56 protein-coding genes and 1 tRNA gene are annotated in these 57,671 nt (G+C 41.6%); 37 read left to right on the plus strand and 20 right to left on the minus strand.

The window, feature by feature from the left end:
• Positions 1-595: 595 nt before the first annotated feature.
• From GX654_10630 to GX654_10680, 11 genes are all read left to right on the plus strand, one after another.
• Complete coding sequence (locus tag GX654_10630) at positions 596-2,572, plus strand: DUF2075 domain-containing protein (GenBank protein ID NLD37311.1); 1,977 nt, start codon at positions 596-598, stop codon at positions 2,570-2,572.
• A 15-nt stretch (positions 2,573-2,587) separates the two neighbouring features.
• Positions 2,588-4,093, plus strand: a complete 1,506-nt coding sequence (locus GX654_10635; GenBank protein NLD37312.1) for an N-acetyltransferase — start codon at positions 2,588-2,590, stop codon at positions 4,091-4,093.
• On the plus strand, positions 4,032-4,511 hold the full coding sequence (locus GX654_10640) for an ASCH domain-containing protein (protein NLD37313.1): 480 nt from the start codon (positions 4,032-4,034) through the stop codon (positions 4,509-4,511). The genes GX654_10635 and GX654_10640 overlap by 62 nt, the downstream gene beginning before the upstream one ends.
• Before the next feature lie 645 nt (positions 4,512-5,156).
• On the plus strand, positions 5,157-5,729 hold the full coding sequence (locus GX654_10645) for an NERD domain-containing protein (protein NLD37314.1): 573 nt from the start codon (positions 5,157-5,159) through the stop codon (positions 5,727-5,729).
• 125 nt (positions 5,730-5,854) lie between these two features.
• Positions 5,855-6,373, plus strand: a complete 519-nt coding sequence (locus GX654_10650) for a VOC family protein (protein NLD37315.1) — start codon at positions 5,855-5,857, stop codon at positions 6,371-6,373.
• Between the two features lie 15 nt (positions 6,374-6,388).
• Complete coding sequence (locus GX654_10655; GenBank protein ID NLD37316.1) at positions 6,389-6,961, plus strand: nitroreductase family protein; 573 nt, start codon at positions 6,389-6,391, stop codon at positions 6,959-6,961.
• 167 nt (positions 6,962-7,128) lie between these two features.
• Complete coding sequence (locus GX654_10660; protein ID NLD37317.1) at positions 7,129-7,734, plus strand: SnoaL-like domain-containing protein; 606 nt, start codon at positions 7,129-7,131, stop codon at positions 7,732-7,734.
• Between the two features lie 65 nt (positions 7,735-7,799).
• The gene (locus GX654_10665; GenBank protein NLD37318.1) at positions 7,800-8,051 is read left to right on the plus strand and encodes a hypothetical protein; all 252 of its coding nucleotides are present in this window, start codon (positions 7,800-7,802) and stop codon (positions 8,049-8,051) included.
• A 266-nt stretch (positions 8,052-8,317) separates the two neighbouring features.
• Entirely contained in the window at positions 8,318-8,710 is a 393-nt protein-coding gene (locus tag GX654_10670) for a hypothetical protein (protein ID NLD37319.1), read from the plus strand.
• Between the two features lie 254 nt (positions 8,711-8,964).
• Positions 8,965-9,306 (plus strand): hypothetical protein, encoded by a 342-nt coding sequence (locus GX654_10675; protein ID NLD37320.1) that lies wholly within the window; start codon positions 8,965-8,967, stop codon positions 9,304-9,306.
• Between the two features lie 113 nt (positions 9,307-9,419).
• Complete coding sequence (locus GX654_10680; GenBank protein ID NLD37321.1) at positions 9,420-10,100, plus strand: hypothetical protein; 681 nt, start codon at positions 9,420-9,422, stop codon at positions 10,098-10,100.
• A gap of 120 nt (positions 10,101-10,220) precedes the next feature.
• Here the strand turns inward: GX654_10680 and GX654_10685 are convergent, their stop codons facing one another.
• Positions 10,221-10,448, minus strand: coding sequence for a hypothetical protein (locus GX654_10685; GenBank protein NLD37322.1), 228 nt, complete (start codon positions 10,446-10,448; stop codon positions 10,221-10,223).
• A gap of 156 nt (positions 10,449-10,604) precedes the next feature.
• On the opposite strand from GX654_10685, the gene GX654_10690 reads away from it, so the two are divergent.
• The 8 genes from GX654_10690 to GX654_10725 all read left to right on the plus strand — a co-directional run bounded on the left by GX654_10690 (position 10,605) and on the right by GX654_10725 (position 20,302).
• Positions 10,605-11,144: a tetratricopeptide repeat protein gene (locus GX654_10690; GenBank protein NLD37323.1), complete on the plus strand. Its 540-nt coding sequence runs from the start codon at positions 10,605-10,607 to the stop codon at positions 11,142-11,144.
• 184 nt (positions 11,145-11,328) lie between these two features.
• A complete protein-coding gene (locus GX654_10695; protein NLD37324.1) occupies positions 11,329-11,583 on the plus strand; it encodes a GlsB/YeaQ/YmgE family stress response membrane protein in 255 nt (84 codons plus the stop codon).
• An 82-nt stretch (positions 11,584-11,665) separates the two neighbouring features.
• A complete protein-coding gene (gene htpX, locus GX654_10700; protein NLD37325.1) occupies positions 11,666-12,496 on the plus strand; it encodes a zinc metalloprotease HtpX in 831 nt (276 codons plus the stop codon).
• A 453-nt stretch (positions 12,497-12,949) separates the two neighbouring features.
• On the plus strand, positions 12,950-14,887 hold the full coding sequence (locus GX654_10705; protein NLD37326.1) for a TolC family protein: 1,938 nt from the start codon (positions 12,950-12,952) through the stop codon (positions 14,885-14,887).
• Positions 14,871-16,916, plus strand: a complete 2,046-nt coding sequence (locus GX654_10710) for an HlyD family efflux transporter periplasmic adaptor subunit (GenBank protein NLD37327.1) — start codon at positions 14,871-14,873, stop codon at positions 16,914-16,916. Before GX654_10705 ends, GX654_10710 begins: the two co-directional genes overlap by 17 nt.
• Positions 16,913-17,608, plus strand: coding sequence for an ABC transporter ATP-binding protein (locus GX654_10715; protein NLD37328.1), 696 nt, complete (start codon positions 16,913-16,915; stop codon positions 17,606-17,608). Before GX654_10710 ends, GX654_10715 begins: the two co-directional genes overlap by 4 nt.
• A 13-nt stretch (positions 17,609-17,621) precedes the next feature.
• Positions 17,622-18,896 (plus strand): FtsX-like permease family protein, encoded by a 1,275-nt coding sequence (locus GX654_10720; protein ID NLD37329.1) that lies wholly within the window; start codon positions 17,622-17,624, stop codon positions 18,894-18,896.
• Between the two features lie 116 nt (positions 18,897-19,012).
• Entirely contained in the window at positions 19,013-20,302 is a 1,290-nt protein-coding gene (locus GX654_10725; GenBank protein NLD37330.1) for an MFS transporter, read from the plus strand.
• A gap of 63 nt (positions 20,303-20,365) precedes the next feature.
• Here the strand turns inward: GX654_10725 and GX654_10730 are convergent, their stop codons facing one another.
• Positions 20,366-20,881 (minus strand): hypothetical protein, encoded by a 516-nt coding sequence (locus tag GX654_10730; GenBank protein ID NLD37331.1) that lies wholly within the window; start codon positions 20,879-20,881, stop codon positions 20,366-20,368.
• A 52-nt stretch (positions 20,882-20,933) separates the two neighbouring features.
• Positions 20,934-21,623 carry an SDR family oxidoreductase gene (locus tag GX654_10735; GenBank protein NLD37332.1) on the minus strand — a complete coding sequence of 230 codons (690 nt, stop codon included), beginning with the start codon at positions 21,621-21,623 and terminating at the stop codon, positions 20,934-20,936.
• 151 nt (positions 21,624-21,774) lie between these two features.
• Between GX654_10735 and GX654_10740 the strand changes: the two genes are divergently transcribed.
• The 10 genes from GX654_10740 to GX654_10785 all read left to right on the plus strand — a co-directional run bounded on the left by GX654_10740 (position 21,775) and on the right by GX654_10785 (position 32,661).
• Positions 21,775-22,107 (plus strand): DUF2007 domain-containing protein, encoded by a 333-nt coding sequence (locus tag GX654_10740; protein NLD37333.1) that lies wholly within the window; start codon positions 21,775-21,777, stop codon positions 22,105-22,107.
• Between the two features lie 196 nt (positions 22,108-22,303).
• A complete protein-coding gene (locus tag GX654_10745; GenBank protein NLD37334.1) occupies positions 22,304-23,293 on the plus strand; it encodes an AAA domain-containing protein in 990 nt (329 codons plus the stop codon).
• Positions 23,290-24,165 (plus strand): DUF58 domain-containing protein, encoded by an 876-nt coding sequence (locus GX654_10750; GenBank protein NLD37335.1) that lies wholly within the window; start codon positions 23,290-23,292, stop codon positions 24,163-24,165. Before GX654_10745 ends, GX654_10750 begins: the two co-directional genes overlap by 4 nt.
• Positions 24,166-24,170: 5 nt before the next feature.
• Positions 24,171-25,280, plus strand: a complete 1,110-nt coding sequence (locus GX654_10755) for a hypothetical protein (GenBank protein ID NLD37336.1) — start codon at positions 24,171-24,173, stop codon at positions 25,278-25,280.
• Positions 25,281-25,486: 206 nt separating this feature from the next.
• A complete protein-coding gene (locus GX654_10760; protein NLD37337.1) occupies positions 25,487-26,515 on the plus strand; it encodes a protein BatD in 1,029 nt (342 codons plus the stop codon).
• A 5-nt stretch (positions 26,516-26,520) separates the two neighbouring features.
• Positions 26,521-27,576 (plus strand): VWA domain-containing protein, encoded by a 1,056-nt coding sequence (locus tag GX654_10765; GenBank protein NLD37338.1) that lies wholly within the window; start codon positions 26,521-26,523, stop codon positions 27,574-27,576.
• Positions 27,498-28,601 (plus strand): VWA domain-containing protein, encoded by a 1,104-nt coding sequence (locus GX654_10770; GenBank protein ID NLD37339.1) that lies wholly within the window; start codon positions 27,498-27,500, stop codon positions 28,599-28,601. The genes GX654_10765 and GX654_10770 overlap by 79 nt, the downstream gene beginning before the upstream one ends.
• A gap of 127 nt (positions 28,602-28,728) precedes the next feature.
• The gene (locus GX654_10775) at positions 28,729-29,937 is read left to right on the plus strand and encodes a tetratricopeptide repeat protein (GenBank protein NLD37340.1); all 1,209 of its coding nucleotides are present in this window, start codon (positions 28,729-28,731) and stop codon (positions 29,935-29,937) included.
• Positions 29,937-31,790 carry a protein BatD gene (locus GX654_10780; GenBank protein NLD37341.1) on the plus strand — a complete coding sequence of 618 codons (1,854 nt, stop codon included), beginning with the start codon at positions 29,937-29,939 and terminating at the stop codon, positions 31,788-31,790. The genes GX654_10775 and GX654_10780 overlap by 1 nt, the downstream gene beginning before the upstream one ends.
• A 1-nt stretch (position 31,791) precedes the next feature.
• Positions 31,792-32,661 (plus strand): tetratricopeptide repeat protein, encoded by an 870-nt coding sequence (locus tag GX654_10785; GenBank protein ID NLD37342.1) that lies wholly within the window; start codon positions 31,792-31,794, stop codon positions 32,659-32,661.
• Positions 32,662-32,894: 233 nt separating this feature from the next.
• Here the strand turns inward: GX654_10785 and GX654_10790 are convergent.
• Positions 32,895-32,980: transfer RNA gene (locus tag GX654_10790), tRNA-Ser, on the minus strand.
• A gap of 241 nt (positions 32,981-33,221) precedes the next feature.
• Here GX654_10790 and GX654_10795 point away from each other — a divergent pair.
• Both GX654_10795 and GX654_10800 read left to right on the plus strand, forming a co-directional pair.
• Positions 33,222-33,371 (plus strand): DUF4197 domain-containing protein, encoded by a 150-nt coding sequence (locus GX654_10795; GenBank protein NLD37343.1) that lies wholly within the window; start codon positions 33,222-33,224, stop codon positions 33,369-33,371.
• Between the two features lie 113 nt (positions 33,372-33,484).
• Positions 33,485-34,078 carry a lipid-binding SYLF domain-containing protein gene (locus tag GX654_10800; protein ID NLD37344.1) on the plus strand — a complete coding sequence of 198 codons (594 nt, stop codon included), beginning with the start codon at positions 33,485-33,487 and terminating at the stop codon, positions 34,076-34,078.
• Between the two features lie 153 nt (positions 34,079-34,231).
• On the opposite strand, the gene GX654_10805 is transcribed toward GX654_10800, so the two are convergent.
• On the minus strand, positions 34,232-34,819 hold the full coding sequence (locus tag GX654_10805; protein NLD37345.1) for a hypothetical protein: 588 nt from the start codon (positions 34,817-34,819) through the stop codon (positions 34,232-34,234).
• Positions 34,820-35,293: 474 nt separating this feature from the next.
• Here GX654_10805 and GX654_10810 point away from each other — a divergent pair, with 474 nt between their 5' ends.
• The gene (locus GX654_10810; GenBank protein NLD37346.1) at positions 35,294-35,743 is read left to right on the plus strand and encodes a hypothetical protein; all 450 of its coding nucleotides are present in this window, start codon (positions 35,294-35,296) and stop codon (positions 35,741-35,743) included.
• Positions 35,744-35,765: 22 nt separating this feature from the next.
• Positions 35,766-36,122 carry a DMT family protein gene (locus tag GX654_10815; GenBank protein NLD37347.1) on the plus strand — a complete coding sequence of 119 codons (357 nt, stop codon included), beginning with the start codon at positions 35,766-35,768 and terminating at the stop codon, positions 36,120-36,122.
• 71 nt (positions 36,123-36,193) lie between these two features.
• On the opposite strand, the gene GX654_10820 is transcribed toward GX654_10815, so the two are convergent.
• The 10 genes from GX654_10820 to GX654_10865 all read right to left on the minus strand — a co-directional run bounded on the left by GX654_10820 (position 36,194) and on the right by GX654_10865 (position 47,129).
• The gene (locus GX654_10820) at positions 36,194-37,612 is read right to left on the minus strand and encodes an MATE family efflux transporter (protein NLD37348.1); all 1,419 of its coding nucleotides are present in this window, start codon (positions 37,610-37,612) and stop codon (positions 36,194-36,196) included.
• Between the two features lie 58 nt (positions 37,613-37,670).
• The gene (locus GX654_10825; GenBank protein ID NLD37349.1) at positions 37,671-38,132 is read right to left on the minus strand and encodes a MarR family transcriptional regulator; all 462 of its coding nucleotides are present in this window, start codon (positions 38,130-38,132) and stop codon (positions 37,671-37,673) included.
• Positions 38,133-38,329: 197 nt separating this feature from the next.
• On the minus strand, positions 38,330-38,650 hold the full coding sequence (locus tag GX654_10830; protein NLD37350.1) for a hypothetical protein: 321 nt from the start codon (positions 38,648-38,650) through the stop codon (positions 38,330-38,332).
• Between the two features lie 256 nt (positions 38,651-38,906).
• Positions 38,907-39,449: a CDP-alcohol phosphatidyltransferase family protein gene (locus GX654_10835; protein ID NLD37351.1), complete on the minus strand. Its 543-nt coding sequence runs from the start codon at positions 39,447-39,449 to the stop codon at positions 38,907-38,909.
• A 39-nt stretch (positions 39,450-39,488) separates the two neighbouring features.
• Positions 39,489-40,643 (minus strand): hypothetical protein, encoded by a 1,155-nt coding sequence (locus tag GX654_10840; protein ID NLD37352.1) that lies wholly within the window; start codon positions 40,641-40,643, stop codon positions 39,489-39,491.
• A gap of 219 nt (positions 40,644-40,862) precedes the next feature.
• Positions 40,863-41,783 carry a tRNA (adenosine(37)-N6)-dimethylallyltransferase MiaA gene (miaA, locus tag GX654_10845; protein NLD37353.1) on the minus strand — a complete coding sequence of 307 codons (921 nt, stop codon included), beginning with the start codon at positions 41,781-41,783 and terminating at the stop codon, positions 40,863-40,865.
• Between the two features lie 21 nt (positions 41,784-41,804).
• On the minus strand, positions 41,805-42,419 hold the full coding sequence (locus tag GX654_10850; GenBank protein ID NLD37354.1) for a bifunctional metallophosphatase/5'-nucleotidase: 615 nt from the start codon (positions 42,417-42,419) through the stop codon (positions 41,805-41,807).
• Positions 42,420-42,433: 14 nt separating this feature from the next.
• A complete protein-coding gene (locus GX654_10855; GenBank protein ID NLD37355.1) occupies positions 42,434-43,117 on the minus strand; it encodes an outer membrane lipoprotein carrier protein LolA in 684 nt (227 codons plus the stop codon).
• 158 nt (positions 43,118-43,275) lie between these two features.
• Positions 43,276-45,483, minus strand: a complete 2,208-nt coding sequence (locus GX654_10860) for a DNA translocase FtsK (GenBank protein NLD37356.1) — start codon at positions 45,481-45,483, stop codon at positions 43,276-43,278.
• Positions 45,480-47,129 carry a ribonuclease J gene (locus GX654_10865; GenBank protein ID NLD37357.1) on the minus strand — a complete coding sequence of 550 codons (1,650 nt, stop codon included), beginning with the start codon at positions 47,127-47,129 and terminating at the stop codon, positions 45,480-45,482. The genes GX654_10860 and GX654_10865 overlap by 4 nt, the downstream gene beginning before the upstream one ends.
• A gap of 176 nt (positions 47,130-47,305) precedes the next feature.
• Here GX654_10865 and GX654_10870 point away from each other — a divergent pair, with 176 nt between their 5' ends.
• Positions 47,306-47,725 carry a single-stranded DNA-binding protein gene (locus tag GX654_10870; GenBank protein ID NLD37358.1) on the plus strand — a complete coding sequence of 140 codons (420 nt, stop codon included), beginning with the start codon at positions 47,306-47,308 and terminating at the stop codon, positions 47,723-47,725.
• A 54-nt stretch (positions 47,726-47,779) separates the two neighbouring features.
• Here the strand turns inward: GX654_10870 and GX654_10875 are convergent, their stop codons facing one another.
• Positions 47,780-47,980 (minus strand): twin-arginine translocase TatA/TatE family subunit, encoded by a 201-nt coding sequence (locus tag GX654_10875; protein NLD37359.1) that lies wholly within the window; start codon positions 47,978-47,980, stop codon positions 47,780-47,782.
• 462 nt (positions 47,981-48,442) lie between these two features.
• Between GX654_10875 and GX654_10880 the strand changes: the two genes are divergently transcribed.
• The 3 genes from GX654_10880 to GX654_10890 all read left to right on the plus strand — a co-directional run bounded on the left by GX654_10880 (position 48,443) and on the right by GX654_10890 (position 51,249).
• Entirely contained in the window at positions 48,443-50,512 is a 2,070-nt protein-coding gene (locus tag GX654_10880) for a response regulator (protein NLD37360.1), read from the plus strand.
• 111 nt (positions 50,513-50,623) lie between these two features.
• Positions 50,624-50,857: a type II toxin-antitoxin system Phd/YefM family antitoxin gene (locus tag GX654_10885; GenBank protein NLD37361.1), complete on the plus strand. Its 234-nt coding sequence runs from the start codon at positions 50,624-50,626 to the stop codon at positions 50,855-50,857.
• On the plus strand, positions 50,854-51,249 hold the full coding sequence (locus tag GX654_10890) for a type II toxin-antitoxin system VapC family toxin (protein NLD37362.1): 396 nt from the start codon (positions 50,854-50,856) through the stop codon (positions 51,247-51,249). The genes GX654_10885 and GX654_10890 overlap by 4 nt, the downstream gene beginning before the upstream one ends.
• Positions 51,250-51,754: 505 nt before the next feature.
• Here the strand turns inward: GX654_10890 and GX654_10895 are convergent.
• From GX654_10895 to GX654_10910, 4 genes are all read right to left on the minus strand, one after another.
• Complete coding sequence (locus tag GX654_10895) at positions 51,755-52,582, minus strand: Bro-N domain-containing protein (GenBank protein NLD37363.1); 828 nt, start codon at positions 52,580-52,582, stop codon at positions 51,755-51,757.
• Positions 52,583-52,872: 290 nt separating this feature from the next.
• The gene (locus GX654_10900; GenBank protein ID NLD37364.1) at positions 52,873-56,727 is read right to left on the minus strand and encodes a hypothetical protein; all 3,855 of its coding nucleotides are present in this window, start codon (positions 56,725-56,727) and stop codon (positions 52,873-52,875) included.
• A 395-nt stretch (positions 56,728-57,122) separates the two neighbouring features.
• Positions 57,123-57,305: a hypothetical protein gene (locus tag GX654_10905; GenBank protein NLD37365.1), complete on the minus strand. Its 183-nt coding sequence runs from the start codon at positions 57,303-57,305 to the stop codon at positions 57,123-57,125.
• Positions 57,306-57,461: 156 nt separating this feature from the next.
• On the minus strand, positions 57,462-57,626 hold the full coding sequence (locus tag GX654_10910) for a hypothetical protein (GenBank protein ID NLD37366.1): 165 nt from the start codon (positions 57,624-57,626) through the stop codon (positions 57,462-57,464).
• Positions 57,627-57,671 lie beyond the last annotated feature (45 nt).

The raw sequence follows: 57,671 nt of genomic DNA on the forward strand, positions 1-57,671 counted from the left end.
CGATGGCTCATCAAAAACCGTGTAGTCCTCACTGAAGGCGGTATGCCCGAGGCATTACTGGAAAATTATTCAAAAAGTACTTTATAAATCTTTTACAACCACGAACCACACGAACGACACTAAAAAAAGCAGTTATAAAAAGTAACAGGTTTTTTAATTATTGTTTTAAACATAAAACCCCTTTCGTGTATTTCGTGTGTTTCGTGGTTAAATTGAATTTTGTCTGTCCGTCGTAGCCTTGGCGAAGATGGAAATCTTGTCTGACAGCCTATATTTCTAATTGATTGCTGATAATTGATAATTGTTCATTGATCATTGCAAAGTTTTCTGTTACAACAACCCAGCCTTAAAAAAATAGATTTCAAGAGATTTTGCATTAATATTAGTAAAAACCTGAAAAAAGTGATCAGTTTTACCGCTGATGTTTGAGGTTTGATTTTTCTCATGGCTGCGTCTGAAAAAGAATTACGCTGGAACATCTTTCGAGAATTATTCCCATATTATGGAAAACTGGTATTGCCGGAATTTCTTCAAATAAATTCATCCTTTTATTATTTCATTAAAAAAATCCCTTTTATAGAGAGCTGAGTGAAATTTGTTAAACTACTATTATAAAGATGACATTCAATCATTCCTCAAAAAAAGCACAGAAGAGATTATTGGTGAAATAACTCTTTCAAATACTTTTGATTCTACATTCAATCAAAACAAATCATGGGAAATCCAAATTTCAATCCTTAAAGAAGCATTGTCAGGGTTTAATGGAACTATTTTTTTTGAGTTTTCTATTCCCAGGATGGGTAAAAGAGTAGATGTTATTGTAATCATGGAAAATGTAGTCTTTGTAATTGAATTTAAGGTCGGGGAAACTAAATACCATCGCAACCATATTGTGCAGGTATGGGATTACGCTTTAGACTTGAAAAACTTCCATGAACCAAGCCATACAGCTGTATTGGTGCCAATCTTAGTAGCAACTGAAGCTAAAAAATCATTCATCGATATTGTTACTACGTCCCATAATGACAATGTGATATTTCCAATCAGCATAAATAAAGAAGGTTTGAATACCGTATTTTCGAATGTTATCTCTTTCTTTAAAGAAAATAGACAAATTAATGGAGAATTTTATTCAAAAGGTAGATATTCACCGACTCCGACCATTATAGAGGCAGCAGTATCACTTTATAACAGCCATACAGTTGATGAGATTACAAGAAGTGATGCTGAAGCTAAAAATCTAACTATTACAACAAAAGCCATTTCGGACATAATCAACCACGCAAAGGAGACCCATAAAAAGATAATATGTTTTGTTACCGGGGTACCTGGTGCAGGAAAAACTCTCGTAGGGCTCAAAGTAGCCACTTCACGCCTTGATGAACAAAATGGAAATGCGAGTGTTTATTTGTCAGGCAATGCCCCATTAGTAGCAATACTACAAGAGGCGTTGGTACGAGATAAAGTAGCCAATGAAAAAGCCAGAGGTAATAAATTTCCAAAAAGTATGGCAAAGGCAAGCGTAAAATCCTTCATACAAATAATCCACCATTATCGTGACGCGTACCTCACTGACTTAAATCCCCCTTACGATCATGTCGCAATTTTTGATGAAGCCCAGCGTGCATGGCATAAAGAGCAAACTATCAAATTTATGAAACAGAAAAAGGGTATTCATGATTTTAATAGCTCTGAACCTGAATTCCTTATTTCTTGTCTTGATAGACATGAAGATTGGGCCGTTGTTGTCTGCTTAGTTGGAGGCGGTCAGGAAATAAACACTGGTGAGGCAGGTATTTCAGAATGGTTGAATGCAATAGGGACAAAGTTTAATAAATGGGAAGTTTATATCTCTCCAAATTTAAGCGATTCTGAATATGCTGCTGTAGCCTCCATTAAAACGCTTGAGCATGTGACAACAGTTAATTTAAACTCGGATTTACATTTAGCCGTATCAATGCGATCTTTCAGAGCTGAAAACCTCTCCCTTTTTGTCAAACACCTATTGGATAGAGAAGTTGAAAAGGCAACTGAAACTCTCAGTAAAATTTCATCGAACTACCCGATTGTCTTAACAAGGGATTTATTAAAAGCAAAACAGTGGTTAAAAGAAAAAGCCCGTGGTAGTGAAAGGTACGGTCTCATAGTCTCTTCTCAAGCACAAAGATTAAAGCCCTTTGCAATTGATGTAAAAACCCCTATGAACCCAGTTTATTGGTTCCTTAATGATAGAGATGATGTTAGGTCATCCTATTATCTCGAAGATGTGGCGACAGAATTTCATATCCAAGGACTTGAACTTGATTGGGCTTGTGTTACGTGGGATGGGGATTTGCGGTATTCAGAAAATGGTTGGCAAACATTTTCCTTTGTGGGCGATAAATGGCAACATATCCATAAAAAAGATAGAAAAAATTACCTGGTAAATGCCTATCGTGTTTTACTAACAAGGGCAAGGCAAGGAATGGTAATAGTTGTACCTGAAGGTAATGATGATGACCATACTCGTAAAAAAGAATATTATGACCTTACATATAAATATCTTAAAAGTATTGGAATTAAAACACTGTAGAAACCTTATTATTCTATGCGAATATTACTTGACACGAATATCATAATTCCACTTGAGGATTCATCGAAAGCTCTTGATGTTAGTTTTGCCTCACTTATTCGCATAGCAAATGAAAATAATCATATTTTGTTATTTCACCCTGCATCACTCGATGACATAAGACGTGATACTAATGAAGCACGTAAAGTTAGTAATATTTCAAGAATTTTAAAATATTCGTCTCTGGTATCACCACCTATTCCATCTCAAAAAGTGATAAAGGAACTTGGATTAAAAGAATCAAATGAAAATGATAAGGCTGACAATAATATCCTTTACGCTGTTTATAAAAATGCAGTTAACATCCTTATTACAGAGGATCGTGAACTACATAAAAAAGCCAGAGATCTACAAATATCAGATCGTGTACATTATTTACAACAGCATGTAGAATTTTTAAACCGACTCTATGCTCGTGAACCTATATCTTTACCTAACATATTAGAACTTCCTTTGTACCAGATCGATTCAACTCAACCATTTTTTGATTCTCTAAGAGAAGATTATGTGGACTTCGACAAATGGTATGAGAAAGTCTCTCAAGAGGGTAGGAAAGCCTGGGTATATAAATCAAAAGCTGAAGAAATAGATGCCGTCTGTATTTTTGACGAACAAAAGAATCCTATTCTTACAGACGATCATAAGGCGTTACCAGGAAAGACTTTAAAGTTATGTACATTTAAAGTCGGTGAAGATGTTAGAGGGAAAAAGATAGGTGAATTATTCTTAAAAGCAGCTTTTCGATATGCTTATGATAATAAAATAGAGAATCTATTCATGCATATGAACCCAAATAAACAGGGTTTTTTAAGAGATCTTTGTGTTAATTTCGGGTTTTTGGAATTTGGTAAATACAAGGGTGATTTAGTATATGTTAAAAAACATCCATCAATACCTCCTAATTCATTTGAAGAACCGGTTGAATATAATAGAAGATACTTTCCCCACTTTAAAAATGAGAGTCGTATTGGAAAATTTATAGTTCCCATAATCCCCCAATACCATAGAATATTATTCCCAGATATCCAGGATCAGTTAGATATTTTTCATCATTTCAACATAGACAGTTCTAAACAAATTGTTGGAAATGCTATCAAACAAGCTTATTTATGTCATGCACCAGTTAAAGGCATAAAAAGTGGTGACATTATAATGTTCTATCGTTCACATGACAAAAAAGCATTGACCAGTTTGGGTATTGTCGAAATTTCAGATGATTTTGACAATACAGATGAAATCGTGCAACTCGTTTCAAAAAGAACAGTTTATTCTTTTGAAGAGATAGAAAAGATGGCCGAAAAAAAGACAAAAGTTATTTTGTTTAGACTCGCTTTACATTTTTCAAAGACAATACCATTTAAATGGTTAACCGATAATGAAATCGTTAAAGGTAATATACAGACAATCCGGAGAATTTCTAATGAGTCCTTTAAAAAAATTACCGAAAAATACTCAGTTGAAAATTGCTTTCATGCCGATTAAACCCATTTACGCCGATCGTATAGTAAATGGAGAAAAAAAATTCGAATACAGAAGGACAATGATAAATGAGAATCTATCTCATATCATTATTTATTCAAGCTCTCCCATTAAAAATATAGTGGCTATTGCTAAAGTCGTAAAAGTGCATTGGGGTTCACCATATGGAATATGGGAGAGCACTAAACATGCCGCTGGCATTAGTCGAAAAGAATATCGTAAATATTTTAAAGGAGCTAAAAATGCATGTGCAATTGAGTTAGGGTTCATTTATAAACTAAAAATAGAAGTAAAACCATCTGAAATAGACGATAATTTTAAGGTGCCCCAGTCTTATTTATATGTTAATGAGTATACTTTTAAAAAAGTATTTAAAAAGTTCGTGGATAAAAAAATGGTCATGAGGGTGTTTGAGGGTTAAAATAGTCTAGATTTCTGCATGAAACACCGGGGTCAGTCTAGGGGGATGACCTTTAAATTTAAAGTTACCTGATATTGCGGCGCAGTAGGAAATCCTTAAAGTTAAGGAGGAAATAAAGCGTAAAGCTCGTTAGAAATTTAGTTGGCAATGGAAGGGGATGTCTCTCAATACCTAGAATGGGGAATATAGCACGTACATGAAAATAAGAGACTCTAGTTTAGTGGAACCTTAAAAATTCAAATTACTTGGGCTTATAGAATATAGCAGGATGATGTTTAATAATTCATTAACTCTTAAAATCAGGAAATAAAGATGCAATACCTTTACTTTGCTTTAGCAATTTGTGCCTTTGTGATACCTCTTTTGTTCCTGACATTTTACAGGTGGTATCAGGCCAGGAAAAACAAACGTGCTCCATTCACTGATAGTTTTTTACGGAGCTCGGGGCAATCCCTGTATGAACAAATACAGGCTTTAAGTGAAGAAATATCAAGTAATACCAGTATAGTTGTAATTATTCCCTTATTCATATTAACCCCTGCCTTTATCTTTAAATTACATCTGTTTTACTATTTTATTATCATGTTATTTTTTGAGTCGTTCTACTTTATTAAGTTATGGAAACAACTAAACAAGAGAAGAGCCTTGCGATTGGGCTATGATGGTGAGGTGGCTGTTGGGCAGGAGCTTAATCTGCTTATGCTGGATGGGTATCATGTTTTTCATGATCTAGTTTCAGACACAATAACGAAATACAACATAGATCATATCGTCGTTGGTAGATCGGGTGTTTATGCTGTTGAGACAAAGACACGGTCAAAATCATCGGATAAAAAAGGGAATAAGAGTTATACAGTTGTCTTTGATGGTGCAAGCCTGATTTTCCCTCGCTATACAGACACCTCATCTCTTAAGCAGGCAAGAATAAACGCCATATGGCTTCAGAAGTGGCTTACCAGCGCTGTTGGTGAACAGGTAAATGTGGAGGCGATTCTTACAATACCGGGATGGTTTGTGGAAAGGAAGTCTGCTCCAAGGGGTGTAAATGTTCTGAGCCCAAAAGAGATAAAAACATTCCTGAAAAATAAAAAAGAAACTCCTTTATCCGAAAACATGGTTCAGCGAATAGTTCACCAGCTTGACAGGGTATGCCGTGATGTGGAACCGATTACAGTTCAGATTGAAAAGGAAGATAGAAAAAAGATTGAAGGTAGTTAGACTATAGGCTGTCAGGAAAAAAGAAAAGATGAACATCGAACATCGAACGTTCAACATCCAATAATAATTTGAGGTTTTATCTCAAATTATTATAAAAGGCTTTGCTTTTTAGGGGAGATGGTTTAATGAAAAAACAGATTAGAGTAGTTGTAATTGGTTTAGTATTGTTTCTTACACTGGCTGCTTTAAAGGAGGGACTGATGGCTGAAGAACAGAAAATCAAAACCGGTTTTGAAATATCCTTTCATCATGTTGCTATCAGTGTGGCAGATCTCGATAAATCCATCGCATGGTACAGGGAGATGCTGGGGTTTGAGGTGGTGGTCCGGATGGATCAGGGTGTTACCGCAGATAAAATGAGCATCGGCCATATCCGGCGGGGTAACTGCTACATAGAGCTGTTCCAGGTTGAGGGGTCAAAACCTCTGCCGGAATATCGCAGGGACCCGAATGCTGATTTCAAGGTACAGGGTCTCAAACATTTTGCCTTGCAGGTGTCCGATACAAAGGCCGCTGTAAAGGAACTTACGGCAAAAGGCGTGGAGATTGCCTTCGGGCCTGTCGATACCCCTGAAATCTGTTTTGCTTTCATCAGGGATAATTCAGGAAATGCATTTGAGCTGATTGAGTATAAGAAAATATAGAAAGGAGAGATGATTATGATAGATAACGACACAATAAAATCGATACTGGCCCGCCGGAGTTACAAGGCCTTTGAGAGCACTCCTGTTGGTGAGGATATTCTTGAAACAATTATTGAAGCAGGGAAATACGCACCGACCGGCAGAAACAGGCAGGCCTGGCATTTTACAGTTGTTAAGTCTGAAGATGGGAAAAAGATGTATAAAGAGGCGCTGGAAGATATGATAAAAAACGGTGGAGGGCCAAAAGGAACGCCCCCGCCTGTTCCGCCAAATATAATCGTAAAGCCTGAACCCGAGTTCAGAGGCGCACCAATACTGATTCTTGTTTCTGGCCCTGCTTCTGATGATCTTGCCCGCCTGGATTGTGTACTGGCTATGGGAAATATGTTTATCGCTGCCGCCTCTTTCGGGGTGATGTCAGGATGGACACATACCACTGTCAGAGACCTTTTTCCGGATACTGAGGTAAAGAAAAGGTTTAAAATTCCTGATGGTAACGACGTATATGCTGCTGCTTTTTTTGGTTATCCGCTGGGTGAGCCTAAGGATCGGGGCCCCAGGAAAGAGGGAAGTGTTACGGTTATATAGGCTATAGGCTGGAGGGAAGAGGAAATAGAAAAGAGGCTAAAGTAAAAAATGAACATCGAACATTGAACATCCAACGTTCAACATCCAATACTAAATAATCTCCATCCAGAATTTGCCTCTTTCTGGATGGACACTAACTAAGTATAAACAAACAAGGAGGATTAACCATGACTGAAATCAATCATCGCCACATCATGAAGGTAAGCCTGAGGCTGTTTGCTGTCCTGGCCATGCTGGGATTAATGGCTTCCTGCTCCAATCCACCCACAACAGTAACTGTATCGCCTGAAATTACGGCGCTGCTGGACCGTGCTGCTATACAGGATCATATCAATAATTACTATGCACAATTCCGGAAGGACGGGGTGCAGGACTTTGCATCTTTCTTCACCGATGACGCAAAGCTTGACGTAAACGGTTGGGTTGTCAGCGGCCGTGACGGGATCAAGGGCATGTATTCCCAGGCAGGTTTCATCGGTGATGATGAAAAGGCACCTAAAGCCGAAGACGCCGTTCCAAAGGGAGTGGGCGAGACATTATACACGAACATGGATATTGATCTAAAGGGTGATAAAGCCGTTGTATATATGATCTGGCTCACCCTCGGGGCTGAGCTGCTGACATCACCGCCCAAAGTTACTGAGTACGGGACAGAATGGGCTGAACTGGTCAAGCAGGATGGGCGCTGGCTCTTTAAAAACCGCATTATCCGCAGTGAGGGCGGCATGCCGGAGGCGTCACTGGAAACGTATCTAAAAGAGGGAAGAAAATAAGTAGGCTGCCGCCTCCGCTTAAGCTCTGGCGGCCAAAAGAAGGTGGTTAGACTACAGGGTTAGATATGGAAAACGAAACGGAATCAGAATTGAAAGCAAATAACCCGACAACTAACAAGGCGATTGGTCGACTCTGTTTTATCACTGTAATTGTTGCCATCTGTCTTTTCGGAACGGCTGGGACCATATCCTGGTTAAACGGCTGGATTTTTATGATTGCATATGTGCTTGTGCTGATAACATTGACTGGGCTCATTTCCGGCCCTGGGAGCTGGTATTCTTTTTACCCTGCTTATGGCAATCCGAACGGCCCTTGAAGATAAAACCCTGCGGAATGAGCTGCCCGGCTATGTTGATTATACAACAAAAACACGCTGGCGGCTTTTTCCATTCATCTGGTAAAATAAACTTTGGAGGGGGCAGTTATCAATGATCAATGATCAGCTTTCGGATTATCCAGGATTGCTCCTTGACATGGTTTTGGAATACCCTTATGCTCCATTTAATATTTACGGCAATGATCCACTGTATTCTTTAAAAAATGTTCCCGGGACCTGAACACGCTTAATCAATGGAGGCAAAAATGAAAAGAGGTCTTGTGCTTGTCCTTATGGCCGGCATTCTCCTGGGTGTTTCAACCACAATGCTCGCGATTGAAACAGACAGCGCCATACATGATACCAACTCTGCATCCGGCATGGTAAGGGCCATTAATCCTGAATGGGGCAATATTGATACTGACTTTGTCTCTTCCGACCTGGAAAGGCTCGGGATCACTAAAGGCGTAATCTTCACGGTGCAATTCAAAGATAAAAGTTTCAAGGTGATGATGGCAACCACATATGATGATGTACAACAGGGAGAATGGGTCGCTTTTATAACCCCTGATGGTTTTTTAAGGATTGCCAGAAATGTGGAGAGCGCCGCAAAACTGCTTGGATGCAAACAGGGAGACAGCATTGTTATAAAGCAATAGGCGATAGGTAATAGGAAATAGGATATAGGGAAGAGAAAATAGAAAAAAGGTTAGAGGCTCTAGGCTATAGGCTGTCAGTAAAAGAAAATAGATGAACATTGAACACCTGTCCAGCCATAGTTTTAACGCCGACGGATCGAACATCGAACATTCAACATCCAATACGAAATTGAGGTCTTACATAAAAATATTTAAAGGGTAAAACATCATAAGAGATCGTTAAAATAAACATTCTTAAAGGAGGGGGAGCAAATATGCCCTCACATGAAAACAGGAAAATAACTCGAAGAATGTTTGTTAAAGTGGTGGCAGGTGCAACTGTTTATTGTGCATGCTGTTCACTGGATCGCATTACAGCCTCAAAAGAATTTTCAGTACAGGGTGGTGAGGCAAAAGTACATCTTGCAGCCACATGCGGGACATATTGCGGGGCATGCCCTGCTTACCTCAATAAACACAGTAAGCTTGCCGCTCACTGCCAGAGCTGCAGTAAGGGTGTCTCTGCAGCCAGTCTTGAATCTGCTCCTGGAATGAACCGGATTCCCCGAATTATTTTTAAACTGGTGAGTAATTTATTAAAAGCAGTGTCTGTATAACCAAACAGGCATTTCAGGGAAAAGGCTTTAATAAATATATCTTGCTGTATGTAAATATTTTATTTTTAGCCGATATTATAACCATAAGTTGCTTGAAGCAAAGGAGGCTCATTATGATGATCAGGAATAGACTGAAAAAAGACAATGGCGTTTCTCTGGCAGGAAGGATCGTGTTATATGCGGTCCTGGTACTGGCACTGTTTACCCTGAATAGCTGCCGCAGCAAACATGACCCATTGCGTACATATGATACAGAAATCGTAAGCGATGCTGATGCTGACGGCGACATCGGGCTTGCGCTGGACGATACCTATGCTATCTCTTCAGTTCTAGATACGGGCAGTGTTTTAGCAGGGGTCGATCCGGTGACAGGTGAAGAGTTTCGCGGTTTTCTCAATTTCCCGCTCCGGGAAGTCGATGGAATTCCCCGGAATGCAGTTATTGAATCGGCGACACTGGAGATCTTTATCGCAGGGATGAGTGATTCACAGCCCGGCCAAATTTTCCCCTTCCTGATTGATCTGGTGGATTTTCAGCCGCCATATCTTGTTGCTGGCGATTTCAGCAGGGCTATCCAGCCCCCCCTTCTGACTATGCCCATCGATTTCTACCCTTCGGATGAGGGCCATTTCGTGGTCATCGATGTTACAGAACTGGTGGATGAAGCACAGTATCATGGGCTGCCGGATTTGCAATTGAGGTTTCTGCTCGATTTTTCCGCAGATTCAGGTTTAATTGAAATCGATGACGCTGAGGTCGCCACTGCGCCGCTGTTGAGAATAACTTATTACTGAGCCAGGTTAAAAATAACGCACGAACAGAGTAGGAGCTATTCCTTGATAGATACATTTTTTATAAAAACTCCATTTTGACCTGAGTCATTGAGACGAAAAAATGCAGCTATCATATTTTTTTTAGCAATATTTACCCTTATAGTTACCCTTTTGTTCCTGAAATCTTACATCTGGTATCAGGCCCGATGGGGAGGAGGTTATTCGAACAAGTAAGATCAAAACAAGGGGATTCACATTTGATGCCCTGGAGTCCGGGTCGGGTGGTGAACCTGTACTGTTGCCGCGCGGTTTTCCGGAAACATCGCTAATGTGGTGCGGGCTCATGCCCGCAACTGTTCCTTCACCCATCGCATCCTTTACAGCGATAACAATACCTCATTACACGGCCAGGTAAATATGAGAGTCGAAATCTTGACTTACGGCGAACGCTCCTTAAAATATATTTAAATATTAAGGGTTTTAATGCTTCACTGACCACTACCATTTTTAAAAGGAGGTGCTTCTATGAAAAAGAAAATATCATTTTTTATTATCCCTTTTTTATTCCTTATTTCAGGGCTGTATGCGGCAGCAGAAGAATCTACCGGTACCCGGATCAAGGGCATGGATAGTTCATACCCTCAGACTGTTGTATGGTTCTCCGAACCTAGTGAAATTACAGGTATACGTACGCTGCTGCAGGAGGGGAAAAAGGAGCTTGCCGTTCAAAAGGCGCGTGATTATGTGGCCCGTCTTAAAAATATAGCAGGCCCGGAGGCAAAACAGATCCGATATTTTGCATATAATGCACTATGTGCAGCTTTAACGAGCAAAGGCGATATAAAAGAGGCAGTTGACGAATGCAGCCGTGCTGTAAAGATCAACCCCTCTTTATGGCAGGCACTGAACACCCGTGGTACAGCTTATTATATATCCGGTCAGTACAAACTGGCCATGAAGGATTACAAAAAGGCACTGGAGATAGTTAAGGGGTCGGAATCCCTGGTTGACCTGATTCAGCATAATATAGGGCTCACGGAAAAGAAGATGGCCGATTCAAAGTGACAAGGTTTTTCTCCCTGCAACACTACAATATTGTGGGTTTGTTTTATATTGACATGTAAGAGTGGTATCCATATACTCATCGCATTAATTTAAAGAAATTTACCAGTCAACAATTTAACCAGACCCAAAATAAATTTATTAACCAAATATTAAACCCATACTTAAAACAAAAGGAGGATACATTATGGGTATTCTGTCATGGATCATTTTAGGTTTAATTGTCGGATTATTAGCAAAATTTATCATGCCTGGAAAAGACCCTGGTGGAATCATTATCACCACTATACTTGGCATAGCAGGTTCCTTTCTTGGAGGATTGATAGGCTCATTTTTAGGGCTGGGATCAACCAGTCAGTTTAATATTAAAACACTTCTGCTGGGTGTTGTTGGCGCAATAATCCTTTTGACTATTTATCGTTCTTTAAAGAAAAAACAATAGCAAGCGCCATCCTTTCAGCGAATGAGTATAGATCAAAATAACCCTGTATCGCATTAAAGAAGAGAGATATGGATTATTAACCATGAATAGAACCCGTACATTTTTTCTGATGACATTACTGACTGTCCTCTTTGTCATTATCGGCGGCCTTGTGGGAGGGGGACAGGGTGGTTTAATAGCCTTTCTTATAGCAGCGGCCATGAACTTTTTCTCATACTGGTTCAGTGATAAACTGATACTGAAGCGCTATAGAGCTTCACAGGCAGGGCCGGAAACACGTCTGTACAAAATTGTCGCTCAACTGGTTCAAAAGGCGGGTCTGCCTATGCCAAAGGTTTTTGTTATCCCGGAACAGAATCCCAATGCATTTGCAACCGGCCGCAATCCCCAACATGCGGCTGTTGCAGCAACAGAGGGAATATTGAGCATTCTTAATGATGATGAGTTGACCGGGGTAATGGCCCATGAGCTGTCACACGTAAAAAATCGTGACATACTTACCGGCACTATCGCTGCAACATTTGCAGGGGCTATTGCCATGCTCGGACAGTTTGCCCGCTATGGCACAGGGAACCAGAACAGGCGGGGCAATCCTCTTATGACAATCTTTATTTTAATCGGCGCCCCTCTTGGAGCCATGCTGATTCGCATGGCTGTCTCCAGAGTGAGAGAATATACGGCAGATGAAGGGGCTGCTGAATTAAGCGGTAAGCCCCTGGCGCTTGCAAATGCACTTTTGAAACTCCAGAGGGGTGTACAGGCGCTCCCCTTAACAAATGGAAACCCGGCCCATTCTCACATGTTTATCATCAATCCCTTTTTTGGGGGCATGCAAAGGCTCTTTTCAACTCACCCGGCCACAGAAGAGCGTGTAAAACGTCTACAGCTTTTTGTTGGTAAAAAAGGTTATTAACAATTATTCAACTTCCCCTGTAACTTATCCAAAGGATCCACCACTTAATCTACAGGCTGTAAATTAAAATAATGTCACAGGCCGAAGGCTCAAGACTGTAGCGCAGTTTACCGCGAAGCTAAAAAGAATACAGGTATGTATTGAATACCCAGGTGGATACATAGTATGCATACCAGTTAATTTTATGACTATTTAATATACAGGTAAAAATATTGATATGCCAATTTACATACATTATTAGCCATTTTAGATAATTTAATAATAATAACACTCATGAATTTTGTTTGGCATAATAATTGTTAAGTACAGGGTAAGTAAAAAAGATAAATGTACACATTAATAATGCATTTAAAGTCTTTTTTTGAACATATTTTTTATAATCTTGATTTTTATGGCTTATTGAGGTATCAGACATGCTGTTTTTTAGCAAAAAATTTATTAGTAAGGTCTGTTATGGAAAGATATGATTTAATTAATCCAAATAAATTTAGAGTTTTAACAAAATCATGCAGCAGGAATCTACTAATTGCGGCAGTTCTGTTTTTACTGGCCGCCCCTGCCCTGTTTTCAGGCTGCTCAGCAAAAAGTCACCGTTTAAGGGCTGATAAAACCGCCCTCTCTATCATAAAAAAGGAGCAGGCAAGGCTGCTTGGCAAGGCGGATGATTTCAGCATTGAAAAGCCCAGCGATATCCTGAGACGAAGGCTCTTAACAGAACAGGAACTGGCCATATCAGGAGAGGAATCACTCGGAACCGATGCGCTTCCAAAGATACCCCACTGGCCAGAAAAAAAATACCCGGCAGCAATAACTACCCCCGGCGAAAAGATTGAGATACCGGAAGATAAAAATCCTCTTGTTATCAATTTTACAAAGGCGCTCCAGATTGCCGCTGAAAACAGTAATGATTACCAGTCACAAAAGGAGACCCTTTTCAGGTCTGCCCTTACCCTTGACCTTAACAGGAATGATTACTCCCTTATTGCCAGGATGAAGGGTGATTCAACCCTGAGCATAGACAAGGGCCAGTCTCCAACAAAAAAGGGGCTTGAACATGGCGGAGACCTTGGCCTGAACCAGACCTTGAAGGATGGCTCCAAACTGGCCGCAAACCTTGCAGTTGACCTGGTAAGCCTGCTTACAGGGGGCAAAGAATCATCAAGAGGTATATCCGGTGATGCATCAATAACCATACCGCTTTTAAGGGGCTCCAAGACATATATCTATTCTGAAAACCTGACACAGGCAGAGCGGAATGTAATGTATGCTGTCTGGGATTTTGAAAGGTACAAAAAGACATTTGCAGTTAATATTGCAACAAACTATTTTAATGTTTTAAGGCAGATTGACCAGTTGAACAACTCGGCTGAAAACTATAAAAACTCTATCAGGTCTGCAAGGAGGACCAGAAGGCTTGCTGATGCAGGAAGACTCACAGAGATAGAGGTAGACCAGGCAGTGCAGAATGAGCTGCTTGCTCGCAACCGCTGGATATCAGCAATGACGCAGTATAATAACCGGATGGACTCATTCAAACAGCTTCTCGGTCTTCCGCCGGATGCCTTTATCGATCTTGACAGATCAGACCTTGAGAGCCTGATAACATATATACAAACCATAGTGCCAAAGACAGGTGGTGAAGATGTTTCAGAAACAGGGGGCGTAATCCCTCCCGCTGACATAGAAATTACACTCAAAGACCCTGACAGATCTGATGTCGGCCCTATGGAGCTTGAAGAAAGGGCCGCTATAGAGCTTGGCCTCAAAAACCGCCTTGATTTAAAGGTGCAGGAGGGCAAGGTATTTGATGCACAGAGGAGTGTTGTCATAAGAGCAGACGCACTCGGTACGGAACTTACCTTTATGGGAAATGCGCGCGCAGGAGAATCACGGTCACTTGGCATGGCGACAATGGAAGATGGCAAACTCAGGCCCAATATGGGTTTTTACAGCGCCCTTTTGAGTATTGACCTCCCCATTGAAAGGACATCTGAACGCAGGGCATACCGTGAAAGCTACATATCCCTTGAATCGGCTTTACGCAGTTTTCAGAGACTTGAGGATGATATAAAATTATCAGTGCGCCAGAGCTTAAGATCCATGTCTGAGGCAAGGGAGGCGTTAAAGATACAGAACAGGGCTGTATCGGTTGCTGAAAAGCGGGTGAACAGCACTACCCTGTTCTTTGAGGCAGGCAGGGCCCAGGTACGTGATCTTTTAGAGGCACAGGATGCGCTGCTTTCTGCAAGAAACTCACTTACCTCTGCTGTTATCGACTACAGGATTGCTGAACTCGAATTTCAACGGAATACCGAATTGCTTGAAATAGATAAAGATGGCCTTATACAGGAATTTTCCCAGGAGGGTAATAATAATGCAAATGCTGAATAGAGATGAAATCATCAAATTAATAAAAGAGAAACCGCTTCATGCAGGTATTGCAGGCGTAGTAATCCTTATTGTTTTTATACTTATCCTCACCTCATTATTTGGTGGTGGCAAGCAGGGTAAAGCGGCAGCAACCGCAAAGGCCATAAAGGGCCCATTAAGGATAAGCATTATAGAAAACGGAACAATACAGCCAAAAGAAAAGATCATAGTCAAAAATGAGGTTGAGGGTAATACCTCGATTATCTATATAATTGATGAGGGCACCATAGTAAAAAAGGGAGACCTCCTTGTTGAGCTTGATTCAAGCAACCTTACAACCCAGAAGATGAACGAGGAGACACAGCTTCAAAATGCAGATGCAGGCTTCATAAGCGCACGTGAAAACCTTGCTGTTGTAGAAAACCAGGCAAAGAGTGATGTTGACAAGGCCCAGCTTGCATTTGAATTTGCAAAGCAGGACCTTGAAAAATACAAGAATGGTGAATACCCCAACCAGGAGATGCAGGCAAAATCAAAGATTACACTGGCTGAAGAGGAGCATAAGCGCGCACAGGAAAAATATGAATGGTCTAAAAAGCTGTTTAATGAAAAATATCTGTCACAGATGGAGCTCGATGCGGATGAACTTGCTGAAAAACAGAAGGAACTCAACCTTAAACTTGCTAAAAACGAACTGGACCTGTTAAGTAAGTTCACCTACACGCGTCAGATAAAACAGCTTGAAAGCGACATGAGTCAGGCTGAAATGGCCCTTGAAAGGGTTACCAGAAAGGCAAAGGCAGATGTTGTACAGGCAGAGGCAAGCCTAAAGGCCAAGGAGGCAGAACTCAAACAGGCAAGGGATAAACTTGACAAGACCATAAGGCAACTGGAAAAGACAAAGATATATTCCCCTGCTGACGGCCAAGCCCTTTATGCCACAAGCACAGAAAGGGGACCAAGGTTTGGCTCTATGACAGAGCCTCTGAGCGCAGGATCATCGGTTCGTGAAAGGCAGGAGCTGATCCACCTGCCCACTACAGCCGGTTTTATTGCGGAGGTCAGCATCTATGAGTCAAGCCTTGACAAGGTCAGAGTGGGTCTTACAGCATTGATCACAATTGATTCAATCCCCGGAGAGCAGTACAGGGGCAGAGTGACAAGCCTTTCACCCGTAGCAGATGCCATGTCTTCATTTATGAGTCCCGACCTTAAATTGTACCCTGCTGTGATCGAGCTTGATAACTCCGAGAACATAAACCAAGTAAGATCGGGCGTGAGCTGTAAAGCAGAGATCATTGTTGAACAGTATTCAGATGCCATTTATGTGCCTGTCCAGGCGGTGATCAGGGTTGACAACAAACCGACCGTATTTATAGCAAGCGGCTCCAGCCTGAAACCAAGACAGGTTGAGATAGGTCTGGCCAATAACCTCAATATCCATATTCTAAAGGGATTAAAGGAGGGTGAAACAGTTTCCCTTACACCTCCGCTTGCTTACGCCACTATGACAACAGAGCCTGAAGAGATTGAGATACTTGAAGGCATAGAGAACCCTCCTCTTAACAGTTCAGCAGCGGGTACGCCAACAGGCCCTGGCGGAGGCAACATGGGTAATATGCCTATGCCCTCAAAGGATGAGATGTTCAAAATGAGCGATGCAGACGGAGATGGCAGGATTTCACAGAGTGAATTCATGATGGGCGAAGAGCAGTTCAAGAAGATGGATAAGAACAGCGATGGTTTTATTGATGTCTCAGAATTTGAAATACCTGCATTCAACCCCAACAGGGCCAATATGCCCCGCACCAAAGAGGATTTTATAAAACAGGGCGACAAGGACGGGGATGGCAGGATATCCAAAAGCGAATTTATGGGGCCAGAAGAGTTCTTTGGCAACATGGATATAAATGGTGATGGTTTTATCACCCTCGATGAGGCCCCTGATCCCTCTTCATTCGGTAGAGGAGGAGCAGGTGGCAGAGGGGGAATGGGCGGTATGCCCGGCGGTCAGGGAGGGAATTTCGGTTTTCCCGGAGGGGCAAGATGATTGACACACAGGCAGCCGATGATGTTATAAGGCTTGAAAATGCCTACAAGATCTACCCTATGGGCTCTGAGGAGGTGAGGGCGCTTAATGGTGTTGATGTCTCCTTTAAAAAGGGCAGTTTCTGGGCGATCATGGGTCACAGCGGCTCAGGAAAAAGTACTATGATGAATGTACTTGGCTGCCTGGACCGACTTACAAAGGGGCACTATTTTCTGGAAGGCGAGGATGTAAGCAGGCTTAATGATGATTCATTAAGTGAATTCAGGCTGAGGCATCTGGGGTTCATATTTCAGAGTTTCAACCTGATCCCCCAGCTTACAGTGCAGCGCAACATTGAACTGCCCCTCTATTATCTCGGTTGGGACCCTGAAGAGAGCGCAGAAAGAGCAAAGGAGCTTGCTAAAAGTGTCGGGCTTGGAAACCGTCTTGATCATCGCCCCACAGAGCTTTCGGGCGGGCAGATGCAGCGTGTGGCGATAGCAAGGGCGCTTGCTAATGACCCTCTCATTCTTCTTGCTGATGAGCCAACCGGCAACCTCGATACTGCAACAGGCGTTCAGATAATTGAAATGCTCAAGGAGCTCAATGAGCAGGGAAAGACTATAATAATGGTAACACATGAACCGGACATTGCTGAAAATGCAAAGAATATCCTTATTATGAAAGACGGCGTTGTCGAAAGAATAGAATAGTATGAAGATATTAATAAAAGACACAAAATTTTTACGTGATGTACAGCTTGGCATAGAAAACCTGCTTCTTCACAAACTGCGCTCTTTCCTTACAGCCCTGGGTGTGATCTTTGGGGTATGCAGTGTTGTTGCCATGCTTTCTGTTGGAGAGGGGGCAAGCAAAGAGGCCATGGATCAGATCAGGAAGGTAGGGAGCAACAATATTACCATCACATCTGTTAAATCCAGGGAAGATGAGGCAACCACCAGTACTCGCACACGGATGAGTGTTTACGGTATTACATACAAGGATTTCGAGAGGATAGAAGGGACATTTTCATCCATACGCACGGCAGTTCCTGTAAAAGAGGTGCGTAAACAGGGGAGACTGGGTGACAGGACACTTGAACTCAGGGTAGTGGGCACAACCCCTGCATGGTTTGATCTGGTAAGAAGACCTCTTGAGGCAGGGAGGGTTCTGACACAGTCAGACCTTGTAAAAGAATCAGCAGTAGCCGTGCTTACAGAATATGGCGCACGGCGGCTTTTAGCCACAAGAGGCTCTATTGGTCAGAATCTCTCCATAGGAGAAAACAATTTCCAGATCGTTGGTATTGTCAAGAGCGAGGCTGAATCCGGTTCAGGAACAGATATACAACTCCCTGATCTTAATGTGGATGCATATATACCCCTGAATGTGGCCAGGTCATATTATGGCGATATAAGCATGAAACGCTCCACCGGTTCAGAAGAGATGAACAGGATTGAGCTTAACAAGGCTATTGTTCAGGTGGATGATCTTGAAAATGTTGAATCAACAGCAAAAGCGATAGAGGCAATGCTCCAGAAATTTCATCCTAAAAAGGATTATGAAATGAGCGTACCCCTTGCCATGCTGCGCCAGGCAGAGGCGCAGAAGAGGACCACAAATATCGTGCTTGGCTCCATTGCAGGTATAAGCCTGCTTGTCGGAGGCATTGGCATCATGAATATCATGCTGGCCTCTGTAACAGAAAGGACCCGCGAGATAGGAATCAGGCGCGCTATTGGCGCCAAAAAGAAACAGATCATCACACAGTTTCTTATTGAGACTGTAGTGCTTTCTACCATCGGAGGGATTGTAGGCTTATGCCTCGGCATAATCATACCTCTTTTAATAACCCTCTTCACAAAGATGCCGACGGTTATTACTGCATTCAGCATCATACTGCCCTTTGTAATAAGCATAGGGATAGGCATTATTTTTGGGATTTATCCTGCCGCAAGGGCAGCCGAGGTTGACCCCATTATTGCACTCAGACACGAGTAGTAAATAAATATTGAACAGGGGATCATATTTATAATATGATCCCTGTTTATTATTTGTATAACACTATCTCCTCATTATATCGGTTATCAATAATCTGAGAGCAAAGGGGAACCATATTGAATCCTGATTCATCAAAACCGGACTGCGCTGACAGCCAGAAGCCAGCAGGCCCTCAAAACAACAGCTATATATATATGTTCAAGGCATTGGCCCCTCTCAAATACATTGACTGCAGATGGCTTATGCTGGCCAACTTTACCTCTTTCATGGCAATAGGCATGCAGCAGCTTACCAGGGGATGGCTCATACTGAGGCTTACCAATGATTCGCCCCTTGCACTATCATTTGTGACCATGTCCTTTGCCCTGCCCATGACATTTATGTCTCTTGTGGGAGGTGTACTCGCTGACAGGTTTCCTAAACGCAAATTAATGATCATAAGTCAGATCATAGTAACCCTAACAGTACTGCTGCTCGCAACACTTGATTATCTTGGAATTATCAGGTTCTGGCATCTGATCCTGATCGGTATAGTAAACGGGTCAGTAGTGGCCGTAAACATGCCAAGCAGGCAATCCATTTTTTCTGATATTCTCCCTGAGAATGATCTTATGTCAGCGATTGCACTGAACAACTCCGCCACCAACTCCACAAGGCTTGTGGGGCCGTCACTTGCAGGGTTTCTGATTGTTTTTATTGGGACATCAGGGGTATTTTTCCTGATTTCTGTTATACATTTGTTTTCGCTGTTTTTTCTCTGCATGCTGAAAACAGGTAAAAATGCAACAGGTAAAAGCAAAAAAAGTGTTACTGACGATATAGTTGAAGGATTCAGGTATGCAAAACATAATCCAGTTATACTGGGGCTGGTGTTGCTTTCACTGGTGCCTGCTGTCTTCGGATTTCCTTATGTATCTCTCCTGCCCGCCTGGGCAAGGGAGGCGCTTGATGCCCATTCCCCTGGCCTGGGGCTTCTTGAGGCAAGCATGGGTTTTGGGTCATTGCTCGGAACACTTATACTTGCATCCTTTAATAACATGAAAAACAGGGGAATAGTCCTGATATTAAACGGCCTTGCATGGGGTGTTGCTTTATTGATGTTTGCAGGATGCGGCTCATACTACACAGCCCTCCCCGGAATATTTGCTGTAGGGTTCATGAGCTCAATATTCATGGCACTGAATAATACCCTTATGCAGGTAAAATCATCTGATGAGATGAGGGGAAGGATGGTGAGCCTCTCTATTATGACCTTTGGCATTATGCCCCTTAGCGCTGTGCCTTTCGGGGCTGTCGCAGAAAAGATCGGGACGCCTTACTCACTAATGATAGCAGGCGCTATACTCTGCCTGTTTATGATAATCTTCTTTTTTCTATCACCCGGTTTCAGGAAGGACGCGCAGTAGAATTTTGCCCCTTCAGGGTATCAAGCATCTGCTCGTTATACCCTGAAGGGGCATTTCTGAAACCTATTTAAATATTTTAAAAATAATAAACATAATTACTGCCTGGACAATCCACCCTATAATACAAACACCAACCGCGCGTGGGGTGCTCTTGTAATCAAGGGCCTGCCTTACCGCAATTACCATAGCAACCAGCATCCATATACCGGCTAGAAATGATATGATTTGTCCCAGGCCGGGTATGATTCCGAGTATCCTTACAATACCCGGAGAACTGGCAAAACCTAATGTCCTGAGGAGTTCACCATAATCGGCGCTCGTATCCTGTTCAGGCAGAAATTTAGTACCAATAAAAAAGCAAAGGTAAGCCCATATAAGCCATGTTATAAGGGCAACCAGGGTGCCTGTAATCAGGCCGGCAAACCCGCCCTTTCCCATGAGCCCGATGCCAGAGGCTATACTCGCAAGGACTACCACCATCATTGACTCAAATGTTACTGTCTTATCTCTCTCCACCTCTTCATACAGAGTGATGTCCAGCCTTGCCGCCCTTATCATTTTGTCAACAAACGGATTCATACTACCCTCCTTTATTAGATTTTAAATACCAGATTGCCTGTTTATTAAAACATTAGATACTGAAACATCTGTCATCAGGCATTGTGCCTGCAATTTCTACAATGAGCTCTGCAACCCTTTCAGGGTCCATACCTATCGCCTTTTCACCGGTAAATCCGGAATTAAGCCCGGTCTTTACTGCCCCGGGGCAGACCACATATACCTTGATACCTTTATCTATAAGTTCTTCATCAAGCGCCTCAGAAAAGCCCCTTATACCGAACTTGGTTGCGCAGTATATGGCCATATCACTGTAGCCTGTAATCCCTGCCTCTGATGAGAGGTTTATTATCACACCTGATCTGGTCTTTAGCATTGGGCCTAAAACCGCCCTTGTCATAAAAAGGGTCCCCTTGAGGTTTGTATCCACGGTATTATTTATATTTGAAAATGTGTGATCACTGAAACAGGCCCTCCTCGGCAATATACCAGCGTTATTGACAAGTATATCCACCCTGCGGAACCGCTTTATTACCTCCGTTGAAAATCTTTTTATATCTGTTTCCTTTCTTACATCAGCAGGTTCAGCAAATACCTCTCCAAATTTCACAAGTCTCTTTTTGGCCTTTAAAATATCTCCCTTATGAAGGTCACAAAAGGCCACCTTTGCACCATGCTTGAGAAACAGTTCGGCAGAGGCAAAACCTATTCCCTTTGCTGCCCCGGTGATTACAGCCACCTTATCATTAAGATTATTTATCATGTCGCTTTTTTACCACTTTAGATTAGGGGGTGTAAATAAAAAACCCTTTCTCCTTTTACATAAAAAGGAGTATAGTTTTACTGCCTGATGTTTTGATCAGGCACAGGCAACAAGCTTTAAATTATAAAAACCTTTTTTTAAGGAGGGCATCATGTTCTGTCCAAAATGCAAAGCAGAATACAAAGAGGGTATTTTAAGATGTACCGAATGTGATATTGACCTTGTTTTTGAGCTGCCCCCTGAACCTGAGGATATACCGGAGTATGTTGACTGGGAACATCTCATCTCTTTTGCGGATAAATATGAGGCTGATCTTGCCCAGGGTCTTCTTGAGGCCAATGATATTGAGGCTGTTACAATAAGTGATGACTGCGGAAGCGTTTACCCTTCCATGACATATGTCCACGGTATCCGCCTGATGGTAAAGAATGAAGACCTCGAGGTGGCAAAAGAGGTGCTTCTTGATGCGGAATACAAGCTGTAAAAGTATTCTAAAATCACTTGACATAAATGGTTATGGACCTTAGATTCATGCCAATTTTTTTATGATTTTCCGGAACAATATTTCGTTTTATTTGTCTAAAGTCGCTAACTAAAAGTAATGAGTAACCTGACCGGCTCCGGCAGGTTATTGTTATTTTTTATGAGTTATACCCATTAAGAATACTGGAGGAAAGAATATGACTGTTGATGTAAAAAGGATCGGTGAGCGGGTAGAAAAGGAGAGCCCGCTGATTCAGCGTATAAGAACCGAGATGCACAGGATAATAGTGGGGCAGGACGCACTCATAGACGGCCTTATACTTGCCCTTATGTGCAATAACCATGTACTTATAGAGGGTGTGCCGGGCCTTGCAAAGACGCTCTCCATAACCACCCTTTCAAAGATGCTTCAGGCATCATTTAAAAGACTCCAGTTTACGCCTGACCTGCTTCCGGCAGATGTGATAGGCACACTCATATACAACCCCAAGACAGGGGATTTTACCACCAAAAAAGGGCCTATATTTGCGAACATCATTCTGGCTGATGAAATCAACAGGGCGCCCGCAAAGGTGCAGAGTGCACTCCTTGAGGCCATGCAGGAGAGGCAGGTGACTATTGGCGATACAAGCTATCCCCTTCCTGACCCCTTTATGGTAATGGCCACCCAGAACCCGATTGAGCAAGAGGGCACCTACCCTCTTCCAGAGGCGCAGGTGGACAGGTTCATGCTCAAGATAGTTGTTTCATATCCTTCCAAATCAGACGAGCACATGATCCTTAAAAGGATGGCAAAAAGCGCGCCTGGTCTTGATGTTGACCCTGTGCTTGCGCCTGATGATGTAAAACGGATCAGGGAACTCACCGATGAAATCTATATGGACGAAAAGATAGAGGAGTATATTGTTGATATAGTTGAGGCAACAAGAAACCCTGATGCATATAAACTTGATATAAAGGATTATATCCGGTACGGCGCCTCACCAAGGGCCTCAATATTTCTTGCCATGGCATCAAAGGCAAACGCCTTTATGGAGGGAAGGGGCTATGTAACACCGCAGGATGTAAAAAATGTGGCAATGAATGTATTAAGGCACAGGGTCATACTTACCTATGAGGCAGAGGCAGAGGAAAAGAGGCCCGAAGATATTATTAACCATATTTTACAGACTGTTGATGTCCCATGATACCTGCTGAACTCGCAAAAAAGATCAGATATATCCAGATATTTACCAGTAAGGCGGTTAATGACGGCCTTGCAGGTGAATATGAAAGTCTTTTCAAGGGAAGAGGCATGGAGTTCCAGGAGGTGCGCGAGTACCAGGTGGGTGACGATATCCGCACCATTGACTGGAACGTAACAGCCCGTGCAGGCCACCCCTATGTAAAGCTCTTTAGGGAGGAAAGGGAACTGACTGTTATGTTCCTTGTGGATCTTTCTGCCTCAGGGGCGTTCGGCAGCACAAGGCAGATAAAGAATGAGGCAGCCGCTGAGATATGCGCCCTGCTTGCCTTTTCCGCTATAAAAAACAATGACAAGGTGGGGCTTATCGTATTTACCGATCAGATAGAGATGTTTATCCCGCCTCAAAAGGGCACCACCCATGTACTGAGGCTCATAAGGGATCTGCTGAATTTCAAACCAAGGCAGGTAAAGACCGATCTTGTGGCAGGCATGGACTACCTTGGCAGGGTGCTCCATAAAAAGAGTGTTGTTTTTCTGGTTTCAGACTTCCAGGGCGAGGGGTATGAAAAGCAGTTGCGGATATTGGGAAAAAGGCATGACCTGATAGCCGTGTCCATTACCGACCCCAGGGAGATCACCATGCCTGATGTTGGGCTGATAGAACTTGAGGACGCTGAGACAGGCGAAACGATAATTATAGATACGGGGAGCGCATCCTTCAGAAAGGGGTATGAACAAATGGGCCAATCAAGGCTTGAATCCCTTAAAAAACTATTCAGGTCAACAGATATTGACCACATAGATATCAGGACAGGTCAGGATTATGTATTTGACCTTGTAAAATTCTTCAGAAACAGGGAGCAGAGGAGGTAAAAAAGATGGCAGAAGGTCTGGACTTCAGCATCCCTTCTACAGGTAAAAATAAAGGGAGGTCTCCCTTGAGATGGATATACATTATTCTGGCACTGCTTATAATTTTATCCATATTTAATGCAATGCTCTTTGTTATCAGGCCAGTAAGATCAGACGCAGGAGGCAATGGCATTTCCCCATCTGTCAGAGCCTTAAAATCGCTTGCCCTTAAACTTGAAAAACAGGAGATAAGCAGAGAGGCCATCAACGCATGGAAGGAGTATCTCAAGTTTGCGGAAACAGATGCCAATGAAACCGCAAGGATATGGTACAGGATCGGCAAGATATCCGAGGCAGCAGGTGACTATGATAATGCCCTTCATGCATATTACAGGTCTGAGGCATTTGCCTCCCCTGATGATATACGCGATGAGATAAACCAGCGTGTAGAGAGGTGCCTTGAAAAGGCAGGCAGGTTTGCGGCACTGCGTTATGATCTTAATGACAGGGTTGGAGCAAACACGGATTCGATAAAACATGGTGATCAGGTAGTTGCAGAGATAGGCACTTTAAAAATAACCCGTGAAGAGCTGGATAAAAGGATAGAAAAGGTTACAGCATCACGAATAAGCGGGCTTTCAAGGTATCTTTCCCCTGACCGGATCAACATGGAAAAGGAGAACCTTCTTAAGCAGTATTCATCTGACAGTGGCAGGAGGATGTTCCTTGAACAGTACATCATAGAAGAGATGCTCTACAGAAAGGCAAGGGAGGAGCGGCTTGCTGAGACAGATGAGATGAGGGAGGCCATCACAGAGATGGAGCGCAGCATGCTCGCATCAAAGGTCATGGAAAATGCCTATAAGGATGAGATAAGGGTAACTGAGAGTGATGTCCGCAATTTTTATGAGGCAAACAAAACGAAATATAATGAAAAGGATAAAGATGGCAAGGAGCAGGCACCTGAGTTTGAGAAGGTAAAAGAGAGGGTTATGCTTGATCTCATGAACGAAAAGGAAAGGGATGTACAAAGTGCCCTGATCGGAAGGCTCAGGGAAAAATATAATGTGGTGGTTCACAGCTCTGCCATAGCTGGCGGAGAAGCAAAACCGGATTTAACGAAAAAGGATAAGTAATATTCACCACGGAGTACACGGAGAGCACGGAGAAAAGCTTTTTATTATGTTATTAAAAAATAAATTTTGTTTTTCTTAGCGTCCTTTGCGTCTATGCGGTTCAATTTTAACTTGTCACTTCAACCATACAAGGACACGGAGGACACAGAGATTTTATTTTTCAATCTTTTCTCCGTGCTCTCCGTGGTTATAAGTAAGGTTTATTGATGCAATTTTTTATAGATATAAACAAATTTTTTTCAGCTAGACATAGCGGATGTTTTTTAATCCCGATAATGCTCCTGTGCCTTGTTCTTTTTCCTTCCTGCAAAAAGGATGGTGCAGGAAAAGAGACACCTGAAAAAAAGGTTGATAGAATCAATGAAACTGTCGAAAGGGGGCCGGCAAAGGTCACACTTGAGTCAGACAAAAAAGAGATAACCATTGCTGAACAGGTTAACCTTTCCATATCCATTGATATTGATGAGGAATATGATGTGGAGCTCCCCTCATTTGGTGACAAGCTTGAACAGTTCGGCATAGTCGATTACCACACTTCACAGCCTGAGCTCAAAGATAATAAAAGAAAACTCATAAGGCGCACCTACATACTTGAGCCCTTTCTCTCCGGCGATTATCCCATTATGCCCATGAAGATCACCTTCTATAAAAAAGAGGATAACAAGAAACATTTAATAGAAACCCCTGAGATCACAATAAAGGTTAAATCCCTTTTGCCTGATGATGTAAAGGATCTCAAACTTCATGATATCATCCCTCCCCTGCCCTACCCCAGGTCATACATGGTATGGATATGGGGGGGCACAGGTGCAGGCTTACTGATACTCCTTGCTGTAGGGGTCTATTTTTATAAAAAACGATTCATGAGAATGGATACTATTGAGATAAGGCTTAAGGCACATGAAATTGCCTATAATGAGCTTAAGGACCTTGTTGAAGAAGACCTTATTGATAAGGGAGAGATCAAGCTGTTTTATCTGAGACTCAGCTCCATAATAAGGAGATATATTGAAAACAGGTTTGGCTTACGTGCCCCTGAACAGACCACAGAGGAGTTTCTAAAAGGGCTTGAATCGGCGCAGGGGTTTCCTGACCGGTTTAAACCCCTTCTGAATAATTTTCTAAGGCACTGCGACCTTGTGAAATTTGCAAGGTTTGAGCCTGAGACAAAGGATATCCAGAACAGCTTTGACAGTTGCAAGGCATTTATACAGGGAACAGAGGAACAGGACTAGATACCATGCACTTTGAATCACCACTCGCATTTCTATTATTGATTTTGATCCCTATCCTGATCTACATGCACCTTTTTAGAAACAGGGGAGGCGCAATAAGGTTTTCATCTGTCGGGAATGCAGTAAAGGCATCAAGATCGATTAAGGTAAGACTTATAAGGCTGCCCGATATCATACGCATTATAGCCCTTATACTCATTATCATAGCCCTTGCCCGACCCCAGACAGGCAGGGAGAGGATAAGCGAGATAAGCAAGGGTATAGCAATAATGATGGTTGTTGACCGCTCAGGCAGCATGAACGCTGAGCTTGAATACAGGGGGCAAAACCTGAACCGTCTAGAGGCGGTAAAGCAGGTCTTTAAGGAATTTGTACTTGGCGGGACAAGCGGCCTTAAGGGGAGGCCCAATGACCTTATAGGCATGATTGTCTTTGCAAGGTACCCTGACACCATATGCCCCCTTACACTGGCGCACGGGGCGCTGCCGGCTTTTTTAAAAAATGTTAATATAGTGCAGACACGTGAAGAAGACGGCACTGCCATAGGTGATGCCATAGCCCTTGCAGCAGCACGTCTTAAAAAGGCAGAGGATACCCTTAAGGACGAGAAGGAGGGGTCAGGCAGATATGAGATTAAAAGCAAGGTGATCGTCCTGCTCTCTGATGGTGAAAACAATTTTGGTAAACGCTCCCCCATAGAGGCCGCGGAACTTGCGAAAGAATGGGGCATCAAGATATATGCAATAGCTATTGGAGGAGGTGAGGCTGTCACATCCATACAGACACCCTTTGGCACATACAAGGTACCTTCAAGGCAGAGGTTTGATACAACTGCGCTCAGGGTCGCAGCTGAAAAGACAGGCGGGCTTTTCCGTGAGGCGCACAATGCAGATGCCCTAATCGATATATATAAAGAGATAGATTCAATGGAAAAGAGCGAGATAGAGTCTGTCCGGTATGTGGATTATCAGGAGTCATTCATATGGCCGGCCATTGCAGGTTTCCTTCTGATAATACTGGATATCCTGCTCAGGAATACCCTCTTCAGGAGGGTACCATGAACGGGATTGTGCTGCACAATATAGATATGCTGCACCTGCTCTGGGTGCTCCCTTTTATTTTTCTAGTATACCTTTACGGCTGGTCAAAAAAGAAAAAGGCCCTTGAACGATTTATTGAGGCAGGGCTTATTAACAGGATAAATATCTCAACAGACAGATCAAAGAGGTATTTCAAGGCTGTGCTTGTTATTGTTTCTACTGCATTTGTCATCCTCTCCCTTACAAGGCCTGCATGGAACCCCGTGCCTGAAAAGATAGAACGCAGGGGAAGGGATATTGTATTTTTGCTTGATGTATCAAAAAGCATGCTTGCAGAAGACCTTGTGCCAAACCGCCTGGAGCGGGCAAAGCTTGCAATCAATGACTGTATAGACGGGCTCATGGGTGACAGGATAGCCCTTGTTGCCTTTGCCGGCACCGCAGCCATAAAATGCCCTTTAACCCAGGATTATGGTTTTTTCAGGACCATGCTAAAATCTGTTGATACTGAGAGCATAGCAAGGGGTGGCACCATGATAGGTGATGCCATAAGGCTTCTTTTAACGGATGTATTTGATGACCAGGCAAAGGAATACAAGGACATAATCCTGATAACAGACGGCGAGGATCATGACAGCTTTCCGGTAGAAGCGGCTAAAAAGGCCGGGGAAAAGGGGGTAAGGATTATTGCCATAGGGATTGGGGATGAGAATGAGGGAAAGAGGATACCGGTAACAAACGATAAGGGTGAAAGGACCTTTTTAAAATATAATGATCAGGAGGTCTGGTCAAAGCTTGATGCTGATACATTAAGAAAGATGGTAAATGTAACCCCTGGCGGTAAATATTTTAATGTTGCAACAGGTACCATTGATCTCGGAACAGTCTACAGGCAGCTTATTGCAGGGGCACAGAAAAAGGAGCTGGAATCAGAGACCATCAACCGCTTTGAAGAAAAATTCCAGATATTCTTAAGTGTTGCCTTTTTCCTTTTATGTATCGAGTATGTTTTATCTGAGAGAAAAAGGGGTGCCCGCAATGTTTAGAAAGAGCTTCAAGAATAATTCTGGATCGTCATTCCCGCGCGGGCGGGAATCCATTGTTCCTCATAGTTTCTCTAATTCCGCCTTTCCACCCTCCTTAGCAATACTACTGCGGAGGAGGGGCGCGGGAATGACGAAAAGGGGCAACAAATTATTTCTCAGGGAGTCTCTTAGGATCAATTTTATTCTGATAATCATCACTGTTATCTTCTCAACAGGCAATATTACCTTTGCAGACTCTACCGCAAAATATATCGACAAAGGTAACAGGGCGTGGCTCTCCGGCAATTATGATGATGCCATAAAAAGCTATGATGAGGCAGGGGTTAATGACCCTGAATCCCCATATATATATTTCAATAAAGGCGCTGCCCTCTATAAAAAGGGGGATTTTCAGGGGGCTATAGAGGCATTTGAAAAGGCTGCCCTGAAGAGTAAAGAGCCCTTGATGGAGGCAAAGAGCAGGTTTAACCTGGGTAACTGCGCATTCAGTGAGGCAGAGCGCCAGATGGACAATGACCTTAAAAAGGCAATGGAGCTTTGCCAGAAGAGTGTTGTGCATTATCAGGATGCACTCAAGCTTGATCCGAGTTTAAAAAAGGCAGCAGAAAACATAGAGATTGTCCGGCTCATGATGAAAAATATCCTTGATGAGATAAAAAAGAGAGAAGAGGCGGCAAAAGAACAGGCGCAGCAGGCAAAAGAGAATACAGAAGAGCTTCAGAAGCTCATTAAGAGGCAGGAAGAGGCACTTAACAAGAACAGAGAGCAATCTAAAAAGAATATGTCCCCTTCTGAAAAGAAAAAGGGGCTGGATCAGATGGCTAACGAACAAAAGGCCATATCAGAGGATACACAGAGATTTACTGACAAAATAAAGGGGCAGGCTGCACAACAGAAACAGGAAGAGGCAAATCCGGCATTGACCCATCTGAATAATGCTGTTAAAGAGCAGCTTGCAGCAGAGGGGAACTTAAGAAACCAGAACCCATCAGAGGCTGAAAAAAACCAGGAGAATGCAATAAATGAATTAAAGGATGCGCTCACTCCCCCGGAACAGGATCAGAAAAAACAGGGCAAAGATCAGCAGAAAAAAGAGGGTGAACAGGGAAGCCAGGAGCAGCAGGATCAGAAAGATCAGGAGAAAAAGGAAGATGGCGGAGAGCAGCCTGAACAAAAGGATGCAGAAGGCAAAGAGGATCAACAGGATGAAAAGCAGCCATCCATGCAGAAGCAAGGCATAGACCCCCAGGATATACTGGATGAAGAGGCGGATAACAAGAAAGAACGGCGCATGAGGGCCCCGGGCGGTTACAAGGATGTTGACAGGGACTGGTAATGTATAAAAGACTTTTTATATATCTATTTGCCATATTGATCATATGTGGAAATGCCTTTGCATCGGGGCTGAGTGTGCAAACCGCACTTGAGCGCACAGAGGTCTATACAGGTGAGACATTTATATTCCAGCTTCAGGTATCAGGCAGTGAGGATCCTGAAGAGCCTGACCTCTCTCACCTGGATGGATTCAGGGTACAGTTTGCAGGTGGTTCACAGAACAGCAGCTCATCCATATCTATAATAAACGGTCAGATGACCCGCGAAGATAAAAAGGGCTATGTCTTCAGTTACAGGCTTACACCTTTAAAGACAGGCACGCTTGCGATACCATCAATAGAGGTAAAGGCAGGGGGCATGACCGCCCGCACAGAGCCTCTTGTTATTGTCGCAAGAAAACCTGCTGAGACAGATGACTTCAAACTCAGGCTCACGCTTTCAAAAGAGAAATGCTATACAGGCGAGCCTGTTATACTCACTGTTACATGGTATATAGGTAAAAATGTGAATGACTTTAATTTCACCCTTCCTTTAATGGGTGACAAACGCTTTACCTTTGCCACCCCTGAGGTTGATACAAGGTCAGGCAAAAAGCTATACCGCATACAGCTTGGTGACAGCGAGGCCATAGGTGAAGAGGGACAAGGCACACTGGATGGGAAGAGTTATACAACCATATCCTTTAAAAAGGTGCTTATCCCCATAAAGGCTGGCATAATACCCATTGAACAGGCTACAGTAACATGCTCTGCCCTTACCGGTTATTCAAGAAGGTCAAACGACCCCTTTTCCAGCTTTTTTGATGACGATTTTTTTGGCTCTTCACGCAGGGGTGTTTACAGCACAGTGGTTGTACCCTCCAACACCCTTTCGCTCAGGGTACTGGAACTGCCCATAGAAGGGAGACCGGCCAATTTTAAAGGTCATATAGGCAAATACAATATAGAAACCTCCGCCACTCCTCTAAATATAAATATCGGTGACCCTGTAACCTTTACTGTCAAAATCAGCGGGCCTCCATATCTTGAACATATTGATTTACCGCCCCTGAAAGAGCAGCTTGCATTTAAAAACAGCTTCAGGATACCTGATGAAAGGGCAGGCGCAGAGATAAAAGGAAAGGAAAAGATCTTTACCCAGACCATAAGGCCTCTCAATTCCAATGTCAGGGAGATACCAGCTTACGAACTCCCATATTTTGACACTGAAAAGGGTGAATACCTTGTTGCGCTCTCTGCCCCCATACCAGTTACAGTAAATGAGACAAGGGTTGTAACACTCCTTGATGCTGAGGGCGCTGCTGAAACAGGTATAAATGGAGCGGGCATAGAGACATCAAAAAAGGGGATCGCATTCAGCTATGAGGATATGTCTGTTATTCAAAGAGAGTATCTGTCTCCCATTTCCTGTTTTTTAAACGGTCCCTGGCCCTACCTGCTTTTTACCCCGCCTTTCCTCTATCTTATTCTGTTTTCGGGAGTCTATATCTCACGAAAGAGGAATAATGATCCTTTAAAGATATTATCCAAGAAGGCATTTGCAGTATTTAAAAAAAGACTTCATGATGCTGAAAAGGCAACGCCTGAAAAGGCATGCGGGATAGTGCTTGATTCATTCAGGGAATACCTCGGTATAAAACTAAGGCTTACATCAACAGGAGCCCTCACATTTGCAGATGTAAAGCAACAACTTGAATCTTCTGTCATGAAAAATGAGATCATTGAGAAGGTAAAGGGTATCTTCTATTCCTGTGAGGCAGGGGCATATGCAGGGGATATAACATTCAAGGACAATTCTTCACTGATTAAAAAAGTCCTTGATGCTGCAACAGAACTTGAAAAGAGGCTTAAATAAAATGACGAATAATATCAGAAATCAGGTAAACAAATATTTTCAGAGCGGTTTTATATCTGTGCTTATGATTTCTGCGGTCTGCCTCTTCTCAATGGCTGTCTCATCCTCTTTACATGCTGATGCACTGGACAGGGCCGCCATATCTGAGCTCTACAATGAGGCGCGTGATCTTTTCAGGCAGGCGGATACGGCCGCAGGCACATCATATGACCATGCCATGACCCTGTATAAAAAGGCCGCCATGCGCTATGAACGCATCATAAAGGAGGGGGGCATAGAAAATGGTAAAATTTATTATAATCTGGGTAACATATATTTCAGGATGAACGATATCGGGAGGGCCATTCTGAATTATCGTAAGGCAGAGCAATATATGCCTGATGATAATAACCTCAAACAAAACCTCACCTATGCAAGGGCAAAGAGGATAGACAGGATAGAGGAAAAACAGGAGACAAAGGTGATGAAGACCCTCTTCTTCTGGCACTATGACCTCTCTGTAAAGAGCCGTTTAATGCTTTTTACATTATTCTTTGCCATCTTCTGGGTATCCGCATGTGTCAGGATATTTTTCAAAAAACCATTCCTCTTCTGGCTGATAACCTCATCAGCCCTTGTCTCTATCCTTTTCTGCGGGTCTCTTGCCGCTGATGAATATTTACTTAAAAAACAAAGGCCGGGCGTAATCCTGACCACAGAAACAACTGCACGCAAGGGAAACAGTGAGACCTATGAGCCCAGCTTTATGGAGCCGCTGCATGCAGGCACAGAATTTACACTCATTGAAGCAAGGGGAGAGTGGTTTCAGATTGAACTGGCAGACTCACGTACCTGCTGGGTTCAGGCTAAAGATGTTGAGCTTGTGAGGTAAATGTTGATTCAGCTTTCAGCGGTCAGTGATCATCTATAAGAGCATCTTGAATTCCTTTACTGATCAGCTGTCGCACAAGGCTATTGCGAGACAGGAAGCTGAATGCTAAAGGTTGACTGTTTTCAACCAAAAACGCCAGTTTTTGGATAACTATTATTTATTCCTCAATGTCAGGGGTATCTTAATGGTAACAGTTGATTTTTAGTAACTCTGTGGTGTGTCAGAGAAAAAAGTGGCGGAGGAAGTAGGATTCGAACCCACGGAACTTTCGTTCAACGGTTTTCAAGACCGCCGCCTTAAACCACTCGGCCATTCCTCCAGATTAAATTTGTGCTTCATATATTACTAAAATGCAAAAATATCAAGCAATAAAAAAACTAAAACACAAAAAAGTATTATTGACTAGAGGACAAGGGCTCACCTATTTTTGCACCCATCTGCATTATTTTTGTTATATTAATTTCAGTGATTTTTTACAGCAGTACCTCATTTGTTGATGGTGTCAAAGATATGGCAAGCTGCTCAAGGCACTGGAAAATGCTGAAAAGACAGTATCAGAGGTGGAAGAGGTAAAAACCAGGTTACAAGTTACCCGGCAAAAGGCCGCCAGACTAAAGTATATAACCCAGGAGGAGCTTCGCGAGTATGTTGCAGAAGAGGCCATGTCAGGAATTTTTAAAAAGATCGCGGATAAGGAGCTTTTAATATGAGAATCCCTTAACAAAATCTAGAATATAAATTATCATGGATGTCAAAATTCTTATATGGTTTGCTAAATAGTCCGATTTCCGGCATAATTTTTTTTAATAATAAGGAGATAATTATGAAAAAGCTGAAATACATTTTAATATTATCCATTGGGTTGTTGATTGCTCTCTCCCCTTTTTCCTTTGCGGATAATGATATAAACTATGCAAATACCATTAAGTTATTTAAAGAATCAAAGGCGTTACAAAAATTTTTTAATACCAGCTATGGTTATGCCGTATTTCCTACAATAGGCAAGGCAGGATGGATAGTCGGTGGCTCTTATGGTAAAGGTAAGGTTTACAGAGGTGGAGTTGTAACCGGAAGGGTCTCAGTCATTGAAGGCTCTATAGGGTTACAGGCAGGAGGCAAGGCATTCAGCGAGATCATATTCTTTGAAGATAAACGCGCCTATGATGAATTTACCAGCGACACATTTGAATTTGACGCCACTGTACAAGCCACAGCAATTACAGCTGGCGCAGGGGTTCAGGCAGGCACTCACGGCAGTAGTGCAGGGGCAAGTTCAGGACCAAGAACAGGGGTGCAGGCTGAAACCGATTATTACAAAGGTATGGCGATTTTTGTTCACAGTAAAGGCGGCCTTATGTATGAGGTATCGGTAGGTGGTCAGAAATTCAAATTTAAGCCAATAGTCAGGCGTAAATAACAGAGAATTTTTACAAATTATTTACAATATTTTCATCTTTAACTTATTGACATCTGCTTAATTGTTCTATATTATCCAATTAATGTTTTAGCTTAGAATTAATTCCATTTAAAAAGAAAGGCCGGGAGAAAACCCTCCTCCCGGCCGGTTTTTTTAGGGATTAACCTCTTTATTATTTTCCGGTTCGTTTAATTCAGCCCTGCAATTAGGGCAAAACTGCCATAACTGTTTTACCGGATATTGACACTGCCTGCAGAACGTGCCTGACAGATCAAAACCGCAATGGGGGCAGAATGCCTTTGTGCCGTTAAGCTCATTTTCACACTGCGGGCAGTAAAAGCTCCTGTAGTTTTCTGGCCTTGCAAGCAGATAGATTGTAAGCCCGAAGAATAGAGATATCAGCGCAAGAAATGCCCACAAACCGGGTTTACTTACATCCCGCTGCCTTGCATCGGTATAGACCCAGGCGGGTAACAGGAACCACAGAAACATGCCTGAAAAAAGAGCCATAAAGCCGAATATGGGTTTTAAGATGTCAGTTATGCTATCGGCTACACCTCTGTAATAAAGTTCATGGTTGATGAAATCATCCACCTTTAGAAATAGTTCACCTATTACCTTACCTGTTTCATCAGTTACAAGAGAAGAGAGTAAAAATCGGTATGGCTGAATATAATTGTACCTGTAAACACCTCCCTCTTTGTCTGACCTAATCAGGATATTTGGAGTTATTGTTTTCATTATTTGTTTATACAGGGCGAATGTTTGAAAAGTTGCATTAAAAATATTCAAAAGCTAAAAATAAATTTCAGTTTATACAAATTAAACCTTTTTAAGAGATTGATTTTTTAAATCTTGTCATATAATGGGCAGCCTGATATATTTTTTTATAAGTAGAACACCATATCCGATAAGAGATATATGGATTCTGATAATATTTGGACTAATGAAATGACATCAAAATACACTACAGGAAAAAAGCAGCCTGCACTTTAAGATCCATTAATCTTTATTAAACCATACAGATATGCGTATCCATAAATCCAATAATAAAGCGATAATAATCAGGAATATATAATGATTTACAATTTCAAGCAGATGGATATAAGTATAATATTTAGAAATATCATGGCCTTACTCTTTGTTTTTCTTTTATGTTCCTGTGCAACCTCTCATAGAGGCATCCCCAGAATATTGGAAGGAGACTTACAGGGGTTGCCCCCGGAAACACTGAAAAAAATAAAGGCTCTTCAGCATGACCTTGCTGCACTGGGCAGCAAAACAGACCCGGCTGAGGCAAAATTATTGGCGGAAACAGGAATACTCTATTCTTTGATACTTGCGAATGAATACAGACTTTTTGGTCAGCCTCATATACATAATATACTGGTCAATATAGGTTTAAAGGAGAGGGGTTTATGTTTTGAATGGGCTGAAGACCTTTTGAAACAGTTTAAAACCCTTGACCTTAAAACCTTTAACCTTCATGAGGCTGTAGCCGATAAGGGGAAAAAGTTCCGTGAACATAATACTATTGTGGTTACAGCAAAGGGAAAAGATTTTTTTGAAGGAATCGTGCTTGACCCCTGGAGGGATTCAGGTCGCCTTTACTGGATCAGTGTAAAAGAGGATAAATACCACTGGGAAAAAAGGGAAAATCATTAAAAACCTGTTATTGTGTGTTAATATGAACCGCTTATTTATTACTATTTTTTTGCTCTGCTGCAGCAATATCTTCATGACATTTGCATGGTATGGGCACCTTAAAAACCTTAACCATAAACCATTGGTTGTTGCAGCCCTTGTAAGCTGGGGCATTGCCCTTTTTGAATACCTGCTGCAGGTCCCGGCAAACAGGATAGGCCATTCAATACTCTCTGTAGGACAGCTTAAGATTATCCAGGAGATAATTACCCTGTTCATATTTGTCCCATTCTCTATATTCTTTTTAAAAGAAAAGCTAACCATGGATTACCTCTATGCAGGGGTATGCCTTATGTGCGCTGTATTTTTTGTTTTCAGAAGCAGGTTATTTGGGACGTAAAAGATTGATACAGATAAATATGCAATGGTGATAAGGTTTACACCACTGCATATTAAAGTTGCTTTTATATATCAGGCAACAGCCTGGGAAGAGCCTTCAATGCTGTCTGGAACCAGGGGTTCACTGGATACTGCTTTTGCTGCTGAGTTCAGCCTTTTTAATTCAAACCACAGGGGGGCCAGCATAAATAAAACCAGCGCAAAGGTTAATAAATCCGCTATAGGAAAGGCCCACCACACACCGTCCAGCCCCATGAAACCGGGCATTATAAGTATAGCCGGAAGCAGAAACAGTATGGATCTGGTTACAGTTGATAAAAAAGACTGAACAGCCTTGCCTATTGACTGGAAAACAGTTGCGCCGACATTTATGAGCCCGATCAGATACATTACACAAAAGACACGTTTAACCGCATAGGATGCGATATCTATCAGCTCCCTGTCGGCAGTAAAAATCATTACTACAGATTCCGGTTTAAAAAATACATAGAGGTAAACAAGAACCCCAATCAATGTAGTTGCAAAGGTCCCTATCTTGATGCTCTTTATTACCCTGTCAAAACGGCCCGCGCCATAGTTGAAGCCAATGATAGGTTGAAGCCCCTGCGCTGCCACTATTGAAGGCATAATGGCAAACATCATAACCCTGTTGACAATTCCATAGGCAGACATAGCCATATCCCCGCCATAAGAAACAACCGTTCGGTTAACGATTATCGCTGAAAAGCTTCCGGCAAGTGTCATGCCCAGTGCTGAAACGCCTATTGCAAAGATATCCTTAATGATCTTCCAGTCCGGCCAAAGGTCAGCTAACTTGAAGCTTAAGGCAGGCTTTCCCCAGAAATAGTATCCTAGAAAATAGATGGTGCATAAGACCTGAGATATAACTGTTGCCCAGGCAGCCCCTTTTACACCCATTCCAAAGGTAATTATAAATATGGCATCAAGAACAATATTCAATGCGGCGCTACAGACCATGCCTATCATAGGTACCCTTGCATTGCCGCCCGCCCTTATCAGGGTGCTCAGGGTCATACCAAACGTCATAAAGAGCATACCAATAAGTATTACAAAGAGATAATCAGAGGCATACACAATGGTATTATCTGTCGCTCCCAGCCACCGGCATAACAAGGGCACATTAATGAGACCTGGGATGGTAACAAGAATGGATAATACCGCCGTGATCATTATTGAGTTTCCAACTGCCTTTTCAGCCTGCTGTATTTTACCGGCGCCAAGGGATCTTGATATCAATGAAGCGCCGCCCATGCCTGCCATATGCCCTATACCAATTGAAAGTATCTGAACAGGAAACACCAGTGAGAGAGCGGCAATGGCGTATGGGCCTACATACTGCCCGATAAAGATGGTATCTACAACGTTGTAAAGTGTATGGACCGCCATTGCAAAAAAGGCGGGCAGAGTAAATATAAACAGCAACCTGCATACATGATCGCTATCAAGTGAGTTTTTATCAATCTTCTTCATAAAATTTAATTCCTTGAACCTTTTTTAAAATTGTCTGTAATATCGGATTATTATAGCCTTATGAATTCATCATCTTGGGCAGGATATTCCTGATCTTATCCAGTGATGCTGACAGCTCCATAAGATCATTTTCACTTAATGATGAGACTGCCTCTTCAAGAGCATCACTTATGGTGTTGTGCAGCGAATCCAGCCCCTGTCTCCCTGTTTCAGAGATGGTTATCCTTGTTACCCTCCTGTCATTCGGGTCTGGTTCACGCACCACCATCTCCTTTTCAACAAGCTTATCCATGAGCTGGGTCATGTGTGCCTTTGCCAGGACCAGCCGTTTCCCGATCTCAAACACCGGGAGGCTCCCCTCTTCGGAAAGCAGCTTTAATATCTCACAGTGCAGAGGCGTCAGGCTGACCTCAATATTTGCCAGCGCTACCTTGGTAAATTTGCTTCTGACAATCCTTGATGAAAAAGTGGGGATGGAAAACAGGTCAGCAACAACCTTACTGATTAAATCCTTCTGCAAAACAGATACTCCTTAAAACATATAATAATTCACATACTGTACAGTATATTTACTATACTATTCGGCTTTTTTCAAATACTTTTTGAAAAGAAAATGTAAAGAGGGGAAAACCCTTTAAACGTCAAAATTTAAAAGCAATCCATTCTATTAACCCAAGTTCGACAAGAAAAATAAGAAGCTGCAATAAAAACAGCATGTTAGGGAAAATCAGGCCAGATTTTCCCCACTACATTATACTTAAACCCCTTTTGCCTGATAATCTCCAGGTTCTTTTCAGATGCAATACCAGCATCAATAACAATAGTCTTTTGGCCAGCTTCCCCATCCATAGACTGGAGCAACTCATTAAGCATGCCTTCCAGTGTGCCAGGTTCAGATATGTTGCCTTCCAGCAACTTGCTTCGTTTAGGAAACCCCTCTTTATCTACTGCCAGGGCCAGGGTTACAAGAGGTCTGTCATGTCTCCTATAGGGGTGTAGAGAGGGTATGCCAAGCATAATAATATATCGTTCAGACACTACAAATGACGTTTCAGATAGCCGCTTCTAATAATATCAATAGCTTACGCAGCTTTCACTGAAAATTTATTTTCAGCATAACTATCACGCTTCAATATTTTCAACCACTTATAACCCTACCTCCAATTGCCTTTTTCTCACTTGTCGAACTTGGGTTAAGTTTGTAATAATTATCTTATCAACTGTCATAGGTTCTTGCCTCCTGAGTTTAAAGAGTAAATAGTCACTGTTTCCTGTAAGACAATAAATATAGTGCTTACTTTTCAACCTTACCAACCATCAGCTTTGACCACTGATACAGGTACTGTAAAAAAGAGATGATAGTAAAAACAGCGGTAGCATAATAGAGATAGGGATAATAATCCTTGAAAGAAACAAGGTATTCACTGGCGAGTACTGCTATTACTGTAATAAACTGAAAGCATGTGGTGATTTTACTTGAGGCTACAGGTTTAATATTGTTAAGCACAACACCTGTGAGATACAGTATTACAACACCGATAAGGATCATCACATCCCTTGAAATAACAACAACAGAGAGCCATGATGGCACAAAACCCCTTATGGCAAGGGCGACAAATGCAGATACAAGGGTTATCTTGTCTGCAAGCGGGTCAAGATAGCTGCCCAGCCTGCTTTTCTGGTTGAAGACCCTTGCGATAAAACCATCCAGACCATCGCTTATACCGCAAATTATCAGTATTATCAGCCCGGCTATGAGCCGGTCATTTATCAGGTAGATCACAAAGACAGGGGTAAGCAAAATCCTTATCATTGTTATTATGTTCGGAATAGTCATACAGATATTGCTCCTCCAGAAAATTTAACAAACCTGAAATCATAGGGCTGTAACAGTGAGATAACCTTCCTCATCAATGCCGATCTGCGCGGCAAATGGTATATCATTACTAGTTCTCAGTTTCTCAATAAAAACCTTTCTTTCCCCGGAGTATTCAACTGTAACAGTTATTATATCGGTTGAAATCCTTGAGGGTAAAACAGAGACAACCCCGCTAACCCTCTCCTTCAGGAATGATATAAAGCCTGTTAACTGTTTTAGGTTTAGCAAACCTTTTATGGCAAGATCAAAACTGGTCAGCTTCTGCTCTGCTTTTTTGAATGTTTTCAATATGGCAGGCGCTATTTCTGAAACACCGCCGGCAATGAACTTTTCAAGTATAACCTCATTGCTGTCCACTGACTCTTCCGGCCCGCTTAAAGGCAACTGTTCACGGTTATAGCTACAGAGGATAGACCCGTTTTCAACCTGGATTGCCTTTATACCCACAATCAATGTATTAAAATCATTTTTTTCCACCTTGCCGGTAATTACCACATCTGCTGAATATGATTTTCCCCACATGATGGCGTCCTCATCAGCAAGAACGGCCTTGAAAAGTTCAGGGTTATACCCGCCATCAGGCATATTGTTGACACGGTATATAGGGTCAAACCCTCGTTCCTGGAAAAATCTGTATAGCATTAGTTCGGATGGAGCGAGGTTAATCTTATTTTCCGGGTCATCCCACCATATGTATGGCTGCCTATCAGTGCTGGTTTTGTCAGCGACAAGAAATAATATACGTAATGATGCACCCTCAAAGGTGATCACCCCGGCATTAAATAACCTTTCTTCCATAAGCTTTTCATTAACCTTCAGGCTAACAAGTATTTTTAAGGTTTTAGCGCCGGCATCTTCTGCGAGTATATGGAAATTTTGAATAACATCAGTTGAGCCAGGTATTATTTCATTTATAATGCTTTTAAAATAATTGGCCATACCCTGGCTTCCAAGTCTCTTTTCAAGATAGGACTCAATCCCCTTCATATGGGCATCTGAAATGGCAAGCCTTCGTGCCTCTGAAAGATTCCCCTTTATGATTGCCCCTGAACCGACAACCAGTATGCCGCTTTCACTTTTATCAGCCCCATAACTAACTAATGAAAATATCAGAACAGATAAAGTGATGAGTATTTTTGTATTTTTTATCATTCCTGCCCAAAACAAAAGGTTTAAAAACTAATAATAGCTATAGATTAAAGATTTTACTAAATTTGAACCTGCTTTTGTCACTCCCGCAAAGGCGGAAAACCACTTGTAAGACAAAGACCAAAACCAATGGATGCCCGCCAACGCGGGCATGACGGCAGGTTTAGATTTCACCTTTAATGCTATTCAAGAATACAATAATCACCCAAAGGAAATACTCAGTCAAATAAAATCTTTAATATTTTTAAGAATTTCAGCATGATTATCCGGTGAACACCATATCATTTCAGGGTCTGCCCTGAACCATGTGAGTTGTCGTTTTGCATATCTCCTTGTGTCTTGCCTGAGAGAATCCACTGATTCATTATACCCTGCCCTGCCCTGAAGATATTCTATTGCATGCCTGTAACCTATACTTTTTAATGGCTTAAGATCAGGTGCATAACCTTTGTTAAGAAGTCTCTCTGTCTCTTCAACAATGCCTGATTCAAACATGCTGGCGCTTCGGGCATTTATGCGTTCATAAAGGATATCCCTTTCAATAAAAAGGCACATCTTAAGGGTTGAAAATCCGCAGTCAGCAAATAAATGGCCTGATACCATTTTTGAAAATGGCATTCCGGTTAATTCAAATACCTCGATGGCCCTTGTAACCCGTACCCTGTCATTTGGGTGAATAGTGGCAGCAGATTCAGGATCAACCTGTTTAAGCCTTTCATAAAGGGCTTTTTTACCCTGCTTATCATATTCATTGAGTAGACGAGCCCTGATATCAGGATCACTCTGAGGGCAGTCAAACAGACCGCCCAGCAGGCTTTTGATGTAGAGCCCAGTGCCACCGACAACAAGGCATACCCTGTTTCTATTTAAGATATCATGTATAACATGCAGTGCATGCTCCCTGTACAGGGATGCATTAAACTCCTCATCAGGGTTTACTATATCGATCAGGTGATGAGGTATGCCCATCCTTTCGGAATGAGCAGGTTTTGCAGTGCCGATATCCATGCCTTTATATACCTGCATGGAATCACAGTTTACTATTTCTCCGTTTAATTCAAGGGCCAGTTTTACAGCAAGGCAGCTCTTTCCTGTAGCAGTCGGGCCTGTGATAATAACTATTTTTCTTTTATCTGTATTCATATGACTGATGTAATCTTAGTGTTACTTTGAAGTATAAAGAGCCGGAAATGGATTCAGCATACCAATCTCATCCCATGCCTTGCATCTTCTTATACCGGGCAGATACCCCGCGTATCTGTTCCATGGCCTGTCAAAGAGAATGACTTTTGTGTTCATTCTCTGATTTATAAACCTGGCCATATCAAGAGAATCCTCAACTGCAATGATAAACTCCATTTCAGAGAAACGATCAAGTGAAATAGCGATATTTCTATCTACAACAGCTCTTGAGTACTTATCAACCATTATGAATGAATCAAAGGGCACCTTATATCGCGAGAGCCATTCCAGGCTTGATTCATAGGTTGATGTAAGCCTGCCTGTTATAACTGATATCTCATACCCCAGCCCTGCCCATTTATTAAGCTCATCCAGCACTCCTTCAAAAGGTTTAAGCTCCAGGATAATTTCAGGCTCATGAACAAGCCGGAAAAAATAGTCAAACTCATGATCAGTTAGTGAAAAGGATTTTTTCAGATCAAATGTGGTTATGCTTTCAAAATCAACTATTCTGCCAAACTCCCGCTCTACTATCTCCACGTAGCGGCATGTGGTATCAGCTATAACATCATCCAGATCTATGTAAATGGCCGGCAAGGTTAAATCCTGATTTATTCTTCTTCTATCACCCTGACACCATCCGGCACAGCAAACTCAAAGAAACCGGCCTCAAGCCCTTTCTTCTGTTCAAATGCACCGAGCTTGAACCTGGTAAGGTTGCCCGTGATATCAATTATCTCTATACGATTAATAATGTAATCCTTTTTTGAAACAAGTATCTTGATATTATCTATCTCTTCCCATGTTTCATCAGGGATCAGGGTAAGTTCATAGTAGTCCGCCCCATCCGGTTCAAGGATGGAGACATTAAAGGTCTCCTCAGGATTTTTTAGCCCTGTAAAGATCATGCTGATTATGGATAAAGATCTCCCTATACTATCTATCTTTGATACAGTCTTCTTTTCAGGTTCATAGAACCAGATTTTTTTTCCATTTGATATGACATACTCTATAACAGGCTCTTTCTGTTCTACCTTTAGCATATCAGGCTCTTTAAAAAAGAAGGTGCCTGACGCAATATCAGAGCCCATGTCATCAAGCATTGCCATAGACCTGGTAAGTATCTTCCGCCGGTATGGAACGGACATGCCGGCTGAATATGGCCTGTGTGTTTCAAGAATCCTGTCCAGAACCTGGCTGACCTTTGTCTCTGCGCCTGTTACAGGTGAAATCAGCACAGTAAAAAGAATTAGTGAAATTACAGTTATTAATTTTGTATATTTTAAATTTGCCATCAGAGTAAAACACTCCTTATAACTTATTTATTTTTTATCATTTTCTATTTAAAACAGTTTTTTGATCAGCTTATACTTTCAGCTTTCAGCAAAATACATTTAGAACAAAAAGTTAGCTGAAAGCTGAGAGCTGACAGCTGATCGCTGAAAGCTATATATTATTCCCTTCTTCCAAAAACATCCCTTGCCTTAACCCCATCAGAAGGGCCGACTATACCCTCCCTTTCCATGATCTCAATCATCCGTGCCGCCCTGTTATATCCCACCCTGAGCTTCCTCTGTATCATGGAGATGGATGCCTGGCCGGACTTGATAACCATGTCAACGGCCATCTCATATTTTTCATCCTTTTCCAGCTCATCATCTATCTCCTCTTCATCCTTTGATACCTGTGCAACAATGGTTGAATCATAATCAGGTTTTAGCTGTGCCTTGATAAAGTCTGTCACCCTCTTTACCTCATCCTCTGATATATAGGCGCCATGTATCCTTGTAAGCTTTCCTACACCGGGCGGCATAAAGAGCATGTCACCCTCGCCAAGCAGATGCTCGGCACCGTTTGTATCAAGGATGGTCCTTGAATCCACCTTTGAGCTTACCTGAAAGGATATCCTTGTAGGAAAATTTGCCTTTATAATACCGGTAAGCACATCAACAGACGGCCTCTGTGTTGCTATTATAAGGTGGATACCTGCGGCCCTTGCCATCTGGGCAAGGCGTGTTATATATTCCTCCACCTCCCTTGTTGAAACCATCATGAGGTCTGCGAGTTCATCAATAATAAGAATAATATATGGGAGCGGCTCACCTAAGCCCTCATCGCCGCCAACAGCTGTTGCCTTTTTCTGTTTGATGATCTTTTTGTTATAGGCATCTATGTTTCTTACACCCCTGTCAGAGAGCAGCATGTAACGCCTTTCCATCTCCTGCACAGCCCATCTTAAGGCCCGCGTTGCCTCCTTGGGTTCTGTCACAACAGGGTGTAGAAGATGCGGGATATCTTTGTATACTGAAAGCTCTATCCGTTTAGGGTCTATCATAAGGAATTTCACTGCGTCAGGTGTCAGTTTAAAAAGCAGGCTGTTTATCATGGCATTAAGGGATACGCTCTTTCCTGTGCCTGTGGCCCCTGCAACAAGGAGATGAGGCATCTTTACAAGGTCTGTAATTACAGGTGTGCCTGTTATATCCATACCAAGGGCAATGGTAAGCCTGTTGTTAGAGTCCTTGAAATCATTAGAATTTAAGACCTCTTTAAGATAGACATGATCACGTTTGTTATTTGCTATCTCAATACCTATGGCGTCCTTTCCAGGGATAGGCGCCACAATGCGTACACTTGGGGCCCTTAAGGCAAGAGTGAGGTCATCAGCCAGGCTTGCCACCTTGCTGATCTTTATACCCGGAGCCGGTTTATATTCATACATGGTAATAACAGGGCCTGGTGATATCTCAACAACCTCACCGTGTACGCCGAAGTCCTCAAGTTTTTTTTCAAGCCGCCTTGCATTCATCTCAAGGCTTTCCCTTTGAACCACTGCCCATTTATCTTTTGGAGGGTCATCAAGGAGCTCAGCGGTCGGCAGCCTGAAACCGGCCTTGTTCATAAAGGAAAAGGACTCCTGCTCAGGCTTTTTAACCTCTTCCTTTTTTGGTTCAATGATATTTACCTTTGCCTTGGGTTTGTTCTTTTCTACCTCTATAATTGTCTTTCTTACACGGCTTTTGCGGCTCTTTTCTATCTTTTTGGTCCGGTATTCTCTTATCTTTCTATATGTGAATACCATCCACAGGAAGAGTTTTGATAGAAGCCAGCCAAATGATATGCGGGTACATATCATGAACGAGACAATGAAGATGGCATAGAGCAAAAGACCTGCGCCAAAATTGTTAAGCAACCCTGAAAAAAAATTCGCTACAAAATAACCCAAGAGCCCCCCGCTCCTGATGTCCCCTCCCCTGAACTCAACCATTCCCGGGGATTGCAGGCTCATTATGCCTGAAAATGATATAAGCAGGATAATTACGGCAATTATGTATCCCAGAGGAGGGACAAGATGCCTTCCAGTTAAAGAGAGGAATGAGGCTATGAGGAACACTGCAACAAGCCAGAATGCAGAAAACCCGATCAGATGAAAGGAGTAACCTGATATATGGGACCCTATTGTCCCGAAAAGATTATGCACCTCCCCGCTGCTGCTTGTCCTGATCCAGAAAAGGGGGTCCTGGGTATGATAGGTGAAAAGACTCATACCAAGTATTAGGGAGAGGAGTAAAAAGACGATCCCCCTGATCTCCTTCCTTATGGGAGCAAAATCCTTTGACATATAGTCTGTTTCTTTTGTTTTTTTATCCATTTTTCTCATACTGGTATAATAATGGGCAGTATCAATGGTCCGCTGTCAACGACCCTGTAAAAATAACGTTTCAAAAGCCTTTTTATATCAGAACCTATATCTGACCACTCCATATGCTCAAGATTTTTAAATTCAGAAAGAAAATCCAGCACCTGCTGCCGTGCATCATCAAGTATGGTCCCGCACTCATCTTCAAATACAAAACCCCTTGAAATAATATCAGGCCCATAGAATATCTCGCCTGTCTGATCATCAATCACAAGAAGGACTATTACAACACCGTCACCTGCTAGCCTTAACCTGTCTCTTATGACTGTATCATCAATATCACCAAGCCCCTTGCCATCAACGAGCATCCTCCCTGTATGCACCTTTCCATCAAGCCATGCTTTTTCCTCTTCAAAACAGATGGTATCCCCGTTTTCAGCAAGTATCGTATTTTCAGAGGGGATGCAGGTAGACCTTGCAAGCTCTATATGTTTTACAAGATGCCTGTATTCACCATGCACCGGGATAAAATATTTTGGCCTTACCAGGTTGATTATAAGCTTTAATTCCTCCTGGTAGGCATGCCCTGATGAATGGATAGCTGACACCTTTTCATAAATAACCCTTGCGCCCCTTCTGTAAAGGTTATTTATTGTGGAGGTAATCGCCCTTTCATTACCCGGAATAAACCGGGAAGAGAGGATTATTGTATCACCATCTTTTATGATAACATCCTTATGATTCCCGTTTGCCATCCTGGTTAAAGATGACATGGGTTCCCCCTGACTCCCTGTAGTAATTAAGGCGATCTCACGATCAGGATAATTTTTTATGGCCTTTTCCGCTATCTCTATCTGTTCAGGGATGTTCATCAGCCCCTGTTTAGCTGCAATGGCCGCATTGGCCTTCATACTTTTTCCGCTCAGGGCGATCTTTCTGCCATATTGCTGTGCCAGGTTAACTATCTGCTGTATCCTTGCGATATTAGAGGCAAAAACAGCAATTATCAGGCGTCCTTCAGAATGTCTGAATATATTCTCAAGGGTCTCTTTTACATCTGATTCGCTTAATGTATAGCCCTCACGTTCAACATTTGTGGAATCTGAAAAAAGCGCAAGGCAATTTTTCCCACCATAATATGAAAACCTGTTTATGTCAGTAAAATAACCATCTACAGGCCTGTGATCTATCTTGAAATCACCGGTGTGTATTATTATTCCTTCCGGTGTATCAATGGCAAGCCCTACTCCATCGATTATACTGTGATTTACCCTTATATATTCAATCTTAAAAGGGCCTATCTCCGACATATCACCCGGTTCGATTTTATTCAACAATGCCTGTTCGGGTAATTCATACTCGGTAAGCCTGGACTTTAACAGCTCTATTGTAAAGTTAGTCCCGTAAACAGGGACATTCAGCACCTTTAACAGAAAAGGCATTGCGCCAATATGATCTTCATGCCCATGCGTAAGTATAACCGCCCTTACCCTTTCTTTGTTAAGGGTGAGATAACTGAAGTCAGGGATAACCATATCTATGCCAGGCATATAATCATCGGGGAACATCAGACCTGCATCTATTACAATAATATGCTGATCATATTCAATAACCATCATATTCAGTCCGATCTCTCCCATCCCTCCAAGAGGTATTATCTTCAGCATAAAATTCCCTGTGATTTTTTTGAGGCATACCTTAATCTGAATGCAATTTTGAGTCAATACGATTTATGTTCCATAAATGGCTTGATTTCAGTTGAGCCAGTATGTATAGTTTTTAAAAAATAAATACTATATAATCCATAAAATATTAAACGCTTATTTTCTTGAAGGGAATACAAATGGCAAGTGTAAACAAAGTAATTTTATTAGGGAATCTGGGCGGAGAACCTGAAGTAAGATACACCCCGTCAGGAACAGCCGTTGCCAACTTCAGCCTGGCAACAAAAGAACAGTGGACTACCAAAGAGGGTAGCAAAGAGGAAAAAACTGAATGGCATAAGATAGTTGCATTCGGACGCCTTGGAGAGATCTGCGGTGAATATCTCCATAAAGGCAAACAGGTTTATATAGAAGGCAGAATACAGACAAAGGCCTGGGAAGACAAAGAAGGGGTAAAAAGATATACTACAGAGATAATTGCCAGCACCATGCAGATGCTGAGTTCGGCACATAAAGAGGGTGATACTGCTGACAGGATGAATGAACGTCCTCCTGTTGAAGAGCCGATATCCATCCCTGATGATGAGATACCATTTTAGGTAAAAATAAACCCGGATTAAATCTTTAACCTAAAGATATAATCCGGGTAAATATCACTCTTCGTCTTTTATCTTTTTTTCTTTCTTATCTTCGTCATCATAGGAGATCTCTTCAGGCTTATCGGTGGTGGCCTTTTTGAAATTTCTTATGCCCTTTCCGATTCCTGCACCTATTTCAGGGAGTTTTCCTGCACCGAAAATAATAAGAATTATTATCAGGATGATTATAAGTTCCGGCATGCCTATACCAAACATCTTTTCCTCCATTTAAAGCGGCCACCATAGTGGCCTGAAATTGATAAGTCTGAACACCAAATGATAGAAATAAAATTTCAGAGAGCTGGAAAATAGCACCATCACCCATACAAGTCAAGAAACCCTGTATCCTGTTTTGATGAAATTTATTTTATCTGGTATTAATAAGGCGTTCGGATGAGAATTAAACAGGTTTATTTTTTGACGTATTAGCTAATTACTGCTTATTAAATCAAACAGGCAAGTAAAGCAGAGGCGGGTTTATTAATATAATTTAAGCAATTAAATCATGAATTTAGCCATCTAATTTAAACTTAATCAATGGTCTTTTATCAAAATGTGTTTCAGGCATATTTCCTGCATGATCAGTAAAAAGCAGGCTCTATATTATTAAAAATGACTCATAATTTTACATATTATAGTTAATTATTCAATGCTTGGGCTAATTTGCCTGGAGATTAAATGTTGGATACAAATTTTCATAAACCATCCAATCCTTCGGATATGATATCACCGCAAAAAACAGAAGATGAAAAGGTAAAACAGGCATTAAGGGAGAGCGAAGAGAGATTCAGGCTTATATCTGAGACACTGCCAGTGGGTGTATTTGAAGCGGATGAAAACGGGTTGCTTTTATATACCAATACCAGGTGGCAGAATATATTCAGGCTCTCTTTAATGGAAAGCCTCACTGTTGACTGGCTGGAATTTTTTCATGATGATGACAGGGAGAGTTTTTCAAGGGAATGGTCTGAATCTCTACAGGAGATTGCAAGTTATTCAAAGGAGTGCAGGATAATTCTTGATCAGTCTGAGACCCGCTGGATAAATGTAAAGTCTTCACCTGTTTTTTCTGATAAAGGGGTGAGGTATGTAGGTATAATAGAAGATATTACAGAAAGAAAAAAGACAGAGGAGGAACTCCGGAAGGCAAAAGAGCTTGCCGAATCAGTGAATGAGGCAAAAAGCATATTTCTAGCCAACATGAGCCATGAGATAAGGACACCGATGAATGCAATAATTGGTATGACCGGCCTTCTTATGGATACACCCCTTAATGAAGAGCAGAGGGATTTTGCCGAGATAGTCTCACACAGCGCACATTCACTATTAAACCTTATAAATGATATCCTTGATTTTTCAAAGATCGAGGCAGGTAAACTTGAACTTGAAGATATAGACTTTGACCTCCACACCACTGTCGAAAGCGTTGCTGACATGATGGCAATCAAGGCCCATGAAAAATCAATAGAGTTTTCATGCATAATACACCCTGATGTCCCCTCAAAACTGATAGGAGACCCTGGCAGGCTCCGGCAGGTTCTGACCAACCTGTCAGGCAATGCCATAAAATTTACTGCAATAGGCGGTGTTACAATAAGGGTATCTGTCACAGAAGAGCAGTTAACATCAGTAACCCTCCTTGTATCTATTGAAGATACAGGTATAGGTATCTCGCAGGAGGGGATAGACAGGCTTTTTAAATCATTTTCACAGGTAGATGCCTCCACAACCAGAAAATATGGTGGAACCGGTCTCGGCCTTGCCATATCAAAACAGCTTGTAAAAAAGATGAATGGGGAGATAGGGGTAAAAAGCCAGATAAACAAAGGTTCTCAGTTCTGGTTTACAGGAATATTCAAGAAACAGCCTGGGGTAGCAGCAGAGATAACCATTCCGGGTGATGCTGTTAAATCAAAAAAAATACTTCTTGTTGATAAAAACGATTCAAGCAGGGAGAGCATAAGCACCCACATCTCTTCATGGGGATGCACCTATGAAGAGGCATCAACAGGGGCAGAGGCCCTGGAAAGACTTGAAATGGCTAAAATGGAAAAGAGGCCATTCCATATCTGTATAGTTGCCCAGATGCTTGATGACATGAACGGGGAAGAGCTTGGCAGGATTATCAAATCCAGGCCTGACCTGAAGGATATTTCTCTTATTCTTATCGCCTATTTCGGGCTCAGGGGAGATGCAAACCGCATCAAGGAGATAGGTTTTTCCGCTTACCTGCCAAAGCCTGTAAAACATTCGCAGCTCTTGAGCTGTCTTGAGGCGGTAATAGAAAACAGGGAGTATGCAAAGAAAGACCCTGAAAAAAAGGTGCTTGTAACAAGGTATTCTCTTCTTGATTCTGAGAAGCACAGTATTAAGATACTCCTTGCAGAGGATAACCCGGTTAACCAGAAGCTGGCCCTTAAACTCTTTGAAAAATTCGGATACAAGGCAGACCCGGCTAATAATGGTTACGAGGCCATTGAGGCGCTTAAAAAGAGCCCATATGATATTGTCTTCATGGATGTTCAGATGCCTGAAATGGACGGGTTTGAGGCAACAGGGATCATACGTGACCCCGGTTCGGGCGTACTTGACCCTGACATACCCATTATAGCAATGACAGCCCATGCCATGAAGGGTGATGAACAGAAGTGCATTGCCCTGGGCATGAATGACTATCTCTCAAAGCCCATAGAGCCACAGATACTGCTGGAAAAATTAAAACACTGGTCAGGGATGATCAATAAATAGATATATCGATCCTGCTTGTTTGCATCCTTCTTCTTGCCTGATCATATCTTGACTCATAAAATGACCATGGTATAATGACCACATTTATATGATATTTATAAGGGATGAAAAATGGAAAATGCCGTATCAAAATCAAGATTCAAGCCAAATGCCTTGAAGTATTTCAGGCAGATAGAAGATACCGGTAAGGAATTGATAATAACCGATCGTGGTAAACCAAAACTGAAAATTGTTCCTTACAATAATGACCCGATGGAAACATTAAATTCACTTAGAAACACAGTTATTGAATATATAGATCCTCTCAAACCTGTTCTTGAAGAAGACTGGGAAACTCTGAAATGATAGTCCTGGATACTCATGTGTGGATATGGTGGATCAGTAATCCTGAAAAACTATCAAGCCCTGCAAAGAAAGCAATCAATAAAGCTGTAAAAGGAAAAAATATTTATATTTCGTCAATCAGTGCCTGGGAAGCAGCACTTCTCCATTTTAATAAAAGACTGGAGTTATCAATCGACTTTAATGAATGGATGGCTGCATCGGAAAGACTTCCTTTTATATCATTTATACCAATAGACAACCGTATAGCTATAAAATCGGTTTCATTACCTGATCCTCTGCATAAAGACCCTGCTGACAGAATTATTATTTCAACTGCGATTACTCTTGGTGCTGCACTAGTCACAAAGGATGATAAAATACTCAGTTATCCATACGTCGAAACAATATGGTAATGTATTACAGTAAAAAAGAATAAGGGTTCATGGATTCCAGGGGTCAAAGGTCTGAGTTAAAAGACTATTGTAATAAATTTTAATGGATACCCTTGAAGGTGATTATCGTAGGGTGGCCTTTTACAGGCCTCTATTTTATTAATGACTATTTTTTCTCGTTCCAACTGTCCCCTTGGGAACAAAACTCTTTGACGCTCTGCGTCGATCTCCCTATATCACTGTTTCCTCTTTCCTATTTACTCTTTCCTGTTTTCTCTTTTCAATTTCCTGTTTACCGATTTCTGTCTTATGACTTCTGATTCTTATTTTTTCTGTCAGCAGGTATGGAAACAAACAGGTCTATTCTTACAAGCTCTCCCCTCTTTATCTCCATAGGACTCTTAAGAAGAATCCATTCACCATTACGCTCAACAGTATACTTAGATTCATACGAATAAATCTGTAAAAAGTGTAGGCCTGATAAACCTATCACCTCATTACGTTGTTGAGTTTATTGAATGCCATATTACTTTTTATCCTTTAAAGCTAAAGCGGATTTCGCGTTTAACTTACTCACTACTTTTTTCCCTGTCTTGGCCTCTAATTCCTTTCTTGCAACCCTGGCAACATTACCGCCTTGCTTTGCCACTTTTTTGCTTTCTTCAAAATCTTTTGGTTCCACAGCTTCTGAAATATCTTTAGTGGAGGCTTCTGCCAGCATATTCAAAATCAGTTCAGTGTTGGTCATATTATCACGCAGATTTTCTTTTTTTAGTCCTTTGAGTATTTTATATTCTTTTGTTGTTTTATCAGCCCATGCTTTTGTAACTATATCAGTGAGTGTGGCAAACTGCACCCCTTCTTTCAGACCTCGTTTTTTCCATTCATCAGTCAGTTCTTTGCGTATTTCAATACTTTTAAGCCGCTGGTTGATCCAGTTTTCAGAATAACCGAGTTTCAGATATTGTTCCAACGCCCTGTCTATGCTTAGCTCTGGGTCTTGCATTTCATCTAACCGCTCAGAAGCTACTTGTGCCAGCCATAGTTTAAAGGGTTCAGCCTTGGGCGATGGAATGGATTGTATCAGGCGGAAAAGCTGTTCAGTATCAGCAACATCGGTTAAACGCATTTTGCCATCAGGCGCAAGCATTTTCAAACCGTGACAATTTGTCACGGTTTCATTTCCTTCTTCCTTCAGCCTTTGTTTCAGCTTTCGCCAATAAGCATTAGGGTCAACACTTTCGGTTAATACAGCTATTACATCCGCTATGGAGAAATACCATTTTTCCTGCCCTTCATCCCACAGTGTTCTTACTTTTTTATCTTCAAATCTTTTTATTTCGTTGAATGCCATATTATTCCTCTTTTTTTCTGAATGACTTTGAGATGTTTTTTCTCATCGCCAATCAATGCGGGTTAAGGCTATATCATAGACTTCTCGCTGTCCCCCCTTGCCGATCCGGATCATTTTCCCGACATCAGCAAAATGATCCGGAACTTTCTCTGTCAGATAATAAAGTATCAGAGCTATAAACCTCGTTTTATTACTCATAAGCTATTCGGAGATTTGACCCGTATCTTTTGACCCGTATCTATTTGACCCGTATCTACTAATTTCTGATTCCTATTTTCTATCTTTAGTGCTTACTTCTTTATTCTGGCAACTGTAAACCTGCCTTCACCAACACCCATCTGATCACCAGCAGTAACAGCCATCACAAATATCCGCCATTCACTTGAATCCCCCGGTGCTTCAAAATCAAAACTAGTATTTCCATTACTTTCAGCCATAATAGATGAGTTCCAGTAGATTACAAACTTTAATCCGGAAAGATTTCCGGGCATATTTTTCATAACACTTATTACTTCATAATCACTCAGGTCACCTGTTAAGCCACTCATATTCATTTCTCCAAAAGGGCCATGAGAATTTTCGTTAAGTAAATACTGGATCTCATCAAACTCCCAAGGATACCGCCATCCATTAAAGGTATCAAACAAATTGGAATTTATCACCCCGGAATTAATACCCGAATAGAGACCTTTAAATTGCTTTAAAAAATCTCTCCCTTTCTGTATAAGTTGAAGACTTTTTTCATTCAGAACAATCGTTGCCAATTCAACCGGTTTATTACTTAAAGGATCATTGCTTTTTAAATGCAGATCAACCCTTACCCTCTCACCCGGTTCATATATCTCTTTTGACGTTTTAACATCAATATCCAGGTTATTACTTATACCATCAACAAATGTTTTTACCTCTGCCGACTGGTAGTCCGGCTTACCGACATCTTCTGAACCATCAGCTGGTTGAGGGGCAGTTCTAGGAGACATTGCTGTAACAGAAAGATAGAATCCTGGGGCCAGATCATCTTCAATTTTAACTTGTATAACAGATGTATTGTCAAGCATCTGAACCCAGTGCCTTACAATACCATCTCTTTCGATTGAAACGAGTGCACTTGTTTTAGGATAAGGATTTTCAACAGTATACCTAGCTGTTTCACCAATTTTATAATTCAACTTATCAGGAATAATTTTTAGATTTCCCCTGTTTTTCTTGCTTGAAATTTCCAGCCCTGTTTTATTAGCATAGACGGCTATACCTGTCCTGTGTTCTCTTCCCTTTGAATCTTTGATAGTAGCTGTAACCCTGTATTCACCTGCCTTCTCCGGTACAAATGAAAATTCAAGAGGTTCTTTAGCAGATTGGATCGTATGCGTTTCAATGATTTTCATTTCTCTTAATCCACTTCTCATGCTTAAATTGACACCCGCTTTTGAATCAGAAGGTATCATATTCATTCTTTCTACCGTTACCGTGACCGGAATATTGGGAATCGGGTTTCCATCTAAATCGACAACAATTATTTCCGTTGAGAAAGGTATATTATTAAAGGTGCGCACATTTGCAGAATAAAGCCCTACAAACCGATCCCTTGAAGAATATTTTGCAGTAGCAGCACCTGATATAATTTCTCCATTGTCATTCTTGACTCTGCTTTCTACTTCAATCAATCCAAAATAGACATCTTCGTTAATATTAAAGTTTGTTACAAGGTTCCCATCTTTATCCAGTACCCCATCAGACTGGTAGAATTTTTTCTTTGTGAATTCATATCGTTTGCCAGGCCAATCAAAAAAAAAGTCCCAGGCAGGACTGTTTGATGGAAAGAGATATCGTGGATTATTCGATTTATAAAGATTAGCAGTTATATTTACCGGAACATTTACATATGGGGCAGTAGTATGTACTTTTATATTATCACCCGCCTGATACATGTTATTGTCAAGTTCTGTCTTTGTGTTAAAAGAACTAGAAGACTTATCCGCAACAAATAGTTCTACTGTAAACCCCCCTCTTTTTGAAAAAGGAGTACAAAGATAAATATTGTAAAGTCCAGAAATACCTGTTTCAGGAATACTTATCTCACCCTGCAATGTTCCGAATTCAGACAATTCAACATCTTCTTTAAAAACTATTTTTATATTCGGATCCCGTACCATTATACAGTATCCCTTTTTGGTGTCAGGAACAGGTTTATTTATATCTTTGCCCCGCACATAAATCTTATACTTAATTATGTCTCCAGGTTCGCAGACAACACGATCTGTTATACCCCATACAGTATAATCTTTCGAATCCGGCTGATACAAAGGCCAGTCTGTTATGAATGCTATATCATTTTCTTTAGTTACACGGATAAAAATATCGTAATAGAGATTCTTTTCAGGAGGGGTTTTGGGATGCATTTCCATGGTGCCAGGCAGTACTGCTATTCCATCAGGCCCGGTAAAACTTATGAAGACATCAGGATAAACATTATAAATCTCGACTTTTGCATCCTGTACAGGATCACCCGTTGCTATATCCTGTACCCAGACAATAGTTTTATTAAGGCTTTTTTTAAGATGTATATTAAAGGCAGTGACCTTAGCACTTAAATATTTAAAATTGTAATTTTCCAGAAGCCCAGAATCTACCGGGGGTTTTGTTTCTGTTACTTCAATATCTATCCGCCCTGAACGCCCGTTCAGCAGTTTGCGGACAGGGAGAGGATTCAATACATCTGTATTATCTCCCTTTTTGGGAAAAAATTCATATTCCATAGCGCTGCTTTTACCTTGCGCTGTTATCAGATCATAGGTAAATTTTATACTGTCAAGATTACTGGTAATTAAAGGCATTTCAGTGTCTGCATCTTTTTCAAGGACAGTATATCCTTTGGGATTTCTAAAAAACGGGGCAGAAAACTGGGTAGAATCTGTAAAGAACTCAATTTCAAAAGGCCTGATTAAAGTTCGTCCGAAAATATCGAAAATATTTTTGGGATCATTTTTTATTATATATTTTTTATTCGGTTTAAACCTTCGAGGAAGATTTATTTTATATTTTTCAAATACTCTGTAATTTGTTTTAAATATAGAAGAAATCGATATTAAATAGTCCTCTTCATAATCCATCTCAGTATATTTCAAACCCGGTTCAACAGAAACCTTATCAATAACCTCTTTTTTGAAAACAGGAGAAGAAAACACAAGAGAGATTTGTCTGGCAGGATCACATCTGTTTTTCTCATCATCACTTGCAAAAAAAACTTCCTTATTGTTTTTATCGTGGCACTCAATTCCCAGGAAGGTAAAAGGAGGAAAAGGCTCCAGAGTATCAATCACACGGTTTTCAACTCCTTTTTGTGAACCAAGAGAAGATTCTAACCCGGGCTGAATCATGTATTCGATTGTAGCGTTCTCAGTAAGTTCTTCCTCCGGCGAAATCAGCCATACAACCCTGTACTCATTGCTATTTTCCAGTGAAGGCTTTTCTTCTTCATTTTCAAGCTGATAGTGTGATGCAGTATATTCATTAATTTTGTAATATGCTGCGCTTTCCATCACACGCTTTTCAAACTCAGGGTCAGACTTTGCATTGACATGGGTCAGTTTTCCTTCCTGTCCTTTGATCCTGATTGCCAGATATTTTTCAACCGAATCCTTTGATACAGGTTGATTAAAGATTATCCTCATCGCTGGTTTACCAGGAGAATCCCATATTTTAAATTCTGTTTTATTTACTTTTGGGCGTTCTGTTATAAAGGTGTGCCCCATACTATTCTTCAGTATTGTTCCATCTTCTGCCTTTATACCAGGATTTACTGTTATCTCATAACTCGTAGCCGGTGAAAGGGCATTTTTCTCATCCATCATTAAGGCAAGTGTAGACGTATCAATCCAGCGCCACTGGCCTTTAACCTCGGGCTTTATTTCGATAGGTATCTCAGAAGAATCCCGCTCCATTCTGCCCACAGGAACAACCGGCCTGTTGAACTTGAATGTAATCTGCCTGGAAGCAGGCACATCCTCACCAGTTGGTGTAATGCTGATTATTTCAAGAGGTTTGGGTTCATTATCCTGGTCTGAATTACCCGCAGCATTTATTACATTGAAACTGAGGGCAGACACTAACATTATCAAGCACAAAACCCTTATAACTCTTGCCATGAGTCCTCCAGTACCTGTTTCAAAGAGACAAGTAAATATCCTGATTGATGCTCTTTCTGAAATGCTTTTAATGATATTTCTATATTATGAATGTGTATTGGTCAAGATAGTATCAGTAAACAATATGAAGAGCTGAAAGCTCAAAGTTCAAAGCTCAAAGTTAAAGGTTCAAAGCTTAAGTCTGCCGTCGCCGCCGAGGCTAAGCCGGGCCAGGGAAGCATTTTAGACTATAGGCTGTTAGGGAGGGCAATAAAAAAGAGGGCAGAAATCAGAAGTCAGCGATCAGTCGGCTTCATTTTTTATTCAACACCTAATGCCTCTAAATCGGCCATATCTTTTTTTCTGCCAACTGATTTTTTATTCTCAATGAATTGATAAAAATCATATATTCAACATTATGAGCGTTGAATAACTCTAGCAATTCTTTGAAGTCTTTCTGAATTTCCATTTGCTTGCATTCTCAAGAAATCTACAGCAGATATTCTTTCACCAGGTTCTTTTTCAAGCCAGTATTTAAGATCTTCCTTGATGGAATCTTCTTTTTTAAAATCCGTTTTATTAACCACTTTTTTAATCATGTAAGATTGGTCCATATGAAAATATTTTCGATCCGTTTGATCGGTATTATAAAACAAGTTTTTCCTAAAGTTAAGTATTTTGTGTATGGAGCATGGGGCGTAGATAAAAATGTGAATCTTTACCTTTTCATCCAGCTGTCTCCCGTTTTTATTATTCTAAGCAACAGCATTTACCCCAGAAGAAGCATTGACCATAAAAGGGCTGCCATGTTTTAGGAGAACAAGCGGGATGGTTTTACGTTTGATCCCATTCAGCTTCAGGAGCACCCTGATAAACCCGGTAATATCGCATATTAGATGGTGCTCATCGGTTTCAGGCATTAAAAAACCAGGCTGAAGATGTTTCAGCCTGTAAAAATATTTTTT

It is taken from the genome of Desulfatiglans sp. (assembly GCA_012513605.1).
Classification (GTDB): domain Bacteria; phylum Desulfobacterota; class DSM-4660; order Desulfatiglandales; family HGW-15; genus JAAZBV01.

Bases quoted from the DNA above. Each gene is read 5' to 3' on its own strand.
- GX654_10635 (NLD37312.1), top strand. From the start codon at position 2,588: ATGCGAATATTACTTGACACGAATATCATAATTCCACTTGAGGATTCA.
- GX654_10640 (NLD37313.1), top strand. From the start codon at position 4,032: ATGAGTCCTTTAAAAAAATTACCGAAAAATACTCAGTTGAAAATTGCT.
- GX654_10650 (NLD37315.1), top strand. From the start codon at position 5,855: ATGAAAAAACAGATTAGAGTAGTTGTAATTGGTTTAGTATTGTTTCTT.
- GX654_10655 (NLD37316.1), top strand. From the start codon at position 6,389: ATGATAGATAACGACACAATAAAATCGATACTGGCCCGCCGGAGTTAC.
- GX654_10660 (NLD37317.1), top strand. From the start codon at position 7,129: ATGACTGAAATCAATCATCGCCACATCATGAAGGTAAGCCTGAGGCTG.
- GX654_10665 (NLD37318.1), top strand. From the start codon at position 7,800: ATGGAAAACGAAACGGAATCAGAATTGAAAGCAAATAACCCGACAACT.
- GX654_10670 (NLD37319.1), top strand. From the start codon at position 8,318: ATGAAAAGAGGTCTTGTGCTTGTCCTTATGGCCGGCATTCTCCTGGGT.
- GX654_10675 (NLD37320.1), top strand. From the start codon at position 8,965: ATGCCCTCACATGAAAACAGGAAAATAACTCGAAGAATGTTTGTTAAA.
- GX654_10680 (NLD37321.1), top strand. From the start codon at position 9,420: ATGATGATCAGGAATAGACTGAAAAAAGACAATGGCGTTTCTCTGGCA.
- GX654_10685 (NLD37322.1), bottom strand. From the start codon at position 10,448: ATGGGTGAAGGAACAGTTGCGGGCATGAGCCCGCACCACATTAGCGAT.
- GX654_10690 (NLD37323.1), top strand. From the start codon at position 10,605: ATGAAAAAGAAAATATCATTTTTTATTATCCCTTTTTTATTCCTTATT.
- GX654_10695 (NLD37324.1), top strand. From the start codon at position 11,329: ATGGGTATTCTGTCATGGATCATTTTAGGTTTAATTGTCGGATTATTA.
- htpX (NLD37325.1), top strand. From the start codon at position 11,666: ATGAATAGAACCCGTACATTTTTTCTGATGACATTACTGACTGTCCTC.
- GX654_10705 (NLD37326.1), top strand. From the start codon at position 12,950: ATGGAAAGATATGATTTAATTAATCCAAATAAATTTAGAGTTTTAACA.
- GX654_10710 (NLD37327.1), top strand. From the start codon at position 14,871: ATGCAAATGCTGAATAGAGATGAAATCATCAAATTAATAAAAGAGAAA.
- GX654_10715 (NLD37328.1), top strand. From the start codon at position 16,913: ATGATTGACACACAGGCAGCCGATGATGTTATAAGGCTTGAAAATGCC.
- GX654_10730 (NLD37331.1), bottom strand. From the start codon at position 20,881: ATGAATCCGTTTGTTGACAAAATGATAAGGGCGGCAAGGCTGGACATC.
- GX654_10735 (NLD37332.1), bottom strand. From the start codon at position 21,623: ATGATAAATAATCTTAATGATAAGGTGGCTGTAATCACCGGGGCAGCA.
- GX654_10740 (NLD37333.1), top strand. From the start codon at position 21,775: ATGTTCTGTCCAAAATGCAAAGCAGAATACAAAGAGGGTATTTTAAGA.
- GX654_10745 (NLD37334.1), top strand. From the start codon at position 22,304: ATGACTGTTGATGTAAAAAGGATCGGTGAGCGGGTAGAAAAGGAGAGC.
- GX654_10750 (NLD37335.1), top strand. From the start codon at position 23,290: ATGATACCTGCTGAACTCGCAAAAAAGATCAGATATATCCAGATATTT.
- GX654_10755 (NLD37336.1), top strand. From the start codon at position 24,171: ATGGCAGAAGGTCTGGACTTCAGCATCCCTTCTACAGGTAAAAATAAA.
- GX654_10760 (NLD37337.1), top strand. From the start codon at position 25,487: ATGCAATTTTTTATAGATATAAACAAATTTTTTTCAGCTAGACATAGC.
- GX654_10765 (NLD37338.1), top strand. From the start codon at position 26,521: ATGCACTTTGAATCACCACTCGCATTTCTATTATTGATTTTGATCCCT.
- GX654_10770 (NLD37339.1), top strand. From the start codon at position 27,498: ATGGCCGGCCATTGCAGGTTTCCTTCTGATAATACTGGATATCCTGCT.
- GX654_10775 (NLD37340.1), top strand. From the start codon at position 28,729: ATGACGAAAAGGGGCAACAAATTATTTCTCAGGGAGTCTCTTAGGATC.
- GX654_10780 (NLD37341.1), top strand. From the start codon at position 29,937: ATGTATAAAAGACTTTTTATATATCTATTTGCCATATTGATCATATGT.
- GX654_10785 (NLD37342.1), top strand. From the start codon at position 31,792: ATGACGAATAATATCAGAAATCAGGTAAACAAATATTTTCAGAGCGGT.
- GX654_10800 (NLD37344.1), top strand. From the start codon at position 33,485: ATGAAAAAGCTGAAATACATTTTAATATTATCCATTGGGTTGTTGATT.
- GX654_10805 (NLD37345.1), bottom strand. From the start codon at position 34,819: ATGAAAACAATAACTCCAAATATCCTGATTAGGTCAGACAAAGAGGGA.
- GX654_10815 (NLD37347.1), top strand. From the start codon at position 35,766: ATGAACCGCTTATTTATTACTATTTTTTTGCTCTGCTGCAGCAATATC.
- GX654_10820 (NLD37348.1), bottom strand. From the start codon at position 37,612: ATGAAGAAGATTGATAAAAACTCACTTGATAGCGATCATGTATGCAGG.
- GX654_10835 (NLD37351.1), bottom strand. From the start codon at position 39,449: ATGACTATTCCGAACATAATAACAATGATAAGGATTTTGCTTACCCCT.
- GX654_10840 (NLD37352.1), bottom strand. From the start codon at position 40,643: ATGATAAAAAATACAAAAATACTCATCACTTTATCTGTTCTGATATTT.
- miaA (NLD37353.1), bottom strand. From the start codon at position 41,783: ATGAATACAGATAAAAGAAAAATAGTTATTATCACAGGCCCGACTGCT.
- GX654_10855 (NLD37355.1), bottom strand. From the start codon at position 43,117: ATGGCAAATTTAAAATATACAAAATTAATAACTGTAATTTCACTAATT.
- GX654_10860 (NLD37356.1), bottom strand. From the start codon at position 45,483: ATGAGAAAAATGGATAAAAAAACAAAAGAAACAGACTATATGTCAAAG.
- GX654_10865 (NLD37357.1), bottom strand. From the start codon at position 47,129: ATGCTGAAGATAATACCTCTTGGAGGGATGGGAGAGATCGGACTGAAT.
- GX654_10870 (NLD37358.1), top strand. From the start codon at position 47,306: ATGGCAAGTGTAAACAAAGTAATTTTATTAGGGAATCTGGGCGGAGAA.
- GX654_10875 (NLD37359.1), bottom strand. From the start codon at position 47,980: ATGTTTGGTATAGGCATGCCGGAACTTATAATCATCCTGATAATAATT.
- GX654_10880 (NLD37360.1), top strand. From the start codon at position 48,443: ATGTTGGATACAAATTTTCATAAACCATCCAATCCTTCGGATATGATA.
- GX654_10885 (NLD37361.1), top strand. From the start codon at position 50,624: ATGGAAAATGCCGTATCAAAATCAAGATTCAAGCCAAATGCCTTGAAG.
- GX654_10890 (NLD37362.1), top strand. From the start codon at position 50,854: ATGATAGTCCTGGATACTCATGTGTGGATATGGTGGATCAGTAATCCT.
- GX654_10895 (NLD37363.1), bottom strand. From the start codon at position 52,582: ATGGCATTCAACGAAATAAAAAGATTTGAAGATAAAAAAGTAAGAACA.
- GX654_10900 (NLD37364.1), bottom strand. From the start codon at position 56,727: ATGGCAAGAGTTATAAGGGTTTTGTGCTTGATAATGTTAGTGTCTGCC.
- GX654_10905 (NLD37365.1), bottom strand. From the start codon at position 57,305: ATGATTAAAAAAGTGGTTAATAAAACGGATTTTAAAAAAGAAGATTCC.
- GX654_10910 (NLD37366.1), bottom strand. From the start codon at position 57,626: ATGCCTGAAACCGATGAGCACCATCTAATATGCGATATTACCGGGTTT.